This window comes from Blautia sp. MSK.18.38, assembly GCF_024460535.1.
Taxonomy (GTDB): Bacteria; Bacillota; Clostridia; order Lachnospirales; family Lachnospiraceae; genus Blautia_A; species Blautia_A fusiformis.
This window is the reverse complement of record NZ_JANFYP010000024.1, coordinates 1-57,671: the sequence shown is the minus strand read 5'-3', so window position 1 is coordinate 57,671 and position 57,671 is coordinate 1. Positions and strand designations below refer to the sequence as shown.

General features: G+C 45.4%; 56 protein-coding genes, 1 tRNA gene, 1 other RNA gene and 2 other annotated features (1 of these 60 running past the window's edge). Of the genes, 5 read left to right on the top strand and 53 right to left on the bottom strand.

Features of this window, described 5'->3' with window-relative positions; translation table 11 throughout:
* The 11 genes from pheT to NE638_RS14045 form a co-directional block, all read right to left on the bottom strand.
* On the bottom strand, nucleotides 1-1,562 hold the 5' portion of the coding sequence (pheT, locus tag NE638_RS14095) for a phenylalanine--tRNA ligase subunit beta (protein ID WP_015526758.1). Its footprint begins 856 nt before the window's first position; 1,562 of the gene's 2,418 nt are visible here — the first part of the coding sequence; its start codon is at nucleotides 1,560-1,562; the stop codon falls past the left edge of the window.
* 66 nt (nucleotides 1,563-1,628) lie between these two features.
* Nucleotides 1,629-2,648, bottom strand: a complete 1,020-nt coding sequence (pheS, locus tag NE638_RS14090) for a phenylalanine--tRNA ligase subunit alpha (protein ID WP_092073221.1) — start codon at nucleotides 2,646-2,648, stop codon at nucleotides 1,629-1,631.
* Nucleotides 2,649-2,743: 95 nt separating this feature from the next.
* Nucleotides 2,744-2,965: a binding site (T-box leader), on the bottom strand.
* Nucleotides 2,966-3,012: 47 nt separating this feature from the next.
* Nucleotides 3,013-3,906: a YihY/virulence factor BrkB family protein gene (locus tag NE638_RS14085; protein ID WP_059086355.1), complete on the bottom strand. Its 894-nt coding sequence runs from the start codon at nucleotides 3,904-3,906 to the stop codon at nucleotides 3,013-3,015.
* Nucleotides 3,907-3,931: 25 nt separating this feature from the next.
* Nucleotides 3,932-4,519, bottom strand: coding sequence for a GNAT family N-acetyltransferase (locus tag NE638_RS14080; RefSeq protein ID WP_015526760.1), 588 nt, complete (start codon nucleotides 4,517-4,519; stop codon nucleotides 3,932-3,934).
* Nucleotides 4,520-4,554: 35 nt separating this feature from the next.
* Nucleotides 4,555-5,613 carry an aldose epimerase family protein gene (locus NE638_RS14075; protein ID WP_129975317.1) on the bottom strand — a complete coding sequence of 353 codons (1,059 nt, stop codon included), beginning with the start codon at nucleotides 5,611-5,613 and terminating at the stop codon, nucleotides 4,555-4,557.
* Nucleotides 5,614-5,672: 59 nt separating this feature from the next.
* Nucleotides 5,673-5,850, bottom strand: a non-coding RNA gene (gene ssrS / locus NE638_RS14070) — 6S RNA.
* Between the two features lie 82 nt (nucleotides 5,851-5,932).
* Nucleotides 5,933-7,423, bottom strand: a complete 1,491-nt coding sequence (thrC, locus tag NE638_RS14065) for a threonine synthase (RefSeq protein ID WP_021652923.1) — start codon at nucleotides 7,421-7,423, stop codon at nucleotides 5,933-5,935.
* 216 nt (nucleotides 7,424-7,639) lie between these two features.
* Nucleotides 7,640-8,473 carry a cell wall hydrolase gene (locus NE638_RS14060; RefSeq protein ID WP_021652924.1) on the bottom strand — a complete coding sequence of 278 codons (834 nt, stop codon included), beginning with the start codon at nucleotides 8,471-8,473 and terminating at the stop codon, nucleotides 7,640-7,642.
* 475 nt (nucleotides 8,474-8,948) lie between these two features.
* The gene (locus tag NE638_RS14055; RefSeq protein WP_129975319.1) at nucleotides 8,949-10,895 is read right to left on the bottom strand and encodes a DUF2142 domain-containing protein; all 1,947 of its coding nucleotides are present in this window, start codon (nucleotides 10,893-10,895) and stop codon (nucleotides 8,949-8,951) included.
* Nucleotides 10,896-11,018: 123 nt separating this feature from the next.
* Nucleotides 11,019-12,674 (bottom strand): 2-isopropylmalate synthase, encoded by a 1,656-nt coding sequence (locus NE638_RS14050; protein ID WP_173740882.1) that lies wholly within the window; start codon nucleotides 12,672-12,674, stop codon nucleotides 11,019-11,021.
* A 97-nt stretch (nucleotides 12,675-12,771) separates the two neighbouring features.
* Nucleotides 12,772-13,045: a binding site (T-box leader), on the bottom strand.
* Nucleotides 13,046-13,193: 148 nt separating this feature from the next.
* Nucleotides 13,194-13,874, bottom strand: a complete 681-nt coding sequence (locus tag NE638_RS14045) for a VanZ family protein (protein WP_227589151.1) — start codon at nucleotides 13,872-13,874, stop codon at nucleotides 13,194-13,196.
* 257 nt (nucleotides 13,875-14,131) lie between these two features.
* Between NE638_RS14045 and NE638_RS14040 the strand changes: the two genes are divergently transcribed.
* From NE638_RS14040 to NE638_RS14030, 3 genes are all read left to right on the top strand, one after another.
* Complete coding sequence (locus NE638_RS14040; RefSeq protein ID WP_173740881.1) at nucleotides 14,132-16,402, top strand: glycoside hydrolase family 3 C-terminal domain-containing protein; 2,271 nt, start codon at nucleotides 14,132-14,134, stop codon at nucleotides 16,400-16,402.
* 569 nt (nucleotides 16,403-16,971) lie between these two features.
* Nucleotides 16,972-17,454: a hypothetical protein gene (locus NE638_RS14035; RefSeq protein WP_114002949.1), complete on the top strand. Its 483-nt coding sequence runs from the start codon at nucleotides 16,972-16,974 to the stop codon at nucleotides 17,452-17,454.
* 134 nt (nucleotides 17,455-17,588) lie between these two features.
* A tRNA-Pro gene (locus NE638_RS14030) sits at nucleotides 17,589-17,662 on the top strand.
* 78 nt (nucleotides 17,663-17,740) lie between these two features.
* On the opposite strand, the gene NE638_RS14025 is transcribed toward NE638_RS14030, so the two are convergent.
* From NE638_RS14025 to NE638_RS14015, 3 genes are all read right to left on the bottom strand, one after another.
* Nucleotides 17,741-18,886, bottom strand: a complete 1,146-nt coding sequence (locus tag NE638_RS14025) for a tyrosine-type recombinase/integrase (RefSeq protein ID WP_173746448.1) — start codon at nucleotides 18,884-18,886, stop codon at nucleotides 17,741-17,743.
* 1,087 nt (nucleotides 18,887-19,973) lie between these two features.
* Nucleotides 19,974-20,756 carry a hypothetical protein gene (locus NE638_RS14020; RefSeq protein ID WP_173746446.1) on the bottom strand — a complete coding sequence of 261 codons (783 nt, stop codon included), beginning with the start codon at nucleotides 20,754-20,756 and terminating at the stop codon, nucleotides 19,974-19,976.
* Entirely contained in the window at nucleotides 20,749-21,003 is a 255-nt protein-coding gene (locus NE638_RS14015; RefSeq protein ID WP_173746444.1) for a hypothetical protein, read from the bottom strand. Before NE638_RS14015 ends, NE638_RS14020 begins: the two co-directional genes overlap by 8 nt.
* A gap of 954 nt (nucleotides 21,004-21,957) precedes the next feature.
* On the opposite strand from NE638_RS14015, the gene NE638_RS14010 reads away from it, so the two are divergent.
* The gene (locus NE638_RS14010; protein ID WP_173746442.1) at nucleotides 21,958-22,752 is read left to right on the top strand and encodes a hypothetical protein; all 795 of its coding nucleotides are present in this window, start codon (nucleotides 21,958-21,960) and stop codon (nucleotides 22,750-22,752) included.
* Nucleotides 22,753-22,823: 71 nt separating this feature from the next.
* On the opposite strand, the gene NE638_RS14005 is transcribed toward NE638_RS14010, so the two are convergent.
* The 10 genes from NE638_RS14005 to NE638_RS13960 all read right to left on the bottom strand — a co-directional run bounded on the left by NE638_RS14005 (nucleotide 22,824) and on the right by NE638_RS13960 (nucleotide 34,115).
* Nucleotides 22,824-23,381, bottom strand: coding sequence for a Uma2 family endonuclease (locus tag NE638_RS14005; RefSeq protein WP_173746440.1), 558 nt, complete (start codon nucleotides 23,379-23,381; stop codon nucleotides 22,824-22,826).
* 299 nt (nucleotides 23,382-23,680) lie between these two features.
* Nucleotides 23,681-25,249: a GmrSD restriction endonuclease domain-containing protein gene (locus NE638_RS14000; RefSeq protein WP_330603461.1), complete on the bottom strand. Its 1,569-nt coding sequence runs from the start codon at nucleotides 25,247-25,249 to the stop codon at nucleotides 23,681-23,683.
* A gap of 75 nt (nucleotides 25,250-25,324) precedes the next feature.
* Nucleotides 25,325-26,833 carry a recombinase family protein gene (locus tag NE638_RS13995; RefSeq protein WP_055194511.1) on the bottom strand — a complete coding sequence of 503 codons (1,509 nt, stop codon included), beginning with the start codon at nucleotides 26,831-26,833 and terminating at the stop codon, nucleotides 25,325-25,327.
* An 89-nt stretch (nucleotides 26,834-26,922) separates the two neighbouring features.
* A complete protein-coding gene (locus NE638_RS13990) occupies nucleotides 26,923-27,099 on the bottom strand; it encodes a hypothetical protein (protein WP_165483719.1) in 177 nt (58 codons plus the stop codon).
* A gap of 133 nt (nucleotides 27,100-27,232) precedes the next feature.
* The gene (locus tag NE638_RS13985; RefSeq protein WP_244094852.1) at nucleotides 27,233-27,436 is read right to left on the bottom strand and encodes a hypothetical protein; all 204 of its coding nucleotides are present in this window, start codon (nucleotides 27,434-27,436) and stop codon (nucleotides 27,233-27,235) included.
* A gap of 507 nt (nucleotides 27,437-27,943) precedes the next feature.
* The gene (locus NE638_RS13980; RefSeq protein ID WP_004064265.1) at nucleotides 27,944-28,366 is read right to left on the bottom strand and encodes an RNA polymerase sigma factor; all 423 of its coding nucleotides are present in this window, start codon (nucleotides 28,364-28,366) and stop codon (nucleotides 27,944-27,946) included.
* 670 nt (nucleotides 28,367-29,036) lie between these two features.
* The gene (locus NE638_RS13975) at nucleotides 29,037-31,529 is read right to left on the bottom strand and encodes an ABC transporter permease (protein ID WP_055194517.1); all 2,493 of its coding nucleotides are present in this window, start codon (nucleotides 31,527-31,529) and stop codon (nucleotides 29,037-29,039) included.
* Between the two features lie 17 nt (nucleotides 31,530-31,546).
* Nucleotides 31,547-32,212, bottom strand: coding sequence for an ABC transporter ATP-binding protein (locus NE638_RS13970; RefSeq protein ID WP_005936003.1), 666 nt, complete (start codon nucleotides 32,210-32,212; stop codon nucleotides 31,547-31,549).
* A gap of 182 nt (nucleotides 32,213-32,394) precedes the next feature.
* On the bottom strand, nucleotides 32,395-33,426 hold the full coding sequence (locus tag NE638_RS13965) for a sensor histidine kinase (RefSeq protein ID WP_055194520.1): 1,032 nt from the start codon (nucleotides 33,424-33,426) through the stop codon (nucleotides 32,395-32,397).
* The gene (locus NE638_RS13960; RefSeq protein WP_118404182.1) at nucleotides 33,423-34,115 is read right to left on the bottom strand and encodes a response regulator transcription factor; all 693 of its coding nucleotides are present in this window, start codon (nucleotides 34,113-34,115) and stop codon (nucleotides 33,423-33,425) included. Before NE638_RS13960 ends, NE638_RS13965 begins: the two co-directional genes overlap by 4 nt.
* A gap of 228 nt (nucleotides 34,116-34,343) precedes the next feature.
* Here NE638_RS13960 and NE638_RS13955 point away from each other — a divergent pair, with 228 nt between their 5' ends.
* Nucleotides 34,344-34,703: a helix-turn-helix transcriptional regulator gene (locus tag NE638_RS13955; RefSeq protein WP_036626676.1), complete on the top strand. Its 360-nt coding sequence runs from the start codon at nucleotides 34,344-34,346 to the stop codon at nucleotides 34,701-34,703.
* Nucleotides 34,704-34,872: 169 nt separating this feature from the next.
* On the opposite strand, the gene NE638_RS13950 is transcribed toward NE638_RS13955, so the two are convergent.
* The 29 genes from NE638_RS13950 to NE638_RS13810 all read right to left on the bottom strand — a co-directional run bounded on the left by NE638_RS13950 (nucleotide 34,873) and on the right by NE638_RS13810 (nucleotide 57,576).
* Nucleotides 34,873-36,288: a relaxase/mobilization nuclease domain-containing protein gene (locus tag NE638_RS13950; RefSeq protein WP_025543451.1), complete on the bottom strand. Its 1,416-nt coding sequence runs from the start codon at nucleotides 36,286-36,288 to the stop codon at nucleotides 34,873-34,875.
* 79 nt (nucleotides 36,289-36,367) lie between these two features.
* On the bottom strand, nucleotides 36,368-36,658 hold the full coding sequence (locus NE638_RS13945; protein ID WP_005927606.1) for a CD1845 family protein: 291 nt from the start codon (nucleotides 36,656-36,658) through the stop codon (nucleotides 36,368-36,370).
* A 175-nt stretch (nucleotides 36,659-36,833) separates the two neighbouring features.
* The gene (locus NE638_RS13940; RefSeq protein ID WP_005927607.1) at nucleotides 36,834-37,175 is read right to left on the bottom strand and encodes a plasmid mobilization protein; all 342 of its coding nucleotides are present in this window, start codon (nucleotides 37,173-37,175) and stop codon (nucleotides 36,834-36,836) included.
* Nucleotides 37,175-37,357, bottom strand: a complete 183-nt coding sequence (locus NE638_RS13935; protein WP_003500078.1) for a DUF4316 domain-containing protein — start codon at nucleotides 37,355-37,357, stop codon at nucleotides 37,175-37,177. Before NE638_RS13935 ends, NE638_RS13940 begins: the two co-directional genes overlap by 1 nt.
* A 12-nt stretch (nucleotides 37,358-37,369) precedes the next feature.
* A complete protein-coding gene (locus NE638_RS13930; protein ID WP_173746434.1) occupies nucleotides 37,370-37,993 on the bottom strand; it encodes a hypothetical protein in 624 nt (207 codons plus the stop codon).
* A gap of 99 nt (nucleotides 37,994-38,092) precedes the next feature.
* A complete protein-coding gene (locus NE638_RS13925) occupies nucleotides 38,093-38,494 on the bottom strand; it encodes a cysteine-rich VLP protein (protein ID WP_050005650.1) in 402 nt (133 codons plus the stop codon).
* Nucleotides 38,495-38,686: a hypothetical protein gene (locus NE638_RS13920; protein ID WP_003500082.1), complete on the bottom strand. Its 192-nt coding sequence runs from the start codon at nucleotides 38,684-38,686 to the stop codon at nucleotides 38,495-38,497.
* Nucleotides 38,687-38,688: 2 nt separating this feature from the next.
* Nucleotides 38,689-39,336 (bottom strand): DUF4366 domain-containing protein, encoded by a 648-nt coding sequence (locus tag NE638_RS13915; protein ID WP_173746431.1) that lies wholly within the window; start codon nucleotides 39,334-39,336, stop codon nucleotides 38,689-38,691.
* Nucleotides 39,323-39,589: a DUF4315 family protein gene (locus tag NE638_RS13910; RefSeq protein ID WP_085808128.1), complete on the bottom strand. Its 267-nt coding sequence runs from the start codon at nucleotides 39,587-39,589 to the stop codon at nucleotides 39,323-39,325. Before NE638_RS13910 ends, NE638_RS13915 begins: the two co-directional genes overlap by 14 nt.
* Nucleotides 39,590-39,611: 22 nt before the next feature.
* Nucleotides 39,612-41,279 carry a C40 family peptidase gene (locus NE638_RS13905; protein WP_173746429.1) on the bottom strand — a complete coding sequence of 556 codons (1,668 nt, stop codon included), beginning with the start codon at nucleotides 41,277-41,279 and terminating at the stop codon, nucleotides 39,612-39,614.
* A gap of 279 nt (nucleotides 41,280-41,558) precedes the next feature.
* The gene (locus NE638_RS13900; protein ID WP_420314208.1) at nucleotides 41,559-43,988 is read right to left on the bottom strand and encodes a VirB4-like conjugal transfer ATPase, CD1110 family; all 2,430 of its coding nucleotides are present in this window, start codon (nucleotides 43,986-43,988) and stop codon (nucleotides 41,559-41,561) included.
* Complete coding sequence (locus NE638_RS13895; RefSeq protein ID WP_003500106.1) at nucleotides 43,906-44,292, bottom strand: PrgI family protein; 387 nt, start codon at nucleotides 44,290-44,292, stop codon at nucleotides 43,906-43,908. Before NE638_RS13895 ends, NE638_RS13900 begins: the two co-directional genes overlap by 83 nt.
* Before the next feature lie 44 nt (nucleotides 44,293-44,336).
* A complete protein-coding gene (locus NE638_RS13890) occupies nucleotides 44,337-44,990 on the bottom strand; it encodes a DUF7007 domain-containing protein (RefSeq protein ID WP_173746427.1) in 654 nt (217 codons plus the stop codon).
* A 9-nt stretch (nucleotides 44,991-44,999) separates the two neighbouring features.
* Nucleotides 45,000-45,641, bottom strand: a complete 642-nt coding sequence (locus tag NE638_RS13885) for a septation protein SpoVG family protein (RefSeq protein ID WP_015567066.1) — start codon at nucleotides 45,639-45,641, stop codon at nucleotides 45,000-45,002.
* Nucleotides 45,642-45,683: 42 nt separating this feature from the next.
* Nucleotides 45,684-46,550 carry a VirB6/TrbL-like conjugal transfer protein, CD1112 family gene (locus NE638_RS13880; protein WP_117762130.1) on the bottom strand — a complete coding sequence of 289 codons (867 nt, stop codon included), beginning with the start codon at nucleotides 46,548-46,550 and terminating at the stop codon, nucleotides 45,684-45,686.
* Nucleotides 46,551-46,591: 41 nt separating this feature from the next.
* On the bottom strand, nucleotides 46,592-46,723 hold the full coding sequence (locus NE638_RS13875) for a Maff2 family mobile element protein (RefSeq protein WP_442863826.1): 132 nt from the start codon (nucleotides 46,721-46,723) through the stop codon (nucleotides 46,592-46,594).
* A gap of 24 nt (nucleotides 46,724-46,747) precedes the next feature.
* Nucleotides 46,748-48,445 carry a recombinase family protein gene (locus NE638_RS13870; RefSeq protein ID WP_015521926.1) on the bottom strand — a complete coding sequence of 566 codons (1,698 nt, stop codon included), beginning with the start codon at nucleotides 48,443-48,445 and terminating at the stop codon, nucleotides 46,748-46,750.
* A gap of 26 nt (nucleotides 48,446-48,471) precedes the next feature.
* Nucleotides 48,472-48,654 carry a hypothetical protein gene (locus NE638_RS13865; RefSeq protein WP_015521925.1) on the bottom strand — a complete coding sequence of 61 codons (183 nt, stop codon included), beginning with the start codon at nucleotides 48,652-48,654 and terminating at the stop codon, nucleotides 48,472-48,474.
* Between the two features lie 303 nt (nucleotides 48,655-48,957).
* Nucleotides 48,958-49,074 carry a putative holin-like toxin gene (locus NE638_RS13860; RefSeq protein WP_015543458.1) on the bottom strand — a complete coding sequence of 39 codons (117 nt, stop codon included), beginning with the start codon at nucleotides 49,072-49,074 and terminating at the stop codon, nucleotides 48,958-48,960.
* Nucleotides 49,075-49,338: 264 nt separating this feature from the next.
* Nucleotides 49,339-51,246, bottom strand: a complete 1,908-nt coding sequence (locus NE638_RS13855) for an AAA family ATPase (protein WP_023843669.1) — start codon at nucleotides 51,244-51,246, stop codon at nucleotides 49,339-49,341.
* A gap of 38 nt (nucleotides 51,247-51,284) precedes the next feature.
* The gene (gene mobQ / locus NE638_RS13850) at nucleotides 51,285-53,012 is read right to left on the bottom strand and encodes a MobQ family relaxase (protein WP_003864580.1); all 1,728 of its coding nucleotides are present in this window, start codon (nucleotides 53,010-53,012) and stop codon (nucleotides 51,285-51,287) included.
* Nucleotides 53,012-53,377, bottom strand: coding sequence for a DUF3847 domain-containing protein (locus NE638_RS13845; RefSeq protein ID WP_015543456.1), 366 nt, complete (start codon nucleotides 53,375-53,377; stop codon nucleotides 53,012-53,014). Before NE638_RS13845 ends, mobQ begins: the two co-directional genes overlap by 1 nt.
* Nucleotides 53,378-53,577: 200 nt before the next feature.
* Nucleotides 53,578-53,808, bottom strand: coding sequence for a hypothetical protein (locus NE638_RS13840; RefSeq protein WP_003864582.1), 231 nt, complete (start codon nucleotides 53,806-53,808; stop codon nucleotides 53,578-53,580).
* On the bottom strand, nucleotides 53,796-54,362 hold the full coding sequence (locus tag NE638_RS13835; protein WP_020944841.1) for a DUF3990 domain-containing protein: 567 nt from the start codon (nucleotides 54,360-54,362) through the stop codon (nucleotides 53,796-53,798). The genes NE638_RS13840 and NE638_RS13835 overlap by 13 nt, the downstream gene beginning before the upstream one ends.
* Nucleotides 54,355-54,579 carry a DUF3791 domain-containing protein gene (locus NE638_RS13830; protein ID WP_003864584.1) on the bottom strand — a complete coding sequence of 75 codons (225 nt, stop codon included), beginning with the start codon at nucleotides 54,577-54,579 and terminating at the stop codon, nucleotides 54,355-54,357. The genes NE638_RS13835 and NE638_RS13830 overlap by 8 nt, the downstream gene beginning before the upstream one ends.
* Before the next feature lie 322 nt (nucleotides 54,580-54,901).
* Nucleotides 54,902-56,413 carry a hypothetical protein gene (locus tag NE638_RS13825; RefSeq protein ID WP_003864585.1) on the bottom strand — a complete coding sequence of 504 codons (1,512 nt, stop codon included), beginning with the start codon at nucleotides 56,411-56,413 and terminating at the stop codon, nucleotides 54,902-54,904.
* Between the two features lie 112 nt (nucleotides 56,414-56,525).
* On the bottom strand, nucleotides 56,526-56,708 hold the full coding sequence (locus NE638_RS13820) for a DUF6440 family protein (RefSeq protein WP_003864586.1): 183 nt from the start codon (nucleotides 56,706-56,708) through the stop codon (nucleotides 56,526-56,528).
* Nucleotides 56,709-56,741: 33 nt separating this feature from the next.
* Nucleotides 56,742-57,056 carry an L-2-amino-thiazoline-4-carboxylic acid hydrolase gene (locus NE638_RS13815; RefSeq protein WP_040466130.1) on the bottom strand — a complete coding sequence of 105 codons (315 nt, stop codon included), beginning with the start codon at nucleotides 57,054-57,056 and terminating at the stop codon, nucleotides 56,742-56,744.
* 94 nt (nucleotides 57,057-57,150) lie between these two features.
* The gene (locus tag NE638_RS13810; RefSeq protein WP_003864588.1) at nucleotides 57,151-57,576 is read right to left on the bottom strand and encodes an N-acetyltransferase; all 426 of its coding nucleotides are present in this window, start codon (nucleotides 57,574-57,576) and stop codon (nucleotides 57,151-57,153) included.
* Between the last annotated feature and the right edge of the window lie 95 nt (nucleotides 57,577-57,671).

Genomic DNA, 57,671 nt, shown 5'->3' with positions numbered 1-57,671 from the left:
AATCCGCAGTATTCTGCGATATCTCTTGCAACCTCCTGGATACGAAGCTTAAATGGCAGCTTACCTGTAGTAGCCTCTCCTGTAGGAAGTGTCATCGGGATCTTATCATAGCCATAGAATCTTGCAACCTCCTCTGCAACATCTGCATTACAGTGGATATCCTGACGGAATGTCGGTGCAACGATCTCGTCTGTTTTTTCATCATAAGCCAGTTCTACACGTCCAAGATAATCGATCATCTCTTCTTTTGTAAGGCTGGTTCCAAGAAGCTTGTTGATCTTCTCAGGCTCAAATTTTACTCTGGATGGCTCTCTTGTCTCGCTGCAGACATCAACCATTCCGCCTACAACCTCACCTGCACCAAGCTCTTCCATCAGCTGGCATGCACGGTCAATTGCAGCCTGTGCATTGTTCGGGTCAAGACCCTTCTCAAATTTACCGGATGCATCTGTACGAAGTCCGATTCTCTTGGAAGAAAGACGGATGCTGGTTCCATCGAAGCACGCCGCCTCAAAAAGAACCGTTTTTACATCGTCTGTGATCATGGAATTCTCTCCACCCATGATACCTGCGATGCCGACAGCCTTCTCACCGTCACAGATCATCAGAACGTTCTCATCCATGATACGCTCCTGGCCATCCAGTGTGACGAATTTTTCATCTTTTCCTGCACGGCGTACAACGATCTCCTGATTTGCGATGGTATCCAGATCATATGCATGCATTGGCTGTCCAAACTCTTCCATTACATAGTTTGTGATATCAACCAGGTTGTTGATCGGGCGGATTCCATTGGAAGCCAGACATCTCTGCATCCACTTCGGGGACGGACCGATCTTGACATTTTTTACAACTCTTGCACAGTAACGCGGGCAAAGCTCCGGATCCTCTACAGTAACCTTTACATAATCGGAAGCTTTCTCATCATTTTCCTTAACCTCTACAATCGGCGGGCAGAATTTCTTCTGGAAGGTTGCTGCTGCCTCTCTTGCGATTCCAAGAACACCGTAGCAGTCTACACGGTTGGAAGTGATCTCATACTCAAATACCACATCGTCAAGGCCAAGTGCCTTAACAGCGCTCTCACCCACAACTGCGTCCTCAGGAAAAATATAGATTCCGTATTCCGGTGCTTCCGGATACATTTCTCTGGTGCTTCCAAGTTCCTCGATAGAGCACATCATACCAAAGGACTCAACGCCACGGAGTTTGCCTTTTTTGATCTTGATCCCTCCGGGAGTCATTTTTCCATCATGGCCGCCTGCAACACGTCCGCCATCAAGAACAACCGGAACCTTATCTCCTTCTTTTACATTTGGAGCGCCTGTTACGATCTGCACACTCTCAGTTCCGATATTTACCTGGCAAATGATCAGCTTATCTGCATCCGGATGCTTCTCGATCTTATCGATCTGGCCGATCACGATCTTATCGAGATCTGCATCCAGCTCTGTAAAGCCCTCTACCTTTGTGCCTGTTAAGGTCATGGCATCTGTATATTCCTGTGCCGTTACATCCAGATCCGGCACATATGTTTTAATCCAAGATAATGAAGTATTCATTTTGGTTGTCCCTTCTTTTTTCTATATTTACTGTCAGACGGATACTCATGATCCGTGTTCACTGTTTTAGAACTGTTTCAGGAATCTGCTGTCGTTCTCATAGAGAAGACGCATATCATCGATCTCATATTTCAGAAGTGCGATACGCTCCAGACCTACACCAAAGGCAAATCCTGTATACTCATCCGGATCGATCCCACACATACGGAGAACATTCGGATGAACCATACCACAGCCAAGGATTTCGATCCAGCCGGAACCTTTACAGAAACGGCAGCCTTTTCCGCCGCATTTGAAACAGGAAACATCAACCTCAGCGCTCGGCTCTGTGAACGGGAAATGATGCGGACGGAATTTGGTCTTTGTCTCCGGTCCGAACAGCTCTTTTGCAAACTCCTGAAGGGTTCCCTTAAGATCTGCAAACGTAACATTCTTATCAATAACAAGGCCCTCGATCTGATGGAAGGAAGGTGAATGTGTTGCATCTACCTCGTCAGAACGGAATACACGGCCAGGTGCGATCATACGGATCGGAAGCTTGCCTTTTTCCATCTCACGTGCCTGCACCGGTGATGTCTGGGAACGGAGCAGAATGGAATCATTGATAAAGAATGTATCCTGCTCATCTCTTGCCGGATGATCCTCCGGAATATTCAGCTTTGTAAAGTTGTAGTCCGCATACTCAACCTCCGGACCTTCCACAACCTCATAGCCCATTCCGACGAAAATACGCTCAACTTCTTCCAGAGCGATAGTATTCGGATGGCGATGACCGATCTTCGCTTTCTTTGCAGGAAGTGTTACATCGATCACTTCTGCCTTCATTTTTTCCTCACGGACCTTCTCCTCGAAATCCTTTTTGGAGGCTTCCAGAAGTTCTTCGATCTTAGCTCTTGTCTCATTGACAAGCTGTCCAACCTTCGGACGCTCTTCCGGAGCAACATCCTTCATACCTTTTAAGATTGCAGTAAGCTCACCTTTTTTTCCAAGATATGCAACACGCACATCATTCAGCTTATCCAGGCCCTCGGATTCCTCGATCCGTTTTCTGGCATTTTCAGCCAGTTCCTGAAGTCTTTCTTTCATATCCATGGTCTATTTCTCCTTTAATTAAAATGATCAAATGATCCGCCGCCCACCCCGAAGATCCAGATATGGGCAATAAAAAAACCGTCCCTTATAAAAGGGACGGAATATCCGCGGTACCACCCAGTTTCCCATGAAAAGATCACGGGCACCTCTTATCTGCTTAACGCGCAGCTTACGTCATCTCCTACTGCTACTTCAGAGAGGAAGCTCCGGTGGGAAATTCAAGAACCATCTGAACCCGGGGAAGCTTACAGCCGGTGACTTCCCTTCTCTGTGAGAAAATGATCCTCTATAAACACCTTCACAGCTTTTCTGTCTTTTAATACTATGCCACAAGGTCTGCCTTCTGTCAAGCGCAAAGTCAGGATTCTTTGGAACTGTTTTTTTCATTTTCTTTCTTGGAAAGAAGTGTTTTTACAGATCTCTGGGCCTTTCGGAATTCATTTTCGAAGTAGGCATTGATCTCCGCCCCGTAAAGAAGCAGGTTCATACACACATACAGCCACAGCATTACCATGATCAGCGCAGTCAGACTTCCGTACATATTTCCAAAACTCGGAAAAAATTCAAAATACAGGGAAAATCCATAGGAAAATATCATCCATGCCACTGCGATCATAAATGCACCCGGAAGCTGGCTTTTAAAGGTTGCCTTTCGGTTTGGAAGCACTTTATAAAGGACCAGAAACACTGCAAACAGCACGGCAAATACAAGCAATGTCCTGGCCCCTATAACCTTGGCCAGCAGTCTCCCGAGAATCGGAATGGTTCTCTGTGCAGCTACTTGGATTCGATTACCAAGAACCAGGACCAGAAGAGTGACAATGATCGCCAGCACAAACAACAGCATATAAAAAACCGAATAGATTCGGGTCATCAGCCAGTTTCGGGTTTCCTTTACATGATAAATGGTATTTAAGCCATTGGTGATCGCCTGCATTCCCTTTCCGGACGCCCAGAGCGCCATCAACGCAGACAACGGCACGATGGCTGTACTTCTTTTGTATACTTCTACCACAATGCTCAGCACAAAGGTCTGCAGATTTCCGGGCACAAACCCGATGATGGCATCCCTGACAACATTATAGCTTAACGGTGTATAACGGATCAGCGTTGTAAGAAACAGTATAAACGGGATAAAAGACATGATCAGAAAATACGCTGCCTGGGCCGCATATGCACTGACATGATCTCCGTTTGCCCTGCGCACAAATCCCAGCATGAGCTGGATTATATTTTTCTTTTCCTCGTCCATGCTGACCTCCCTCAGGTTTCTTTTTTCACCAGGAAAAACGTTCAAATCCGATCTTATCCTGGATTTCCGGAAAAAGCTTTACTTCCGGCTGCAGGCTCTTATGTTCACCTATCATCTTTTCCATCCATACCATATTATACCAGCGGTTAAACTTATAGCCGCATCTGTGGAACTCTCCCACACGCTTATAGCCGAAATGCTTATGAAAATCCACACTGGCACTGGTCAGGTATTCATCATCTTTTGGTGCAACTGCAATGCAGGCGTTCAGGTTCAGAATTCCCATCTCTGCAAGAAGACTCTCCAAGGCTCGATAGAGTCTGCCTCCTGCACCGCTGCCCCGCCGGTCATGTCTCACATAAACAGACATCTCCGCACACCAGCCATAAGCAGCCCTCGGGTGAAACGCCGAACCATAGGCATATCCCAGAATCTCTCCCTTCTCTTCTGCCACAATATACGGATATTTCACCTTTATATCATGGATTCGCTGCGTAAACTCTTCTATGGAAGGTGTTTCGTATTCAAATGTGATCGCAGTTTTTTCTACGTAGTAGGAATAAATTTCCAAAAGTGTTGCTGCATCCTTCTCTTCTGCCACACGTATCTGCATTGCCTTCTCGCACCTCTTTTATTTCTGTTTGTCTGTTATTTCACAAAGAAACGGTAAACCGTTTCAGAGCTGTACTCTTCACCGGGAAGCAGGATCGGAGAATGGAAATCCTCTACATTGACTGCATTTGGCTCCACCTGTGTCTCCAGGCAGAATCCATAACGTTCATGATAAACATGACCGTTCTTTCCCTTCTCATCCTTAACAAAATTGCCTGCATAGAACTGCACACATGGGCAGTCGGAGGAAACCTCCATACCGATACCGGATTCCTTACAGTATGCAGTAGCGATCGAACGGACATTGCCCTTTGCATAATTATCGGTTACATAGTTATGGTCATAACCACCTGTGAACTTCAGCTGTTCAAAATCCGCCTCAATGTCTCTGCCGATCGGTTTGGAAACATTAAAATCCATCGGCGTTCCCGCCACCGGTGCATATTCACCGGTAGGAATGGACTGGCTGTCTTTTACCGGAGTAAAATACTTCGCATGAATACATACTTCCTGGTCAAGCACATCTCCGCTGCCTTCTCCGTTCAGATTAAAATAAGAATGGTTGGTCATATTGGCAACGGTAGCTGCATCAGAGCGTCCTCTGTAAAAAATCTTCAGTTCGTTTTCCTCTGTGAATTCATATTTCACAACAATGGAAAATTCTCCCGGAAATCCGTTCTCTCCATCCGGACTGATGCGGAAGAAATCCACGCTATTCTTCTCCTGGGAAATTTCTTTTACTTCCCACAGCTTTTTCTCAAAGCCATCCGGACCGCTGTGAAGATTGTTATGATTCTCATTCTCTGCAAGAACCACTTCTTTATTATCAATAAAAAATCTGGAATTCTCGATACGGTTTCCACTTCTTCCAATGATCGCACCGAAAAAGCATCCATTAATCTCATATCCTCGGATATCGTCATATCCAAGGACCACATCCTTCAGATCTCCGTTCTTATCCGGAACACATATCTTCACCAGGATCGCACCATACTGAAGCACTTCCGCATAGGCACCTTTTTTATTCTCAAGATGATAGATTTTTACTTCTTCTCCTGTAGGAAGTACCCCAAATTTCCTTTCAGAAACACTCATGTTTTAATTCCTCCCATATATGAAAAAAGAGCCACTAACCGGCTCTATGTCTTTAACCGATTAATCCCGGGATGCCGTTCCCTTATTTTTGACGCCTAGCAGATGCTAGGTGGGTATCCTCAACAGTGTCTTCTGCCTACCACGACGTGAGGTCTGACATCCAACCTGCGATTTTGGATTCCCAAAATGTCAATGTAGGTTCAAAAAGAAAAGGGGGATCGAACATTCCAGGATTCGGTTTTCGTTGTTTTTATTATAAACCAGTATTTGTGCTTTTTCAACAGAAAATACATTTTCTTACTGATTTTATTATCAATTATTATTTGATCTTAAGGATATCCTTTACTGCTGCCGGCATATCCACTGCATCTACCACCCTGTCATGAAGAACCGGGGCAGTACGGATTTCTTCAACTGCACGTGGAACAGGTACTCCGGAAAGCGCACTTAATGCGTCTACAAGGCCAAAATCATCCAGATCTTTATGCTCCTCACCAAGTGCTTCCATAACACTTCTTGTGAATTTATACGGACTTGCAGTAGAGGCGATCACTGTCGGAAGATGATCCGCTGTCTCACTTACATACTTCTTATATACGCCGGCTGCAACTGCAGTATGCGTATCAATCACATAATTGCTGTTTTTGTAGATATCACTGATGGCCTGTGCAGTCTCATCTTCACTGCAGAAATTACCATAAAAATCAACAAGCTGTGCTTTCATCTCGTCAGTAATGGTATATTCGCCGCCCTCACTTAAGGATTTCATAAGCTCTGCACATTTTTCAGCATTTTCTCCGGTAAGACGATAGATCAGTCTTTCCAGATTGCTGGAGATCAGGATATCCATGGAAGGAGATGTCGTAAGGATGAAATCTCTCTTTCTGTCATAGGTTCCTGTGCGGAAGAAATCATAAAGAACACGGTTCTCATTCGATGCACAGATCAGCTTGTGGATCGGAAGTCCCATCTGTTTCGCATAGTATGCAGCAAGGATATTTCCGAAGTTTCCGGTAGGAACTACCACATTGATCTCCTGTCCGTCTTTGATCCTGCCATCGCGTACCAGTGATGCGTAGGCATATACATAATATACGATCTGAGGAACAAGACGACCGATGTTGATAGAGTTTGCAGAAGAAAACTGGAAGCCTGCCTGATCCAGCTCTGCTGCCAGCTCATGATCATTGAACATCTTCTTAACTGCAGTCTGGGCATCATCAAAGTTACCGGTAATACCTACCACATAAGTGTTGGCACCCTTCTGAGTTACCATCTGTTTCTCCTGGATCGGGCTGACACCATGCTTCGGATAAAATACAATGATCTTCGTTCCCGGCACATCTGCAAAGCCTGCCATGGCAGCTTTACCGGTATCTCCTGATGTTGCGGTAAGGATCACGATCTCATTCTTAACATTATTCTTCTTCGCTGCAGTTGTCATCAGATGCGGAAGAATGGAAAGTGCCATATCCTTAAATGCAATGGTCGCGCCATGGAACAGTTCCAGGAAATATGCCCCATCCGCTTCATGAAGAGGCGCGATCTTTTCTGTATCAAATTTGCTGTCGTATGCTTTGTTGATACAGTTCTTAAGCTCATCCTCGGTAAAATCTGTAAGGAAACGGCTCATTACCTCATATGCTGTCTCCTGGTAGGTCATCTGTGCCAGCTTGTCCATTGGTACATCCAGCTGTGGAATGCTTTCAGGCACGAACAGTCCGCCGTCCTCAGAAAGGCCCTTAAGTATGGCCATAGACGCTGTAACTGCCTGCTCTTTTCCTCTGGTGCTCTTGTACAATACCTGCATTGGTGTTCCGCCTTTCTATTGTAAGATATTCGTTTTCTTTTCAACGTTATCACATTATAGCATGGAATTATGGAAAATGCCACCACTTTTAAAAAAGAATCTGTCTTGCCCAATCCCACCCTGTGATCAGACAGATATTCACAGCTTTCGGATAAAAAGAAACCGCCGGTCTGTTTCTGCCGGCGGTTGGTTCCTTCTGTACTGCATCAGTTCTTCCTATTTATATGTATAAAATTCATGGACCCCGTATTTAAAGAGCCTCTTCAGGTCCTTTTCAAACCATTTCACATTATGTTCCTCTGCTGCAGATTTCTGGATAAAGAACAGTGCACCTTCAGAATAATCAGTACCCTTCAGCGCCTGCTTGACCGCTTCCCTTGTTTCATCGGAAACTGCAACTTCATTGATCCTGCCATCATAGGTCGGTGAAAACTGCGGAACGCCGTCACTGTTATCCCAGACAACCTCTGTCACCGTATTCGGAAAATCTTCGCTTTTTACACGGTTCATGATGACGTTGGCCACCAGAACACGGCCCTTGATATCTTCACTTCCTGCTTCTGCCTCCACGATCCTCAGAAGTGTATCATAGTCTTCATCTGACATCAGTGTGGGATTTTCTGCCAGTGTGATCGACCTTGCATCAAGTTCATTTACTTTGTTTTCCATAGAGGAGCTTACATTAAGATCTGCAGCAGTATTGGTTACTTTCTGTACTCTCTGGCCTACGATCACCTGCTCACAGGAGCTTCCGATCCTTGTAACCGTGCTTCCGGATAATGGTGTATCCGTAACTCCTGAAACCACACCTGCGATCCCGGTAGGAACAGCAACCTCTTCATAGGGAGAGCCCTCTCCTCCATCTGAAGCTGCATAAACCCTGCCTCCCTCACTTTCTGCAAATGTCCTTGTCCCCAGAGAAATAACCATCGCCAAAACTGCACATAATGTCAGCACTGCAAAACTGCGCGCGGAATTTCCTCCGGTTTTTCCATTTCTACGTTCATCCTGCACTCCGTCAGTCTCACGTAAATCTTTCTCAACTTTCATAATCTCATTCCTTGCGTTTCATTTTCTGTAACAGCCCATAATCCTCCGATGCGATATCACAGCCCCCATTATCATCGCTTCCCGGATAAATACGGATCATTACGATTTCCTTTACATGTTTGTAACATTTTTGTAATGTATGGGAAAATTATATTTAATAATATTGAATATGTCAAGCTTTTTCCCGTATTTAACGCTTCAACGGCGGTATTTGTGTTTTATCCACACCTTATCCACATGTATTCCACATAAAATCGCAGAGTTATCCACACTCATGTCATATTTCATTTCAGAAAAAAAGGCAGATAGCGTCTCTATCTCCGTCCAATGTTGTACACCCACTTTCCGGAAATCGTACTTCTATCTGCCTGTTTATCCTTTTTCAGAACAGTTTTTTCCTCTGTTATTTACAGATTTGATTATAATATTTTGTTTTCAGTCAGTCAAGGATTTTTGCTCGACCAAATCCGACGCCTTATGCAAAACGGCACAGGGCCTGCACGAAAAGTGTCGCATAAACACACAGATCGATACTCCAGGCTCCCAGAAACAGTCCCCATGGTGTTTCCCCGGCTCCTTCGGCAAACCGTTTGGGCTTCAGCGCAAGAATCAGTGGAAAAAGAAGCGGCAGAAAATACCGTCCCTGCACGCCCAAGATCTTATCGTAGCCATAGGCTGTCCACTGTCCGTATAACGTTACAAAGATCAGCGCAAATACCAGGAGACTGACTCCTCCCAGAATGCCCTTTGCCGGAAGCTCCAGACGGATTCCCGATATATCATCATTCCCGGAAACCTGAAGGACCAAGATCAAAAGATATCCCATTGCCAGCAGGGCACAGACAGGAATGTTCAGCCATCCAAGATTACTTCCTATCATTTCTGTAAGATAGGTCACACCAAAATTATCCAGGCTCCGCACAAAAGTCAGGACAAAGGCAGCCGGATCCTTCAGGATCCCCACAAGCTGTGCAGCTGTATCCACACCTGGCTGTGACTCACAGAGATATCGGGATGCAATGACCAGCCAGCCGAAACTTAAGATCAAGATCACAGTTCCTGCACAGACCACATGAAACCAGTAATTTTTTCTGCTTTTAAACCGTTCTTTCGGGATCAGGAACAGGAGCAGGCAAAACGGCATGTAAACCACTTTGCAAAGACACAGGAATCCGGTCAGCACGTACATCCATATCAGCTGTCTTCTACTCATCACTTCTTTTTGTTTATATCGCATAGCCAGTACAAAGGCAGCCAGAGCAACCGTCAGAGCCAGGGCCAGGGCATCTGCTGACATGGAATTTGCTGACTGGATATTCACAGGTACCAGCCCCAGAAGTACGAGGAAATTTTTCCCAACAGGCGTCAGACGAATGGCAAAGAAAAAGAACAGTCCAAACATAAGCATATTGGCGATCCTTCCCGCATAGGCAAGAACCATCGGCCGGTCCGTAAACAGATCTGCAATGCGGATCCCTACTGCCTGGGGAAGATACGAAGTAGGTGCATACAAGGCTGTATTTCCAAATCCGTAAAACTGTGTTTTTTCCCGGTCGATACGCTGATCTGCATTCTCTCCGATATCCCATAATGATACATGATCCTTGGCGGAAAATTCCGGAACCAGACCACTGTTAAACGTCCTTCCATATGAGAATAAGTCGTTTCCTCCGTTGCCTTCCGACGTCAGATATCCTCTGGAAACCTCATAGCTTCTCAGATAATGGCTGTACTCATCCGGCGAATTAAAGGCCGGAACTGCCGCCAGCGTACAGATACTCATAAAAATATAAACAACGGCAAACACCACTTCTGCCCGGAGCTGTCTGCGTTTCAGAAATGCAAAGATCACCAGCATCACAGCTGCCGCCGCTCCAATCACCAGAAACACCAGTGATTTTGGAAATGGCCTGGAAATGATCCGATAGGCAAGTGTCTGTGTATCATCCTTCTGGCTCACCAACCCTGCAGCCACTCCGGTATCCCCTTTTGCGCCATCTAAAACGATCCGGAATTTCTGCCCCTTACATTCCGTAAGCTTCTGGTCAAGCCGGAAATACGTGGTATCCCCCGACGATATGGTCAGTCTGCTGGCCTGCCAGCTCTGGATCTCCCTTTCATTCTGGTACAGCGTTATCTGAAACGTTCCAGCAACCGATGCACTCTCTGTAGAAAGAAAAAGCTCCACACCGGACAGACGGTTCGTTTTGCAGGTAAACTCCTCTTCAAAGCTTCCTCCCGCACCGATCATAGACCAGGTATCCGGTCTTGCCTGCTGCCTTACATTTCCGAGGATCTCCGAATCACTAAGCAAATATGCGGAAAAGATCAAGATCATTCCCCATATCAGCAGATATTTCAGAGTATTTTTCAGCTCTGCAGACAGGCTGTATGAGCTTCTGTTTTTTTTCTTATTTTTCATAATATCCCTCTTACTCACTGTTATTTTCACATTCCGCACTATTATAGCATCTGCACGGCAAAAAAAGAAGCTGCGTTTTATGGCAGCTTCTCATTTTTTGTAAACCTATCCGGAACCGGATGCTTATCGATTGTTGATCGCAGTTACCAGTGCATCAATAGAGGCACGGATGATATCCTGATCAACACCCGCTCCCCAGGCAAGCGTTCCATCCGGTTTGCGAATTCCCACATAAGCGATAGCCTTGGAGGAAGAGCTCTGCTCCAGAGCATGCTCCTGATAAGTTTCCAGTGTGTATTTCAGTTCGTAAGCTTTCTTCAGCGCATTGCTTACCGCATCCAGACGACCATTTCCGGAAGCCTCTGTAACGATGGTTTTTCCACGGAATGTAGAAGTAACCCGTGTTACGATGCCGTCTTCCTTCTGCTGGAAATGAACCTCATTGATGCTGTATGGTTCAACCACATTTTCGAAGGTAGATTTGAACAGACTGAAGATCTCGTCCGGATGAAGCTCTTTGTGCTTGTGATCGGACACTGCTTTGGCTGCATAGCCCATAGCCTCGCGCATTTTCGGAGGAAGGTTCAGGCCAAACTTTGTCTCCAGTATATAGCCTACACCGCCCTTTCCGGACTGGCTGTTGATACGGATAACATCTGCGTCGTAGTTTCTTCCCACATCTGTCGGATCGATCGGCAGATACGGAACAGTCCAGTGCTCCAGATCTCCGTTCTCTCTCCAGTGCATACCCTTTGCGATGGCATCCTGATGAGATCCGGAAAATGCAGCAAATACAAGAGCTCCACTGTACGGACTTCTTTCATAGATCTGCATTCCGGTACATTTCTCATAAACCTCGCAAATATGCGGCATATCAGAAAAATCAATCTTCGGGTCCACACCCTGGGAATACATATTCATACCAAGCGTTACAATATCCACATTACCGGTACGCTCACCATTTCCGAACAAAGTTCCCTCAATTCGGTCAGCACCTGCAAGAAGACCCATCTCGGAGTCTGCAACGCCACATCCACGATCATTGTGCGGATGAAGAGAAACGATCACGTTTTCACGGTATTTCAGATTATCACACATGTATTCCACCTGACTTGCATACACATGCGGCATAGAATGCTCAACCGTAACAGGCAGGTTGATGATCGCTTTGTTATCTGCAGTGGGCTGCCATACATCCAGAACCGCATTGCACACCTCCAGTGCATACTCCGGCTCTGTTCCCGTAAAGCTCTCCGGGCTGTACTCAAACTGAAAATTGCCTTCTGTCTCATCAGCCAGTTTTTTCAGAAGTGCAGCGCCATCTACTGCGATCTTCAGGATCTCCTCTTTTGATTTTTTGAATACCTGCTCTCTCTGCGATACGGATGTGGAATTGTATACATGAACGATCGCTTTTGGGGCGCCTTTAACAGCTTCAAAAGTCTTACGGATGATATGCTCTCTTGCCTGAGTCAGCACCTGGATCGTTACATCCTTCGGGATCAGATCCTGCTCGATCAGCGTACGGAGAAACTCATACTCTGTCTCAGAAGCAGCCGGAAATCCAACCTCGATCTCTTTAAAACCAATCTTTACAAGAAGCTTGAAAAATTCCACTTTCTGCTCCAGGCTCATCGGGATCACAAGTGCCTGATTTCCGTCACGAAGGTCTACAGAGCACCAGATCGGGGCCTTATCCACATATTCTTTCTCCGCCCATTTCATACATTTCACCGGCGGCATGTAATACTGACGTTTGTACTTGGATGGTGTCATCATTTTGTTTTCCTCCACTTTCTGTTTCCATTAAAATTTCTCTTTGGTTTCTGTTTTTGATATAAAGACATAAAAAAAATCTTCCGACTCTGCAGATTCTGCAAGAGACGAAAGACAACTGCTGTCCTACGCGGTACCACTCTTATTTCATGAATAAAAATTCACACACTTGACAGATACGGAATGTATATACATCCTTATATCCTCTCCGGATAACGGCGGACACCGTCTGCGTCTACTCTCTTATATAATATATAAAGATTTCAGGCAGATGCTCCGAGGCGAGTTCCACAAATCCCTTCCGCTGCTTCTCACCGGCCAGCAGCTCTCTGTGCTCCGTTCTCTTGTGTACTATTCCTCATCTACGCATTTTCTTTTTGAAACTGGTATTAGGTTAACACGTTATGGAAGATTTGTCAACGAAATTTTAACGATGCACCGCGCAAAAATTTCAGTGCATCACTCACGAACAGCAATCCGGGCTGATCCGTTTCTCTGTCTTCCTGCTATCTGCGGCAGACATTATTCGGCTCCCCGCCTGACTGAAAGCTGATGACCAATCCAGTACACAGCCCCGCCAATACCTCCTCCAAGAGTATTATATGTCAGATCAGAAACCTGGAACGTCCCAAGCCTCAGGAAAAGCTGCAGAAGTTCAATGGACAGTGAGAATACAAAGGTAATCTTAAGTCCGGTCCACACAATATTCAAGAATGTTGTTTTTTTCAATATTTTCTTTCCTGCGGTCCAGAACAGCAGGATCGTGAACGGAATGAACAGCATCAGATTCTCAATACACTCAGTTGTGAGATATCTGGTACCATCCTCTCCATATTTCCAGATCCACCAGTTCGCCATCACATCCGAAAGGGGATTCATCCACATATCTCGGTTCAGCAGCGTGCGAAACAAGATCATGGTTGTATAAAAGGTCAGAAAAAACAGCTTCCGAAAAAAAGCATTTCCTCTGAAATACTGCCACCACACGGAAAAAGCTCCCCTGATTCCCCTTCCACCTGTCTCATTATGGTAGGCAAAGAGATAAAAAAACAGTACCATCACAGACAGGATCACAGAAAACCAAAATGGCTGGTACAAAGCTGTCAGTACACTTGTAATAATACTTGATATGATGTCTTTCATTATAAGTCCTTTCACATAAGCCAGACAGTCGACCATTCTTCTGTCCGGCAGCTCTGTCATTATTCCTACCTATATTACTACACTCTTCCCACAAAAGCCAGAAAAAGATATCTCTCACCGCTCTGTCAATCGACCTGCATATCGTTTTTATATTCCTGAAAATGTGAGGGTCATGCGGATATTCGCAATTGAAGCAGGGGACTTACTTGATTCGGCTAAACTGCAATATTTTTTTATTTTTAACAAATTTTTGTTATATTTTACCAGCAAAACATGCTATAGTTCATAGTAAGAAAAACATTTCGGAGGTATTTTTAATGAAACGTGATCTGAAAAAAATCGTAAGCCAGATGACACTGGAAGAAAAAGCCGGCATGTGCTCAGGTCTTGATTTCTGGCATCTGAAACATGTGGAACGCTTGGGGATCCCGGAAGTAATGGTCAGCGACGGCCCTCACGGACTTCGTAAGCAGGATGACAAGGGCGATCATCTTGGAATGAATGACAGCATCAAGGCCGTCTGCTTCCCGCCGGCCGCTTTAAGCGCCTGCTCCTTTGACCGCAAGCTGGTGGAAGAAATGGGCAAAACCATCGGAAAAGAAGCTCAGGCCAACGATGTATCCATAGTTCTCGGACCGGCCGTAAACATCAAACGTTCTCCTCTCTGCGGAAGAAACTTCGAATATTATTCCGAGGATCCATATCTCGCAGGTGAGATCGCAGCCGCTTTTATAAACGGAGTACAGTCCCAGCATGTAGGAACCTCTATCAAGCACTTTGCAGCAAACAACCAGGAATATCACCGCATGAGCAATTCTTCCGAGGCTGATGAGCGCACTTTACGTGAGATCTATTTCCCTGCATTCGAAACCGCAGTAAAAAAAGCTCAGCCATACACCTTCATGTGCTCCTACAACCAGATCAACGGCACTTTCGCATCTGAGAATAAATGGCTTCTCACAGATGTTCTCCGCGGTGACTGGGGCTTCAAGGGCTATGTAATGTCCGACTGGGGTGCAGTCAATGACCGCGTCAAAGGTCTTGAGGCAGGTCTTGAGCTGGAAATGCCTTCCTCCAATGGGGTCAACGATGCCCTCATCGTACAGGCCGTAAAAGACGGCTCCCTCAAGGAAGACATTCTTGACCAGGCTGTTGAACGCATTCTACGCATAATTTTTGAATATGCAGACAACCGGGCACCGCAGGAATTCACCATGGAAAAAGACCATGAAGAAGCACGCCACATTGCCGAAGAATCTATGGTTCTTCTGAAAAACGATGAGCAGATCCTCCCTCTGAAAGCATCCGAGAAAATTGCTTTCATCGGTGGTTTTGCAAAGAAGCCTCGTTTCCAGGGCGGCGGAAGCTCTCATATCAACTGCTTCAAGATCACAAACGCACTGGATTCCGTTCCTTCCGATGCACAGGTTACTTATGCAGAAGGTTTTCCTGCAGACAAAAATCTCTACGATGACGCACTTGCAGCTGAAGCGATCAAAACTGCTGCCGCCGCTGACAAGGTTGTGATCTTCGCCGGACTTCCGGACAGCTTTGAATCTGAAGGATACGACCGTTCCCACATGAGGCTTCCTGAATGCCAGAACCGTCTCATTGCTGAGATCCTTAAAGTACAGCCGAATACCGTGATCGTCCTCCACAACGGTTCCCCCGTGGAGATGCCATGGCTCAATGATATAAAAGGCCTTCTGGAAGCATACCTCGGCGGTCAGGCAGGCGGTACCGCTGTCGCAAACATCCTTTACGGAAAAGTAAATCCCAGCGGCAAGCTTGCCGAGACAATGCCGCTCAAGCTCTCCGACAATCCATCCTACCTGAACTTCGGCGGCGGTGAAAAGGTTGAATACCATGAAGGCGTATTCGTAGGCTATCGCTACTACGATACAAAAGAAATGGATGTAGCATATCCGTTTGGCTATGGACTCTCCTACACTACCTTTGCCTGCAGCGACCTGAAGATCTCCAATGAAAATCCTACAGACAAAGACACCATCACCGTTTCGGTTGATGTAACAAACACAGGAAATATGGCAGGAAAAGAAGTCGTACAGCTCTATGTCAAAGACTGTACCAGTTCCGCGATCCGTCCGGAAAAAGAGCTCAAGGGCTTCGAAAAGGTTTTCCTGAATCCAGGCGAAACCAAAGCAGTAACCATGGAGCTGGATAAGAGAAGCTTCGCATGGTACAATACAGAACTTCATGACTGGTTCGCAGCCAGCGGCGAATATAAGCTCCTTGTCGGTACATCTTCCAGAGATATCCATCTTGAAGGCAGGATCCATCTGAACAGCAGCCAGGAGCTTCCGATGCATGTTCATATGAACACCACCCTTGGCGAACTGTTCCGCAACCCAAAAACAAGCGAAACAGCAAAAGAATTGACAGCAAAATATATCTCAGCCATGAACGTTGGTGAAGAGTCCTCTTCTGAAGCCGCTTCCGAAGCTATCACTGAAGAAATGACAGAAGCCATGACCGACTCCATGCCATTACGTGCGCTGGTAAGCTTTGGCGGGTATTCCAGAGAAGAACTTACAGAAATTATTGAAAAATTAAATAAACTGGTATAATTTCACAGGACATCCTCTGCCGAACGAATTATACTTACATAAAAAGCTGCATAAAACGGCACAAAAAACGACATAATTGGACAGCTATGGCAGTTTCAGATCGCTTGACAAGCATTAAAGCGGATGTTATCATTACATATGGTTCAAAATCTTGGATCAAACAACAGAATAATCCGAAAAAATTACTGTCGCTTAATCTAACATTAAGCGGCAGTTTTCACATTCTCTTCATTTTCCTTTCACACAATGCACACATTTTTTTACTATATTATTAACTGTAGATAGCAAATGCTAAACAATCTTTTTCTTTTTCATACTTTTTTGCCGGGAGTCCGCACAACTCCCGGCCTCCTTTTTTTATTCTTCAGGTAGTTCGCCTGCATTTTCTATTATTATTAAAGATATAAAAATATGTCTTGTTTTTTCTTATTATATATATTATACTAGTCAAGAACTTATTGTTCCTGTCCATTTTGTTCTTTGATAATTTCATAGACTTCATACTCGAAACATGATACAATATCCGCACAGAGAAATATGCGGTACAATTTTTATAGGAGGATGCGCATATGCTAGATCAGAAAGATTTGGAATTATTAGCCGGTATGATAAACCCGATCAATGTCCAGCTGGGCAATATAAATAACCGATTAGATGGTATCGACGCCAGACTGGATGCAGTGGATACTCGTCTCGACGGTATTGACGCTCGTCTCGATGCTATGGATGTTCGTCTCGACGGTATCGACGCTCGTCTCGATGCTATGGATGTTCGTTTTGACGGTATCGACGCTCGTCTTGATGCTATGGATGTTCGTTTTGATGAAATAGATGCCCGCTTCAACCGGGTAGAAAACAGACTTGAAATGATCGATCTGAAATGTGATACCAACAGAAAACGCCTGGACGACCTTTCACTGGATGTTAAGCTTGCAGAACGGAATATCCGAAAAGATATCAAAAATTTACAGGACACAACAGAAACTCTTGTCGTTGTACTTCAGGGAAGAGGTATTTTACCTGACCCAGGTAACACAATACAGACAGCCTGATCATATTATGTAAAGAGTGTGAAGCCTATGAAAGTATCAAGGGATCACACTCTTTATTATCATCCATACAACCATCTTTCTCCTCAAAAAATGGTTGCATTTACAATTCGTTTATGTTATAGTTATATGCGTTGCGGGGTATGGCGTAGCTTGGTAGCGCGCACGGCTGGGGGCCGTGAGGTCGCAGGTTCAAATCCTGTTGCCCCGATATTTCTAACAAATTCAAGGATTTCCGAGGTCTGATGACTTCGGATTTTTTTATTACCTTTATTACCTTTTTTAGAACTCATCCAATGTTTTCATGCATTTTGGTTATTATCTCTGCCTTATCAGATAAGGTTGTCACATCAAAAGTATAATATTGTCTGTTAACTTGCGGAGAATGTCCTAACAAAGAAGAAGTCATCATTTCTGATACGCCTGCACATCTCATGTTGGAATTAAGAGTTTTTCTGAATGCGTGTATTCCTCTTTCTGGTATTTCCAATTGTTTACACTTATTTTTGATGCAAGATGAAACAACAGGCGCATGAATTCTTCCTTCTTCATTTGCAAATACCCACTCACAGAGATATCCTGCACTAAGCTCACTCTTTTTTATTTTAAGCAAAAGCTTTTTCAATTTCTCATCTATAGGGAATTGCCGCTTTTTCTTATTTTTGGTAGTATCAATATAATACTCTTTGGTTATCCTATTGAACTTTTCAGACTTATCAATCATGAAAAATCCATTTTCATAATCAAAATCTTCCCATTTCAGAGCAACAATCTCTCCTACCCTCATGCCCGTGAGACTGGCAAATTCCACAGCATAATTGGGAATATAGGATGGTTTCTCTTCGTATTCTTTATGTAACCACTCCAATATTGTTTTTACCTCTTCGTCAGAATATATCTGCTGTGACAATGGCTTATTTATTTCTTCGCAATAGCCATAAAACTGCTTACACACCAAATAACTCATTGGATTTTCATGTATTACTTTTTCTCTGTACGCTTTTCCAAATGTATTATTTACATATCCAAATAATTTCTTAAATGCCCCTTTACCCAATTTGTTGGAAACAATACTGTCATGGAAAAATATTTTTAAATCATCTTCGGAAATTTTTTCTATTTCCTGTGCAGCAAATTCTGAGCCTTCAAAGAAACGTTTGTAATCAGTCTGATACTTATATATAGTGTTATCCCCAACTAAATGATCCTGCACTGATCTCCAACTCTTATACATTTTATCAAATGTAGGCTTTTTGTTGCTATGTGCTTTATAATAGGAAATAATTTCATCTTCTAACTTGGCTTTTGATGATTTTTTTATCATCCGCAAACCATTTTTCTTTGTTTCATCTTTTACATAAGTTCTCCATTTGCCATCACTGCCCTGCGTTATTTTTCCATGATGTTGTTTTAATAATTCCTCTCTTTTTTTCATTTCAATTACATTCCGCACTTGTGACATATCAACAATATCATTTTCTTGCAGATATTTCAACATACTATATAGGTCGTCTTTTTCATTACATTGCAAAGTATTTATCACTCCATTATTTATTTTTATATTTTGGGATTTTTATTAGAATTGTTCATAGACAGAGCCAAAGAACTCGACTCCTTTTATTAAAAACAGGATGATATTCTCCGTCTGAACATCATCCTGTAAATGTTTACTGTTAATTCTTTCTACTTGTTATTGTTTTCCTCAGATATCCAATTTCCTACAGGATCAATCACCAAACATACCATTTTTAAAGAATAATACAATCATCCAAATCTCCGCTTATTCTTACGGATATCATTTTGTGTTTTACTACTTGCAAGATCAAGAATCTTATTCAATTCTGGAAGAGTATCACGTGTTAGATCACCTTGTACAGTAAATGTATTGTATACATTGTTTACACTGTTTCCAGAAGCATCCTTAACTTTAAGTTCTGGCATTTTAAAGTTACTATTCATTGCGTAATTCTGCTGACGTTCTGCCATTTTCATCAATGTTTCTGTCATATCATTCGGAATAATACCGTCAGATGGTTCTACAGGAGTAAGAATACCTTTCTTAGTAACAATGATTTCACGACCATTCTCATTTGTCATTGCAACTCTTGGAACTCCACCTACATGCTTCGTTCCCTTTGCATATCCCTTTAGATGTCCAGAATTATATCCAGTATCAAAGGAATTAGATTTTTTCATATTGGATTTATCCTGGCTAGTAAAATATTGACCAGAAGTTATACCGCCAATATTATTCAAGATATAATCAATACCTGCCATCATGTCACTGTAATTTTCACCAGCACCGCTAATAGTATTACTGATAGCATCTGACATTTTTGCAAGGTCTGAACTTAGCTGATTAGACCACTTCTCAAAATCTTCACTCAACTGAGTTTCAAGATCATCCAGACCATTCACTGTAATGTCATATACATGGTCACGTACAGTATCATCTAAATCATCCTGTTTATCCTTGAGTGATGCTTCAAGTCGTGCTTTCTGTGCCTTAGATTCTGCATCTGTCAGTCCTTCAAGTCCACGAATCTGTTGCTTGATAAGTTCAATCTCATCTGTTTTCTTCTTAATAGTCTTATCATAATCGTAATACTCTTTCTTTTTCTTGAGTGCCTTTTTACGAGCATCAATTTCTTTGAACATTGCATCCTGTACAGCTTTAAGAATAACATAGCAATCACAAATGCACCGTTATCTTTCAGCATCTTCATCTTTTCAGAATCATCAAAGTTTGACCCACTGGAATAGGAAGTATCACTTAAAAATGCATCCAACATATTTACCAGAATCGTATTAATCTTTTTCAAATCTGAATAAGATTCATTATTTACAAAAATAATGGCACCCAGTTCTTCAATCTGCATGAGTTCTTTTGCCACATTATACGCATTCAGTCTTTTCTGAATTGACTCATCTTGTCTTGGCATAAGAATTACTGGAACAACAATTTTATCTGGATTTTGCACCAGAATTTCACTTACAAATGTAATACATCCTGATCCTGTTGAACCACCGGCAGAAGCAATCACAATAATGATTTTCTTCTCTATTTCTTTAAGTTTCTTCAATATATGTTTGTTACGTTTTAACGCTTCATAGGCAAGCTCTCTATTTCCTGCAAGACCGTCATATCCTTCAAGCCTCATACTATTTTTAGCATTGGGAATACTTTTAATATCCTGTTCTGATCCGTTTACCGAATATGTAAGATAATTTTTCTCCTGGAACTCATAAGTTACAGTCATACCGCCTAAACCTAAACCAATAACTGCCGTTGAATCTTTAAGCATGTTCGTTCTCCTCTTCATCCTTTATTAGCTTTAAGCCTTTTTCTGTAATGTAGTATGTGTATGCTTGCCAATCTCCACATCCACGCTCTACATATCCTTGCTCTCGTAATTTTTTTATTTTTCGAGAAGTTGTTGTTCTGCATGATTTTGATATTTCCATGATTTCCTGTAATGTCATGCTGTGAAAATGGCTGGTACAATTCTTCTTTTTCAAAATCTTTAGAATCACATAACCCAATCTGTTCATTTGATAAATCACCTCCCGTATTTATCACTTTCCTGTTTATTAGTTAGTCCGTAGTGTGCTATAGGATAGTAATACAATTTCAATAGTGTTGTATAACTGACCACTGAAAGGTAAAAATTTTTGATTCCATCCATATAATCAAGATGAAATCCAAGTTTCAAATCTTCACTTCTTTATGCCTATAGATACACTTTCTCCCTTGGCATAACCCAAGAATCCAAAAGCAACACCATTTTTATAAATGGTATAGAAAATAATCTATTATCATAGTGCGATCCTCCTGTTATTCAGTTTTCATAGTACATTTGGGTACAGGAAATAAACCAATCTGCAAATGCACAAAAGTACATAGCTTACCTGCCATATCTTGCTGCCCTTAAATTTTTTTATCGGGAAATAAACTGTGCAGACTTGCACAAAAATGAATTTAATGATATACTTTATCTTGTCTAAGGAAAAGTATAGACTTCATTCTTGATGCCTGTACAATACATACTGGATTGAGTTTAGAACTCATCCTATAAGATAGAGATGATGGTATCGCCAAATACCGTTGTCTCTTTCTTTTTATCCGTAACGCCATTATATGCCAGAACATTTGTTTGTGTTAACCTATAATGTTACGCTTTGATTAAGTTCTGTTTACCTGTTCCAATGTGTCTGTTATCCCATCAACAGAGCAGTTATGTTACTCTGTACTGCTCTGTATCTTGCTTACATTTTGAATTATATCACTGTGTATGTCGTATGTCAATTGCAAAATACAATTTTTCATATTTTTATTGTATAATTCTTGTTTTATTGTATATAATAAATTGTATATTAAAAATAACATGCCTTTTTTATAATTTACGATACAATTATCATTGTTATTTTGTATATATTGTATTATTATTGTATATATCTAAATGTATCAAAAATAAAAATGTATATTGTCTGGAGGAATACAATATTATGGCTACTCTCGCAAGTCTTTTACGCTATAATAAAAACCAAATAATAATAATAGATACTCAGGAAATCCGCTTAATAGATCATCTCAAAGAATTACGCATTGCCAGAAAAATAACTAAGAAAAAGATTTCAAACCTTGTTAAACAAAATGACTATTGGTATTCTCAAATTGAACGTGATGGAAAAAAAGGAGATGATAATCGTCAATTAACCATATATAGAAGCGATCTTATCAAAATTATTGCTATTGTAAAATTCGGAGCAATGACTTCTAAAGAAATAGAGTTGAATAAAACTCAGAGTATTAACTATATAGATCAAATAATAAGTGCTGTTCCAGTAAACGGATCTGCGACAAAAATTGAAATGCTTCGAGTAGTCCAAAGTAGAACTGTCGAAGAACAGGAACGTTTATTAGAGTCTTTACTTACTACACAAAGCCAATTACTTAATCATGCCTTTAGACAATTAAGCACTGTCAATGATAAAGATATTTTTTTAGACCATTTAAAAAATTTAAATAGTTCATTAAAAATAAATCCTACATTTATGGTTTATCTTGCAGGTATGCCATTTGCAGAATTTTTATATGAAAGTAAACAAGAAAATCTTCATAGCCTACTAACAGATATTATGAAACAACTTGATAATTTCAGAATTGATATTAACAATGGAAATCTTCAAAAGGCTTCTTCCTATCTTTTTGCTCTTCAAAATACTATTACCAAATATACTGGTAAAACTTTTATGGATTTCCAAAAAGAAAATAATATTTCTTTACCCGAAGACGAATAATTTTCTCAACATACCAAAAGCCCCAGGATTAACTCCCGAGGGCTTTCATACTGTCTCATATTAAATTATAATCATTCTACGTTCTCAAACATCTCTGCTAATGTCATAGAGATTTTCGGAAAATCTTTCAGCGTCACCACTGTATCTGCATTATAATGATCTTCTTCTGGATCATCCTGCAAGATATAGCTATACTTCAAATCATATTTACCATCTTCAAGATAATAAATCTGTACTGCTCTTTCTTTCGGTGAGATGATCCAATACTCTTCTACGCCTGCTGCTTGATAAATTTCTTTCTTTACGGTCATATCTCTCAATGCTGTTGCAGGACTAAGAGTTTCCACAATAAATCTGGGTGTACCAGTATAAGAACCACCTTTCAAATGCTTACGGTCACATATAATCATTACATCCGGTATTACATAATCATCACTTTCCTGTGCATGATATTTATAATCCAGATTCTCCATAAATGCTAAACACAAGCTGCCTTTTAATCCTGTTTTTATGATGGAATAAATATTACCGTCTACAATCCCATGCTGATAATTCGGTGATGGTGACATATTATAGATTACACCATTAATCTTCTCTTCTTTTCTATATTCCTCTTTAAGTAATGGCATATTATCACCTCCAAGTGAATTTTGTTATATGTACATTATAATATAGATCATGTCTGTTCAGCAACCTGTTTTTTGATTCTGACAAAGCAGATATAAATATCATCACAGCAGCAGTCGTGTTATACTCATTTCTTCACAATATATTAATGAAATAACCATCAAATTTCAACGCAAATGCCTTTAAGGTAAAGTTGTTAGGGTAGATGGTTTTCGTCCAGAATTTAAGGTTGTATATAAGGATTTCTGCGTAGAATTGATTCTGTGAGTATGATTATATTTCCATTTTGTGCATACTATATCTATATTCTTCTTGTTTCACTGGAATGTCTAATATATTTTTGATTATCGTACAAACTAATCTCACCCATAAATTTACTTTTAAATATTACTATTTCCACATCATAATAATCTACTATTTCAAATGTCTCTAATATATATTGTTTTAGTTTAGATGATATTGGTTCATTTTCTATGAGTTGTCTTAGTTTTCTATTATATTGGTCTATCCCTCCACATAAACGTCTTGCCTCTATTGCTATTCCAGGAATATAATGTTGATTATTTATAACAACTTGCCCTTTAAAGAGGTTATACCAATCATCATACGTTTTTTTAGAATCAGCAATTCCTATTATAAGCATTCCTTCCTCTTTTGCATCAGAAATATTTGCCATTGCAACTAGCGTTTTTGCTATATCTTTTATTGTGTTATTATTTACTTGACATGAAGTAAAATAAGAAATTCCTATCTTAAGCTCTGTCAATTGACTTTCTATTTTAGAATAACTTAATCTTTTGTTAACTTCTCCAACTATAGCATTACTTTTTTTCTCAATTGATTTTGCAAATGCTGGTTTCAATAAATTATACAAATTATCAACCGTTATTTTCATTTTTGTATAATCAATAACGTTATTATTAGTAAAACCCTCAATGATACTAACAGCATTTTTTATTTTTTGGGCTACTTGCGTATAATTTACAATAATATATCCATCAGATATTAAATTATATAAAGCTAAAAATACTACCTTAAATCCTTCATCTTTATTTTTTGTTCTCTTTTTTTCAAATAAGTAAGACGAAAAATCAGAATTTACAGAAACAAAAATCATATCGAAGATATCAAATACTTTTTTAAATTTTTCTTCTAAATTGTTTTTCCCAATTTCTCTAATCCTACCTTCAATTTCTATATTAAGTTTAGAATTCTTTCTATATAATTCATCCAAAGAACTTTTGCTTTTTTTGAATTGATCTAATAATACTGTAGCAAGCAAAGTTTCAATTATTTCTTCATCTTTTGACTCTTTGACATTTTGGGCATTAATTAAATCATGCCTTCTCCAAAAAATATCATTTAAATCAACTCCATATCCATATTCTTTATGTCCAACACTTATTTGTGGAATTTCACACAATCTAATGTGATCATCGTAAGTATTATCCATTCTAATGTCACTAGCAATTCTTCTTACTAAATCTGGGAATTCTCCAACTGCCATGGACTGCCTTAAATCCTGATTAGAAATTTTTCTCCCTGTAGAATTTATCCTGCTAAATATCATATCTACAGTTTCATTATTTTTACCAGTTATAATTGTTGGCAATTGATATCTAGTAAAATCAAGACATAAATCTCTTGGTAAATAGCAAGCTTTTTCATGAACTTTCAAACGCATATCTTTATCCATCATTAGCTGAAATGTTTCATTATATGAACTAGGATTAAAATAGCAAATTTTTCCCTGATAATTAATACCATATTCGCCTAATATAAAGGATATAATAGCATTTAAACGTTGCATTCCATCCACAATTTCCAAAACACATTTATTTTCCGGTATTAAATTATATTTGACAAGCAAAATAGCTGGTAAACATCGGTGTACAAGGGGTACAAACGAGATAAAATAGAAATGAGGGGCGATAGAGCGGAAATATCAGATTTTCCACTCTATCTGAACACGGTCGCTGGTGGCCTTGATTGTAGAGATCAAACCATCGGCGGCTTTTCTTTTGTCGTCAAAATCTATGCTGTCCCAGTTGTCGAGATAATAGGATAACTTCTTTATCTGCTGGGGAGATATGGTTTCAACGCTCAATTCAGCGATTGCCTTTGAAATGGTCTGGCGTCGGGTGTCCAGTTCTTCAATTTTTTTGTTAGCGTAGGCAAGCAAGGTCGCATTGGCTCCGGTTAGCGTATCCAGCAGCTTTTCAATTTCTGCCTCCACCTGTGCCAGCTCCACTTGATAGGCGGTCAGTTTCGGATTGACTTTTTCCTCTCTGCCGTGGAGTATCTGAAAGTCTTTGAACTTTTCCTGCATGGCCGAGAAAATGAATTGCTCAAATTCTTCTTTGCGGATTTTCCCACAGCCCGGACAGCCTTTGTTTTCCGTCCGTTTGGTACAGCGGAAATATCCGGTGCTATTTGGTACATGGGTGGCTTTCAGAGCATACCCACAATGCCCGCATTTGATTTTTCCAGCCAGCCAAGTGTTCTTCGGTTTCCGTCCCTGCTGGAAGGTGGTATTTGCCATAAGTTTTTTCCGGCATTTCAGCCATGTGTCAGAGGAAATGAGTGCTTCATGGGGAGCGATAACAAGTATCTGGTCTTTTAAGCACCTGTCCTTGTCCTCCTTCACATCCCGCCCCTTATAGAGATAGCAGCCGTTTGTTCCGGCAAAGTCAGAAGCGTCATTGACAATCGCTGCACCCTGACTCTTGAAAAATTCGTACAGCTCCAAGTCGGCCTGTGCATAAACGGGGTTTCGCAAAAGCTGGGAAAGAAAACTCCGAACCATTGACTTCTCGTAAATCTTGATACCCTGTTCCTCGAAGTATCGGGTAATATCTCCGAAGGAGGTTTCCGGTTCAGCGTACATTTCAAACATCAGCCGTACATGGTCGGCGGCTATGGGGTCGGCAACCATTTTCTTTGTACGGATACCCTCTACCACAGTAGGCTCTAACTGATAACCGTATGGTGCCTGTCCGCTCATGTGGAAACCTTTCAGACACCGGGAATAGTAGGCGTCTGTGACACGCTTCTGAATTGTCTCCCGTTCAAGCTGGGCGAATACAATGCAGATATTCAGCATGGCCCGGCCCATCGGGGTCGAAGTATCAAACTTTTCTGTGGATGATACAAACTCCACATCATACTCTTGAAACAGCTCCATCATCGTTGCAAAGTCCAGAATAGAGCGGCTTATACGGTCCAGTTTATACACGATGACCCGCCTGACCTTTCCCTTGCGGATCTCGCCCAACAGCTTTTGAAACTCCGGCCTATCCGTATTTTTACCGGAATAGCCTTTGTCCTTGAATACCCGGCAGCTCCCACCTTTCAATTCATACTTGCAAAAGTCAATCTGACTTTCAATGCTGATACTGTCCTTGCGGTCTACTGACTGTCTTGCGTAAATACAATCTTCTCTGATAAATTCCATATTGGGCTCCTTTCCTTGTTGGAATGGAGCTACCAACCTTACAACTATATTATACCATCAGCAGCCCCGGACAACAATGTTGCGAATGATTAGGGAAATCTGTCCCCATATTTTCTGAACACCTCATAAAGACAACGCTCAATTTCTTTTTTGCGCTGTGCTTTCTCCTTCGGGGGAAGTACCGGCGTGAGGCTTTCCAGCACAATGATCTTCCCTTGAAATGCGACAGACTTTGTTTCTCGTTCATAAGTGACAGCTTGCGTCATTGAAAACCTCCTTTGCGAAAGTGCGTGTATATGCCTGCCTTTCCCGCTTGTCCTGTGGGGAAATGTCAAAAGGCGACACCCAGCAGGTGCCGCCCTTTGAGCTTTCTCCACTTCGGGTCGATATGGCCCGAGGTCAGTAAGGACTGGAAAGGTACTTTTCTTTGGCGTCCTCCACGCTGTTGAGGTCAAATACTTCATAAAGCTGCCCCACAACACGCCGTATATCCTTCTTTGAAAATCCGCAGTTCTCCATTGCCATAATGACATAACCGCGGCAGGCGTCATTGCTCCATTCGTCCGTTTCCAAGCCGGGGATCATTCCAAACGCATTTCCCATAAAATGCTCCTTTTTTGAAAAGATGGGGAGCCACGCCGGATCGGTTGGCCTATCATCAGACAGCATTGCCGGGGGCTCCCCATAGGTTTTCACTTCATTTCAGACACACCGGACGGACATAGGCTTCATGCCCCATAGTATTTCAACTCTCCCCATTCTGATGGCAAGGCGTTCTCATTGCCTGCGACGGCTCACGGCTTGCAAGGCCGCTTCAACGCTCGGACTGTGACTAAACGCAAGTATCCGGGTTCTGCGCCTGTTCCGGTGGAGCCAGCCTTGCCCCACCTATGGCATGGACCTGTTCGCTCGCTCAGTTTTACAAAGACTGTATTCTCTGAAATCCGAGGTCATGGCGGGTCTGTCACACAGCGCGTTCCCCTTCGTATCCGGGTGTCTTTTTATTCGATTTTCAATCTGCATGAGGCTTGTCTGAACCTCGAGCCATTGTGACCCGAAGTGTTTTGCCTCTCATAAGCCATTTCATTTTCCGGCCTAAATCGGTACGCCTTACAAAGAATTTTTCAAAATTTTTTCTAAGCGCCGCAGACCTCGCTCGATTGCGACACGAACCACTTTTTCATGGACGCCCTCTGCCCGGGCAATGTCCTGTTTGGTCATGCCGAGAATGAAATGAGCATAAATCCGTTTTGCCTGTTTGTCCGGCAGACTGGAAATCGCTGCGTGAAGCTCCTGCATGGTCACTTTCCGCTCATACAGTTCATGGGGAGATAAGGCAACAAAGACAGCTTCATGCTCCAGCCCGTCATCCCGATCAAGGGAATAGTAGGCTTTGTGGCGGTATGTACGCAGCCGGTAGGCAGCCTCTTTACGATCAAACTCTTTGAACATTTCTGCAACTTCTTCCGATACTTCCATGAAGCAATCCGATGTATAGAACGGGTAATAGTCCCGCAAATTGATAATAGCCATATTGACCTCCGTTTCGGTTGTTGGTTGACGAGTGACCGAAACGAAGGCGGCGGGGAGCGGCACCGGGGAATGGCTTCGGGCCAACATGACCCGAAGCCGCCCCATAAGAACGCAAAAGCGCCCGGGCGGCATGAAGCCACACGGACGCATGAAATGACATAATAGTTAAGGTTCCAACAAATTTCGCATACATAGCCGGAATAACCCGGAGGCGGGGCTATGCTTTTTTTAACTGATGTAGGTCATGGGCACTGTGAAAAAAGGCAAAGATAGACACGGCGGCAATCCTCCTATATGCCGCCGTGGATTTACACGGTGTTAGGTCGTCGTTGGTTTAGGGGAGCGAAAAGAAACGGCGGCTCTGATTTCTCAAAACCGCCGTATCGTCAGTGATATAGGAAAGCACACGAAATCCTCTGCCCGTCAGCGGTTTTTTTCTTTTCCCCGCTGTGGGGGCAGATGTTTCTTAATTGATTTACCACAAGCATAAACTACAAATGTTACACAAATGTCCGAGGCGTCTTTGATTTCGACAGAAAAACAGGCTGAATTGTTACAAAGCTCGGACATTTCAAAAGAATTTTTTGAAAAATACTAAAGAAGCGGAGCAGCTAAAATCTGCTCCGCTTCGATATGATTGATCTAAGGATGTTTTGCTATTTGATTAAACTCACTCTGTCAACCGCAATCGCTCCACAACTGGAAGGTTAACGTCAGTTTTGTAGACCCATATAGGCACAATAAGGCAGATTAGCAACACCAGTCCAGACACCAGCACCAGTGGGATAAATGGATAGGAGAAAACAGCATAATAGGCCACTTTACTAAAAATCATATATAGCAAGATGAAGATTGCTGTTCCAATGGTGACTGCAAGGGAAAGGGAAACACCCCAATAATAGAAACCTTCCATAAATAGCATTCGTTTGATTTGTCGCTTTGTCATTCCAATGCTTTCAAGAACAGCTAATTCATAGCGCCGAGTATTTACATTGACAACCATTGTATTGACAAAGTTCATGACACCAACAAGCAGCAGGATCACGGACAACCCTGTTCCTAAAACCTTTGCTGTAATGAGATATTCCTGCATTTCTTCTCGCCGTTCATATCGGGATATAATATCAATGTTAGCTTGTGATGCGGTGATTTGCTTTAATTCTTGCAGTATACTTTCGTCATGTTGACCATCCGTATCAAAGGCCACGCGGAACACTCTATATTGCGGAAAGAGTTCTTTCAAAGCTGTTTGACTAATATACAAATCAGGAGCCGTCCCTCTCTCATTGCCTCCTCCTGCTCGAAACCCTTCATTCAAATAACCGTTCGCTACAATAAAGGAATGCTGTCCGTTCTGCGTCTGGATTGTTATTTCCTGCCCTGGCTGAATAAGGCCTTCTACTGTTTTGGACAGCAGCACAACCTTTCCTTGTTCAAAGGCAGACGTGTCAATAGGCAAGTTTAAGGTTTTATTGATTTCTTCCAAATATGCACTGTCAATTCCAAAAACCCCGCTAAAAAAGTTTTGCTGATAATTTTCTAATTTTGCCGGATCAGAAAAATCAATGCCGTTTACTCCGTCTAATGACGCAAGAAACTCGTGAAATACAGCATCGTCATATACAACATCTGCTGCTACTTGAGGATAAGGTGCATAGGTCAACCTCAAATTCTCAATGCCGTCAAGCTGACCAATCTCTGAAACCATTTCGCTGGAAATTAAATCTTCTCTTTCGTGGATACTATATGTGAGTGCAAAATCGCTTACTCCCCATTGGCTCACATAATTCTCCGGGCTTAAACCATGTAATAGCCCTGTGACGACAAGGAACAAGGTAAGGCCGAAAAAAAGCGATGCAAAAACAAGGGTTGTACTCTTAGCATTACGAAAGACATTGTTCCATGCCATTCTGGACAACTTCATTTTGCTACAATTTCTGGCGCTGCTCTTTGTGCTGGCTGCTGTATATTGGAGTGCTGCTATTGGTGAAACACTTCCGGCAATTTTGGCGGGCTTCATGCTTGCAATCATAACGGTAATGAACGTAAATATGGCCGCTCCTATGAAAATAAACGGCGAAAAAGATACTTTTGTTCCCACATCAGAATTTGTTGAATACATCATATTCAGGAAGTAAGGAACAATGCCAAAGGAAACAACCGCACCAAGTAACAGACCAATCGGAATACCAATACAAGAGATTCTGATTGCCTGCTTATAGATAATTCTCTTTATCTGCCTTTGGGTCGTTCCAATCGTTTTAAGACGGCCATAGAATTGCACATCTTTTACGACAGAGACATAAAGAATATTATAAATCAGCAGATAGCCGCTAAAGGATATAAAAACTGCTAAAATTATTACAGCTAAAATAATAGTTCCACCATTTGCCTGTTCTAATGGTACAATTTCAAATGTTTGCCCTTCTGTAAAGTCAATCTCACGCCGCAATCTTTCACAGTTTTTGTCAGCATTATCATTGCCTTGAAAACGGATCATTGCCGTAACACTATTATCCAGTGATACATTTAAGCTATCCTTAAAAGCGGATGAAACATAAACATAACCACGATTATTTGTGCGCATTGGAATGTAGTCCGTATAGTAGCCCGACAGCAAAAAGGTGTCCGTGACATAATCATAGCTATCGCCAATTTGGTATGACAACACAATTTCCATCCCTATTTGTGGATCAGAAATACCCATCTGTTCAAGCACCCATGTAGGCAACATGATTTCGCTTTTACTTAACGGATAATTTCCTACAACACCTGATATAGTAGGAAGACGGTGGTGTTCCCACTCTGTATCATTTATCCATACTACACCTAATCTTGCGTTTCTCAGTTGTTCTGTATCAACACTGCCTAAACGCTGCTGTATGCCTACGTCAAGTACAAGACTTGATTTTGAAATCTCAACCAACTGTTCTTCCGTTACATTTGTGATTCCGGCATCTGCGGTAGTTCCCATTAAGCGGATTTGTTGCATTTGGTAGGTTTCAAAGTAACTAAAGCCAATACTAAATGTCGCAGTTATCATAAATGCAGTTAGTGCCAGAGCAATGATTGCAAATAAATTACGCTGCCGTTCATGGTGCAAACTGCGCTTTGCCAGTTTCTTTTCAATGTTACTGGTATCATTTTCAAAAGGCCATGTCATAGTCTGCCACCCCCTACTTATTCCACAATTTTGCCGTCCTCAATGCGGACAATCCGATCTGCAAGACGGGCAATATCGTTGTTGTGGGTAATCATCACAACGGTTTGCCGGAACTCCGCACTGGTGCGCTTGATAAGCCCCAGCACCTCGGCGCTGGTCTTGCTGTCAAGGTTACCGGTCGGCTCGTCGGCCAGCACGATAGCCGGTTTGGTAATCAGGGCGCGTGCAATCGCCACACGCTGCTGCTGTCCGCCGGAAAGATTATTCGGCATATTTTTCAGTTTATCTTCCAGCCCCAGCAGGTGAACGATCTCGTCCAAAAACTTCTGATCCACCGTGTCCCCGTCCAGCTCCACCGGCAGGACGATGTTCTCATACACATTCAGAATAGGAACAAGGTTATAGTTCTGGAAGATAAAGCCGATGTTGCGGCGGCGAAAGATGGTAAGCTGTTCATCGTTCTTCTTTGCCAGTTCTTCGCCCCGGACGATCACGGTTCCGCTGGTTGGAGTGTCCAGCCCGCCCATCATGTGAAGCAGGGTGGACTTGCCGCTACCAGAGGTTCCCACAACAGCCACAAACTCGCCGTCCTCCACGGAGAAATTTACGCCGTCAAGGGCGCGGGTAATGTTCGGTTCTGTACCGTAATACTTTTTCAGGTCAATCGTCTGTAAAACGCTCATATTCAAAACTCCTTTCAAGGCTTCCTACCTGTTGATAAGTGTATTGTAAAACCCAAATGTCCGCGAAATGTTACAGCGGCTAAAAAAATTCATTGAAAATTGAGGTGAAATGTTACAACGCTCGGACATTTCATTTTATCTCTGCACCTCGGGCCAACTTGACCCGAAGCAGAAAGTTTCTCTCAACGCAAGGGAAGCATAATGGAAAATTCCGAACCCTTGCCCGGCTCCGAAACCACTTTGATATAGCCGCCCTGCCGCGTTACGATCTCGCGGGCCAGATACAGGCCAATGCCCACACCCTGCTGTTCGTGTACTTCTTCCTCACGATAGAAGCGCTGGAAGATAGCGGCCTGATTGCTTTCGGAAATGCCCTTGCCAGTGTCGGTCACTTTGATTTCCACATACATTTCCCACAGCACCACAGACACAGCGATTTTCCCGCCTGCCGGGGTGTACTTCACCGCATTGTCCAGCAGGTTAAAGAGGGCTTCCGATGTCCACTTGCTGTCATGGGAAACGGTCAAATCCTCCGGGCAGTCCACGGACACGGCGATTTCCTTTTTCTCCGCTGCATACACGATCCCACTCATGGCCTGTGCCACGGTATCAAAGAGGCGGCCCGGTTTCTTGTCCAACTGGATCACGCCTGTTTCCAGACGGGAGGTTTTCACAAGGGCCTGAAAGAGAAAGTCCAGCTTATCCGTCTGGCTGCGGATTCCCCGGATAAAGTCGGTGCGCTCTGCCTCGACCATAGGCTTTTCCAGCAGGGTGTCCGTCGCCATTTTCAGATTGCTTACCGGCGTTTTCACCTGATGGGAAATATCCGATACAAGGGTCTGTAACTCCTGCCGTTCCTCGTCCACCCGGCGGCGGTTCTCCTGCATGATCTGGTAAAGCCTTGCCAGCCGGTGTCCGATTCTGGCAAGCTGGGTTTCGCTGTCCTCTGGCCGCTGGGGCGCTTCATTTCCGGCGATCATGTGGTCTAAGGTCTGGCACAGGTCAGTGGTAAACTGCGACAGTCGCTTTCCAAACGCCTGCGTCAGTACAAAAATCCCTACAATGGCGCACAGCAGCAGCGCCCCGCCTGTCAGCAGCACCGCAATCTGTTTTGTCACAAGAAAAAGAGCTATGGTGATCCCGGACATGGAGAGGACAAGCTCCATTGCCACCCGGCCAAACAGCCGCTTTACCGAGAGGTTTTGAAACTTCATTTTACCTCGCCTCCCGTCCATTGATACCCCATGCCGTAAACGGTCTTGATGTAGGGTGCGCCGCCGTCGGCTTCAATCTTGCTGCGAATACGGCTGATGGAGGTTGTCAGGGTGTGTTCGTCCACAAACCGCTCGTCTATATCCCACAGCTTTTCCAAAAGCTGCCCACGGGTCAGCACTTGCCGGTGATTTTTACGAAACAGGTTCAGCATTTTGTACTCCATCGGGGATAGAGTCAGGGGCTTGCCGTTTAAGGAAGCCGTCTGCTCCGAGAAGTCCAGAAACAACCGCCCGTCGTCGTAAATGTCCTTGGCCGGTTTGTGGTGTTCCAGCATGGCGAACATGGCTTTGATTTTCCGCTGCAAGGCCCCAATCACAAAGGGCTTTGTGATGTAGTCCACCGCGCCCACCTCATAACCCCGTATCTGGTCGCTCTCCTGATCGTTGGCGGTCAGGAAAATCACGATGGTATCCGGGTGCTGGGGCTTTATCAGCTTGCACAGTTCAAAACCGTTCCCGTCCGGCAGGTTGATGTCCAGCAGCACTAAATTAAATTCCCGCTGGCGGATGGCGTCGGCTGCGGTTCTGGCATTTAGGGCAGAAGTCACGCCATAGCCGTCTGCGGTCAGGTTATAGGCCACCATCTTATTCAAAAAACTGTCGTCCTCGACAATTAAAATCTGCTTCATATCCTCACTTCCTTTGCTTTTTGCAGATAGTATAACAGGCAAATGTCCGCGAAATGTTACAGCGGACGGATTTTTCAAAAAATTATTTCTTCATAAATTATATAGCCTGTTGGCTTTTACATCAAGATTTTACAAGTGAATAGTGAAATGAAATACTACCTTACATAAAGTTTCATTACATTCTCATAATCCAGCCCGAAATGTACAATGATATAGGGTGATATGAGAATGAACCAAGATGAAAGAAGGTTTGACTTTCACGGCCTCGGGGCAGCTCTCAAAAGAGCCAGAGAAGAAAAGGGCTGGACACAAGCCTACGTTGCGGAATTAGTAGACCGTGACTCCCGTACCATTATGAATATTGAGAACAAAGGTCAGTATCCCAGCTTCGACCTTTTTGTTAAACTCATTACCATGTTTGACGTTTCAGTTGACCAGTTTATTCATGCGGACGGAGGGGCAAGGTCAAGTTCTTGCAGAAAGCACATTGATGTGCTCCTAAATTCTATGAATGAAAAAGAGCTTGTTGTAATAGAAGCCACAGCCGAGGGCATTAAGAAAGCCAGAGAAACGGAGGTTCCAGAATAAGGGCCTCTGTTTTTTTGCGCCATTTTAGGGGCTGTCGCTAAGTGGCAAGCAATGCCTCTGTGGCCACAAGTGGCACAAAGGCGGCTTGTTGGGGCTCGCCCCAAACCCGTATCTTCGGGCCAACATGGCCCGAAGTGTCAGCGTCGCTTTGCTCCTTATTTTCATAACCTTAACGCTCCTTTTCCTGCTTTCTTCCCGGTTCGGTGTAGCCCATCAGAGTGTCAATGTTCGCTTTGATCGTGACGATCTCCTGCATGTCCCGTCGTGCCTTTTGATATTCTCCATAGAGCTGTTTTTTCTTTGCTGTGAGCTTACGGCCTTCTTCCTTCAGCACATCCATTTTGGGGAGCTTCGCCCCGCCCAGCAGAGAGCGCATTTCCGCTTGTGCAGCCCGGTACAGTTCAAGGTCGGCCTCATGCTCCGCAAGGAATTTCCGGCTGTACTTCGTCGCCTTATACTGCTCAAAGACTGGACGGGTTTTGGCATACTGAACCGTTGCGGCCTTTAGCCCGGCATTGGTTTTCATGGCCTGTTCCGTCTGCTTGATCTGCTCGGAAATGGTATGAAAACGGTCTGCTGCCTCGGTGGCTTTCTGTGCCAACTGCTCATAATCGGTCAGGCCATTGTCCTGTATATAAGCAAGAGCGGCGGCCATCTGCTTAATGTTAAATACCTTCGCCCAGCGTTCATATCCCGGCCCCTTACCGGCAGCCAGCTTTGCTTGAATATCCACCGCCAGACTGATTTTCCGCTCCGAGCGCCCGGGGCGTTTTTCTTTGCCCTCAATGGCGGACAGAACATCTTGCAAGTCGTAGCCGTCCCCCAGCGTGGAGGCACGCAGACGGGTGAAGCGTTCCTGTCCCTGCCCGGTCAGCCGGAAGCTGATACCGCCGCCCCGAACCGTCTTGACCTCATACCCGGCCCGCTTCATCAAATTGAGAAATTCGTCCAAATCAGCGGGGCGTTCCGCCAACGCAGTATCAATGGCAAGGCGCAGCCTGTCCTGATAGGAAAGCGGCCCTTTCCGGTCTTTCTGCCACTCTCCATAGTTCCGATACTTGCCCTTGCTCCGGGGCTTCGGGTTCTCCACGATGGACAGCCCGTTTTCAAGGCACAGCCTGTCAGAGAGCCGCCGAAGGGCGAAGCTGGAGCCCCAAAAATTTCGGAATTTCCGGGTGCAGTCAAGGGTGGTGGAGTTGTAATAAATGTGACAATGGATGTGCTGCTTATCGGTGTGTGTGGTAACGATAAAAGCGTGCCGCCCCTTTGTCCAGCGCATAGCCAGCTCATAGCCGATACGGTTCGCCTCCTTCGGGGTGATCTCGCCCGGATAGAAGGATTGTCGTATCTGATAGCACAGCACATTATTTTCTTTCTTCTGTTCCCGGCCCGTCATAGCGGCATAGCTGGCCTTTGCCAAAAGGAACTCGTCCGCCACGGTGGCCGGATCACATTCATAAGCGGAGATATACTTTCCGCTTTCTGTTTTCTCCGGGTCCTTGCCATAGTCCAGACAATCCCGGATAGCCTCAGCAATCGTTTCGCCTTCGCCCGCATGGCGCTGCAACAAAGTTGTGGTAGCCAGAAATCATCCCTCCTTTCCATGAGAAAGGGGCGGCCCATTCAGACCGCCCCGACTTCGGGCCAGTATGGCCCGAGGCTGCTTAACTTGCCAGAAACCGGTACAGAGCGGATTTGCCTCCGTCCAGCGCCCAAAGAAGGGAGCCCGCCGCCGCTTGCAGTCCATACGGCGAAAGAAGGAAGGCAAGAAACAGAAATACAATCCCGCCTATGGGCGTCGGCGTGAAAAAGAGAGCGACACCCAGCACCGTCAGGATCACAGAGGCAATCGTCAGCAGGACGGCACAAATATCAAATAGGAACACCAGCAGAGCCGCCAGAAGGGACAACGCTAAAGCAAAGGGAGCAACCAATATTTTTAGCAGTATCTTCATCTTCAAAACCTCCTTTATCTATCCTTCCTACCTCTATTTTATCATGCTTGCCCGGGGACATAAATGTTGCGAAAGATTAGTAAATCCTGTCCAAAACTTTTGGGTCATACTGGCCCGAAGTGGTAAAAAAAGAGCAGGGCGGCAAGCCCCGCAACGGAAGCCTGCCGCCCTCGTCTTACTTTGCCACCAGCTCGGAAAGCTCCCGCAGCACCTTTGACACCTCGCCCCACAGCTTTTCATAGTCCCGCTTCAATCCGTCGATTTCCTCCGGGTACACGCCATAGGTGTGTGCGTGTACGGCGACCTGATTGAGATTGTTGGAACAGCGCCGTTGCAGAGAGATCAGCTCTTTTACGGGCGTAAGGTCGATGTGCAGGATATACCCGTTCAGAGCCATTTTCCGTACATAAGCCCCGGCGTTGGAAATGCCCGCCTCGGCCATCCGCTCATGGATGGCTGCCAACTCGTCTGGCGTTACCATGACGTGCAGATGGACATTCCGCTTGCGGTTCTCCATCAGCGTTCCAGCTCCCGGCCTTTCCGGCGCTCTTTGGGCTCCTTTACCTTATCAAGCGGTTTTGCGTCCAGCTCCGGGGGCGTGGGTGGGATAGGCGTGTTGTTGGGTACGCCGTCGATCATGTTGCAGTTCTGCTCCGTGGAGAGCTCGGCGGTTTTCAGATAGTTGTCTTTTTCGTGCATGGCGATCCTCCTTTATCGTTCCTCATGGTTTTTATGGCTCCGCTTCTGGCCGGGCTCCTTTTGGGGTTCCTGCCCTCTGGTTCCTTCTTTGAGCCGGGCGGTAATGGATGGGCGCACCCGGTCAGGATTGCCCGGTGCTGGTTTCAGTTCATAATCCTCCATCTGCTTTTCGGTCAGCGGCTTTGCGTAGGTCAGTTCGCCCCATGCCATCAGCCTGCCGTCTGCCACAGGACGCCGCCTGTCATCATCGTAGTTGACAATGGAAAGGGGCTGGTTATCCGGCGGCTTCGGGTAAGTTCCTATGTCCACGGGCCGCTGGGTGGAATAATAGCGGTAAACGCCCTCCGGTCCCAGCTCGGTATGCTTGACCGCCGCATGGTAAAGCTGCTGATAGTCGTCCACCCGGCGGTCAAAGTCCCTCTGCGCCCACGCCTGACTGGTTCCATAGCGGCCCCAGTAGTAATCCCGATGGCCGTTTTCCCCTTCGGTAAACTGCCAGGTCACAAAGGGGCTCGGCGCTCCCGGATTATGCCCCAGCGCAAAGCCGTGTCCGGTTTCAAAGGTGGCAGCTTTCAAAATCACATATCCTTGTACTGTCTCCAAGAGATCCCTCCTTTCTGTGCCTCGGGCCAACATGACCCGAAGTGCTGGATGTTACGAAATAAGAGGGCAGACCGGGGAGGAATGTAATAAGATATTCCCGCCCCGGAAACACCCTCAAAAAAGCCCGGAATGTCAAGCCTTTGGAGGCGGCAAATCGTAACAGCCGCCCGGCCTTTTCTCCCGCATTTTTCTCATGCGTTCCCGGCTTTTCCGGCGGTTCCCTTCGGCCTTGCAGGCGTCGGAACAGTAGGCTTGACGCCCCTCGGGCAAGAACGCCTTCCCGCAGACCGCACAGGCCCGCAGCTCCGGGGAGATACCTTCCGTTGTCAGCGACGCTTGAAGCTCCGGGTTAAGAGGCAGGACAGCCTCACGGAAATAACGGCAGTACGCCCCTGTCCAGCACTTGTGCAGCATATAGCAGGCACAGTCAAGAGGAAGGCACAGGCCGCTTTCCCGGTCATAGTTGGCGCACATCCCCGTGACCAGAGTGCGGATTTTCTTCTTCTCGTCACGGGTCAGCTCCCGGGCGTCCATTTATGACTTCGGGCCACGATGGCCCGAAGGGCGGGGCTCCACGATCAGCGCCCGGAACTTCTTCCGGCACTGTTTTTTCTTTCCTTTGCACTCCTTGTAATAACGGCATCCCTTACAAGGGTCGTCATTGTCCCAGCCGGGGTGCGGTACTTCCTTCATCATTCGTTCAAAAGGGCTGCTTGTAAAATTCATTCTCATTCCTCCGTATCTTCCTCCCATGGCGGGGTATCTTCATCCTCGGGTTCCTCTGCGATCTCCTCCAGCTCCCCGTCCTCATATTCGCAGTAATCATCTTCCAAATCCGGAGCCTCATGCTTCGGCTTGTAAATCTTGAAATAGTAACCAATCCCACCGCCGGCCAGCACCACCGCACCGATCAGGAGCAGAGAGAGAAGGGGGCTGTCCTTTTTCTCCGGCTCGGGTTCCGGTACTTCCTCCACCGGTTCGGTGGGCTTTGGCTTTGGCTCAGGGGTCACTTCTTTGGGCGGTTCCTTACCCTGTTCAGCAAGAGGCAGAAGGTCGTCTGTGGTAACGGTATTGAGGAAATAGACGTTCTCGCTGGTTTTCTGTTTGTCGATCACCAGATAAAACACGCTCTCGTCTGCTGTGGTGATGGTGTAGAACTCCTTTCCATCCTCGTCGGTGGCGTTGTCCACCACGGTTCCCGTCCCGTCCGGGGTAAAGGGGTTCTGGGTTTCCGGCTCCGCTTCGGTTTCCACCGGGGCGGGCGTTGTCTCTGGCTGCGGCTCGCTGCTCTGGGCGTAGGCCGGGACCGTAAAGATCAGGCAACACAAAAGGCTGGCAGCCATCGCCGCCAGCCTGCGAAATTTAATTTTCTTCATGGGCTGTGTCCTCCTTTTCGGGTGCCTTCGGCTTCGGGTCAGTATGGCCCGAAGCGGTAAGGCTGTTTTTGGGGTCATTCAGAAAAGCCATAAGCTGGGCGGGCGTCAGTTTGAGGGAGCGCACCGCTTGCACGATTTGGCTGTTTTCTTCCTCCTGTTTCTGCTTTTCCAGCTCCCGGATTTTGGCCTGCCACTCGGCAGCCTTCTCCCGGGCTTTTTCCAGTTCCTTATCGAGCTTGTCGATTTTGTTCATGCAAGGACTCCTTTCCTCTGGCTCACAAACGCCCGAAGGCATAGAAATGTGTCTGCCAGTAGCTTGAATTGATGTTTGCGTATCGGATGGGTGAACCACAATGAAGCATCATCCCGTCGCCCACATAAATCCCCACATGGGACACAGGGCCGGGGCTGTCATAGGTTCCCGTGAAAAAGATAATGTCGCCGGGCTTTGCCTCGGAGGGAGAAATGATAGCACACTGGTTGTAAATGCCCTGCGCCGTGGTACGGGGCAGGTTGTGGACGCCGCTGGCCGTGTACACCCAGCAGACAAAGCCCGAACAGTCAAAGGAGGTGGACGGGCTGGAGCCGCCCCACACATAGGGCCAGCCGATGTACTTTGTGGCTTCTTCCATGAGCGCCGCAAAAGCCGGGTCATCCAGCGCCTCGCCGGGTATCTCATAGCTGGGGCCGGTATCTTCGCCACCGTTGTAAATCCCTTCCCACAGATAGGGTTTGTTGCCTTTGAGCTGCTGCATAACGGTGTAGATTTCCCGCTGCTGTTCGTTAAGCCTCGGCAGGATCACGGCAGGCAGCGTCTTGTTTGTGAGGGTCACATTGAGAATGTAATACTCATAGGGAACTTCCTCGGTGGTGGTTTCCCCGGTCTCCGGGTCGGTGCTGGTTTCGGTGCGGTAGCGTATCTCGACTTCCTCCGTCAAGGTCAGTTCATACTGTGCCTCGAAAATCTCCCGCAGCTCGTCCTGCACCTGTTCACGGAAATACACATGGTACTTTGCCGAGAGATAGGACGCCAGCTCATAGGGGTTATGGCCGATCTCGTCCACGGAATAGCGGTACTCGTCATAGCCGGGATGGGTGCTTTCGATGTTCGCTACCGTCTGCGCCAGCTCGTTTTCCAGCGCTGTGTAGTCCTCGTCCACCCCCAGCAGGTCCGTATCCTCCGAGGCGTAGGAGGTGCCGGATAACGCATTGGCGAGGCCGCTGCCAAGCGTGGGGAAGATGGAACTTACCGCCGACACAAGAAAACAGAGCAGCAACAGCAGGAGCAGGACCAGCACCGCCACGGGATGACGGGTCACAAACTGCGCCGCCCGACGGGTCGCAGTTCCCGAAGCGGCAGCGGTTTTCGTTGCGGCCTTTGCGCCCTGTTTTGCAGCCGCCTTTGCTTCTTTGGAATACCGGCGTTTCAGTTTCCATTTCTGCTGCACACGGGAAAGCGGATTGCTGGCAAGCTCCGGGTGATCGGAGGCCATCTTTTGAAAATCCACATTGGCCCGGGCTTTTATGTCCTTCCGTTCCCACTTTGCCACCTTCCGGGCCGGGTGTTCCCGGTATCTCCGTTTGGCATACCGGGTCAGTTTCCGGGCTCCGGCCTCGGCCACAAGTTCCGACTTATGGGCTCCTTCCACACCCACATTTTCATGCTCAACTTCGTGGATTTTGTTGTGGACATAGAACCATGCTTCTGTACGGGCTCCTCGGACTGCCTTTTTTGCAAGCCCCGGTGGTTTCTTCGCTGCCCGTTTTGCCTCAGTCTTGTCCAGTTTCTCCCGGGCCTTTCCCAGCTTTTCCCCGGCGTGTTCCGCTTTTGCCTGTGCTTTCTGGTACTTGTCCTTTTTGCTCCCGGCCTTCTCGGCGGAGCCCTCCGGCTCCTGTGCCTTGCCGGTATCCTGCGGCCCGCCCGCTTCATCTTCCTGCCTCATGCGGTCAGAGGGACGGCTTTTCCGGCTGTCCTCTTGAAACTTGCCGCTTTTGGACTTCGGGCCATCGTGGCCCGAAGGACTGTCCTGCCCGGTATCCTCGTCCTCAAACCGCAGGCGTCGAGATGGTGCGGGGGAAGGCCCTTCCCGTTCCGCCGGTCCGGGGCGATTGCCCCCGGTATCCTCCGTCGGCCCCGGCCTTTGAAAATTCTGTTTGTCCGGTTTCTTTCCGATGATGTATCCCTCCTTTCCAAACCTCGGGCCATCATGGCCCGAAGTGTGTTATGCCCGGTTCATTTCCTGTTTTTTGTCCTCCGGGCGGGTGGTCATAATGGCGTACAGCTCGGTATTCTGCGGGAAGCGGTCAACAAACGGGATGGTGGTGTTTCCGAAGAACAGCAGCCCTTCGCCGGAATTGGTATGGGTCACATAGGAAAGCTGGTGGGGGCTGATCCCAAGCTGTTTGGCTAAAATCTGCCGGTCCCCCTGTGCCTGCGAGAGCAGCACAAGGAAGTCCGAGTTTTCAAAGATGTTCTCAATCTCCGGGCTGGCAAGGAAATCCTTTACGTTCTGCGTTAAAGCACTGGGAACGCACCCTTTTTTTCGCAGCATTTTCCAGATCGCCACACAGTAGCTTGCCGTCAGACGGTCACGGAGCAGCACATGAAATTCGTCGAAGTAACACCATGTAGCGATACCGCGCAGGAAATTCATGGACACCTGCGAGTTTACCAAATCCTGCATAATGAGCATGGCAATCGTCCGAAGCCCGGCCCCCAGCTTTTTCAAGTCAAGGCATACCAGACGGCGGTTTAAGTCCACATTGGTTTCATGGTTGAACACGTTAAGGGAGCCCGACACATAAATTTCAAGGGCAGTTGCCAGCCGCACCGCCTCGCCCTCCGGCTGGGAACAGAGCAGGTCATACAGGGTTTGGAGGGTCGGCATTTTGCTTGTTTCCGGGTCCTGCAAGTGTTCCCGGTACATCTGGCGTACACAGCGGTCAATGACGGTCCGCTCCACCGGCTGCAAGCCATCCTTGCCGCCGACGATCAGCTCCATCAGCGACAGGATAAAGTCGGCTTTCAGCGCCATCGGGTTTTCCTCGTCAAAGCTCAGGTCAATGTCCATCGGGTTGATGTGGTGGGGGCTGTCCGGGGCGATCTCGATGACCTGTCCGCCCAGCCGCTTGATAAGGGACGAGTATTCGCCCATCGGGTCCACCACAATGATCCGGTCACGGGTGGCAAGGAACACGTTCACAAGCTCCCGCTTTGCGGCAAAGGATTTGCCGGAGCCCGGCACGCCGAGGAACAGGCCGTTGGGGTTTTTGAGCTTTTTCCGGTTTGCCATGATGACGTTATGGGAAAGTGCGTTGAGCCCGTAATAGACGGCTTCGCCATCCATGCGAAGCTCCTGCGTCATAAAGGGAACGAAAATGGCCGTGGAGCTGGTGGTCATGCCGCGCTTGATCTCAATGCCGTTATGGCCCAGCGGAAGGCTGGAAAGAAAACCGTCCTCCTGCTGGAAGTCCAGCCGCTTCAAGGTGCAGTTGTATTTCTGGACGATACCGGACACCGTGAACAGGTCATTGTCCAGCTCCCGGCGGGTCGGAGCCATGTTTACCACAAGGAAGGTCAGCAGGAACATTCTTTCATTCCGGCTCTGTAAATCTTCCAGAAGGGTCTTTGCGTCGTTGCTGTACGTTACAAGGTCGGGCGGAAGTATGTCCATATCGTACCCTGACCGGGCTGCCTTCTTTTGTTCCTCCACCTTCATCTTGTCAATGTCGGAGACTTTGGCCTTGATGGATTTTACGGCGGCGGCCTGATCGACGGTCTGGATATGGAGGGTGATGGTCATTTCCGCATCCATTTCCAAAAGCTCCGCTAGCAGCTTGTCCGAGAGCTCCGAGGCCAAAATCTGCAAGTAGGAGGCGGCGCCCCAAGTCGTCCCCACCCGGAACAGACGGCTGAAACGGAAGTCGAAGCTGTCCGGGGCGATAAAGTCTTTGGTGGAAAGCCCGGTTTTGGGGATCATATCCCATGAAAACCGGAAGGGGGAGCCGCTGCCGGGGTGGAGCTGCCCGTGAAGAAGCTCCAGCCGTTCCAGCCCCGAAAGGGAGCGGCACTTGACGCCCAGCTTTTTGAAGTTCCCGCAAATGTCCGCCTCTACACGTTCCAGCCTTGCCCTGGCGGTGGGAAGGTCGTCCACGTTCACGCCGAAGGTCAGGAGCTTCGTGCGGACAATGCCGTTGTTGCTTTTGGCGATCTGGTTTTCCAGCATTTCCACATACTCACACCGGACGCTGTTGTAATCATCGTCCTGCATGGGGATGTTCACGCTGTACCGGCTGCCCGGGCGGCTCCGGTGGTTGAGGAAGGAAAGCTGGAACGGAAGGCTGCTGTCAAAGTAGTTGAGGCAGGCGCTCCACCCGTCAAAGATGGCCGCCTGATCTTCGGACTGTGCGAGCTGATAGTTGATGTCCTCGTATTCAATGGTTTTGGTGTAATAGCGGTCCGCTACCCGGCACACCCCGTCCCGGTACATTTCCCGGTAAGGGAGGGTCTGCTGGGCGGTGGTGGGAATGTTCTTTCCTTTCGTGAACAGGCCGGTAAGGCCCTGCTTTTCAGGCTTTCTGCCTGCGGGCTTTCCGGCCCTTCTGCTGTTTCGCAATCGGCTGCGCCTCCTTTCTGGCGCTAAGCAGCGCATAGAAGTTTTCGGTTTTGTAAGGCCGCACACGGGGATAGAGGAACCGGGTGCGGATGATGTTTTTCAGCACTTTTTCCAGCGGCAGACCGTCTCGTTCATACATAGCCAGAAAGAAGAACGGGAGCATGAGGCCGATCATCAGGAACATGGCGGCACTGTTCCCGATACTGCCACGGGAAAACAGGTAAGCCGGGAGGCCCACCGCCGCCGCGCTGGAAAAACAAACAAGCTGGCGCTTCGTTAGGTTGAAGGCCAGCTTTGTCTTGATTTTGGAAAGGTCTTTTGGTACTGGCACATAGGCCATTTTGGTACACCTCCTTTACTGCTTCGGGCCAGCATGGCCCGAGGTTATCTTGCGGCTTCTTTGGCCGGGGCTGTGCTGCGGGCAGCTTCGACGGCTTCTCGTCCGCTCTGCCTTGCCCGCCAGTATTCGGGGTGATACTGCCGGATGGACTGATTGAGCTTTTCTTCAAATTGTCCTTTGTCCTTAATGCGGTCAGGGATGTTCCACAGTTTTTTGTCCAGCAGCTCCCGGAGCACCACACTTTCCTGTGCGTCCTCCTCATAGCAGATATAGCCCTTATCCTTGAAGCCGCACTTTTTCGCCGCTGGGGAGAGGACGGCGGCTACCTCATTTGCCACCATCGTTCCGCCGTGGCTGGCGGTAGATACCAGAAACACCCCCGGACAGAGGGTTTCACAATTCTGCACCTCGCCCCACGGGGAGCTTTTCGGCGCATGGAACATTCCGCCCGTCCGGCTCCGGTCTGCCTGCATGAGTGCTGCCTTTTCTAAGATGGCTTTCAGTTCCGGGGAAAAATAGGCATATTCCCGAAGGACACGGGCGGCCTCCCCGCCGCAGGCGTTCATCAACAGGGTATAGGCGTCGCTGTCCGCTTTGGTACAGCGGCCCAGCAGTTTTCCGTCGTAATAGCAGGCCGCGTCATAGCCCGTCCGTTTGCGTGGCATGGTTCCCGCCTCCTTTCTGCTTCGTGCCAGCATGGCCCGAGGTCAACGCTCTGCACTGCGGCTGGGCTTTTCCTTCGGAGGCCGCTCTGCCTTTGCCTGTTCGGCAGCCGCTTTTCCGGCTTTGAGTTGGTCGCTGATGGACGCACGCCCCACAGAGCCGCGCTCCGCCATCTGTTCCAGCTTTGCCTCATAGGCTTGCAGAACAGCAGTATTGAGCTGTTCCCGGAACTCCTTTGTGACAGGGTAGGCCATATCCCGATAGCCGCCTTTGCCGTCCGGCTGGCTGGGCATCCCAAGAAAGAGGCCCTTGCTGCCCTGTACGATTTTCAGATTTTCCACCACAAAGCAGTCATTGAATTTCACGCTGGCAAAGCCCATCAGATTTTTCACAGGTTCGATGACCCGCACGCTTACATCCAGCTTCAACGGTGCGGCCGGGGTGGTGTTTGCAACCTTTTCCTGCATGGTTTCCTCCTTTCCGGCGGGAACAAGGTTCCCGTCCTTGTAGTCATAGCCTTCCGCCCGGAGTGCCGCCAGCGTGTCCGCCGATACGCACCCGGACAGTTTCAGATCGGTTTCCACCATAAAGCGCATGGTGTCTGCTTTAGAAAATTCTTCGGGGAGCTTTCCGTAGAAAGCCGGGTGCGGCTGTCCGTCCGCACCCTGTTTGTAACGCCGGGGCATACCGCCTCCTTTCCGCTTCGGGTCAGCATGGCCCGAAGTCTCTTAATGGCAGCCGAAGATGGATTTTGCAAGGCTGCCCGTTTTGAACAGGGTAAAACACAGCAACACCGTATATCCCACGCATCCCCAGATCGCCCCGATGGGGTCGCCGTCGGCGGCGATACTCTGGATCAGCACCGCATAGATGGCAACACAGACTAAGATCAACAGACCTTGAAAACCCACCGCAAAGAGGGAGCGGAAATAGTTCTGCCCCATGTGTCCGGTTTCCCTGTTGGGGACTGTGGCAAACGGGATAGGCGCTAAACTTGTGAGTAAATAAATTTCAATCATACGGCCATATACGATGACGAAAATCACGATGTTTAAGGCAATCATGGTAAGCTGGATCAGGAAGGACTGGAGCCAGAGTCCGAACAGAGGGCCTAACTCCATCGCCTCAAGCTCTGTCCGCAGACTGTCCAGCACATCCGGCGTGATTTCTGTCCCGTTCTGGATAATGCCCGCTGACTGCTGGATCACATGCTGGCTCACATCAAAGACCGCCAGCACGATATTGAAAGTATTCGTCAGGATCATCACAGCCACAAAGGTTTTGAACACCCACTTAAAAAACATCCATGTGTCAACTTCATGTAGGTTGTTGCGTTCTATGAGCATCTGTATCAGTTCATAGGTCATAACAAAAGTGAGGATGACCCCGGCGATTGGCAGAATGGCAGTTTCGGAGATCTGTCGTATCATGGAAAAGACCCCGGCGTTCCAGTCCGCCGGGGTCGTGCCTACCTGTGTGGCGATTTCGCCAACGCTCTGATTGACGTTATCGAAAAGGCCGTCCAGATTTCCCATGATACCATCGACGAGCAGACCTTTCAGCCATTCAACGATTGCGTCGATGATAAAGTCCATACATCAGCTCCTTTTCTGGAAAAAGGGACAACGGGTGACATTTAGCTGAACAGCCCGGACAGCAGAGGGATAAGCTGAAGGCCGATCAGAACGACACCGCCGCCCGCCATGAGCTGTTTTATGTCTTTTATGAGAAAATATTTGCTCGAAATGAGCCTTGAAAAGATTAAAATAGATTAAATTTTGATAGATTTTTCTTATTTATGGGAGCCGGAACCTCTTTCGATGGTTCCAAGCTCCGGTATTGGTTTTAAGTTGAAATGAATTTCCATTGTGACCGTTTCAGGAGTACGGCAGTAATTTTCTGTTCCGTCTTTCTCCTGCGGTTCTGAGATAACGATTTTACTGATCAGCCGGTTCAGAAGATTGGCATCCAGTTCTTTGATGTCCGCATACTCGCTAATATCGTCAATCCACTGCTGGGACTGTGCATCCAGTTTTTCTTCCGTATTCAGCACACTCTCATTCTGGAAAAGTTCCTTTTTGATATCTGTCTGCTCCTTCTGTGTCTTCTCCAGCATCTTATCAAAAACAGATTCTGTAATCTTGTCATTGATAAGGTCATCATACAGTTTTGCAATCAGCCGGTCTAACGTTTCCAGGCGGTCTTTCTGCTTTGATACCAGCTTCTCCAGACTTTCCCTGTGTCCCTGTGTATCTTCCTCGCATAACTCCTTTACCCGGTTTTCCAGTTCTGTTCCGTCTCCGGTAACTGCTTTTGCACATTCCTGGATTCTGGTAAGGACTGCATCATACAGGTCATCAGCGTCCACCCGGTGCTGGGTACAATGTGCTTTCCCCTTATGGATATAAGTGGAACAGGTATAAACTTCATGCTGGTCTTTGGTGTGCGTCTTCTTCAACGTCAACGCACCGCCACACTCTGCACAGCGGAGTAATCCGGCAAACATGCTGTATTCTCCCTGTTCTGTCTGGCGTTTCCTGCCTTTCATCTTTGCCTGTACCAGATCAAATACATCCTGCGGAATGATTGCTTCGTGGGTATCCCTGACTGTGATCCAGTCCTCCGGAGCTTTATCTCCCTGATTGCCAATCTTGAAACGGTAGTACCTTTTCTGGGAAGCCATGTCACCACAGTAAACGGGATTCATCAGCAGGGATTTCAGATAGGATTCATCCCATACATATTTCCCATTTTCCGGGTCTTTCTTTTCCCATTTTGTGTAATAGGTGCGGAGTCCCCGTTTCCGGTGCCACCATGACGGGCAGGGAATCTGCTGGCGTTCCAGTTCTCTGGATATAAAGTTAATCCCATGACCGTCCACCGCCCACTGGAAAATTTTCCGGACAATCGGTGCTGTCTCGTCGTCAATCAGGAGATGTCCCTTTTCCTCCGGGTCTTTCTGATATCCCAGTGGTGGAACAACACCTGTAAACTTTCCCTTGGTTGCCTGCAGGTGATAGGACGCATGGACTTTCTTGGAAATATCTCTGGAATACATCTCGTTCAGCACGTTCTTAAATGGGGCAATCTCATTGTCTCCGGCAAAGGTATCCACATTATCATATAATGCGATATACCTTACTCCATGCTTTGGGAAAAACTCCTCCATCAGAAATCCTGTCTGTACATGGTTTCGTCCCAGTCGGCTCTGGTCTTTGGTAATTACAAGATTCACCAGTCCTTTTTCACAGGCTTTGAGAAGTCTCTGCAAATCAGGTCGGTCTGTGTTCAATCCTGTATAACCATCGTCCTGAAACACATCCACCACCTGCCAGCCCTGTGACTGACAGTAATTCACCAGTATGTCTCTCTGGTTGGAGATGCTGGCACTCTCTCCGGTCAATTCGTCATCTTTGGAAAGTCGGCAGTATACACCAACTCTCCAGGTTGCATTTCTTTCTATATTGTTACTCATATATCTGTTGTTCATCTGATACCTCCGTTACTTTGCACATCCTACGCAGATTTCAGATTACTGAACTCATAATCATTATACTGCTTATCTTTCATTATTGCAAGTTTATCTTTTGTTTTCGTGTCACGTATTTTCTGTGCGATCACCTCTGCAAACACTTCTTTTGCGTCCTGATCACCGTCAAAATATACTCTGATGTTGATAATTTTCTTCTTCACTGCCATTGTAAAACCTCCATTTTTTGCAAAAAAAGAGCAGCTAATCCATTTTTACAGATTAACTGCCCAGACTGTTGGTTACATATATTAAAATTTTTGTATTAACATTTCAGAAATTGGGGATATAATAAAGACAGGGATAAATCCCTGTCAGATGAACTGCATATTTTAATTTTCCCATTGAAAACAAGAGGAATGTGTGGTACATTTGTTATAGGAAAAGCACCCACTCCAAAGTGGATGCCGCCTGAGTTGACTAAATGGTCTTACGACCACCGCCTATCCTGTTGGCAGACAGGATAGGCATTTTTATTTCCTCTTGTTCTTCCGATCAAGAAAGGCAATAATCGCAATTAACAGGCTACCAAAAGCGATCAGTAAACTGAGTACGCCTAAGAATATTGAGATAATCTCATAAGCTGTCATATCACGCACCTCCTTTCTTTCATCTCAGAACCCCGAAAGGCTCCGGTCTGTAAATATCAGGAGGCAGCCACACCCTGTCACAGGTGCTTCCCCGTAACATTGCTGTTACCGGATAATCATACCATTATATCCGCCATATTACAATTCATTTTTGTTCCAGATTCACAGCAATCCTTATTCTGTATGGATACCTGCTATTTCCGTTTGATTGCCTTGCACCGGCAGACGGCAGACGGCAGATAGGGTATCTATAAAGCCTGCCGTTCACTCCAAAATTCTGCCGTCACCCATTCTCCCTTGTTTTTTTAATCGAATGGTATTTTCCTGCTTTTCATTCATCCGATAATCCAGTTCTTCTTTCATCCGGCTTCTGGCTTCTCGCATGGTTCTCTGGGAGATTCCCTGTGCTTTTGCCTTTTCATCCAGTTCCCGGATTGTGACTGCATTTCCGTCTGCAAGCAGTTCATAGATCAGTTTCGTTCCCCGTTGCAGTTTTGTTTCTGTCGGCTTTCCTTCCTTTCCGTCCAGAAGATCATCTGCGGAAATCTCATAAGCTCCCACCCAGCGGAATCCTTCTTCATCTCCAAGTTTAAATGCCATCGTCTCACCTGGAGGTGCAAGAGAACTTTTCTCATGGATCAGTACTCTTGTTGTCGGGTCTTTCTTTACTTTCCCGATAAAAAGCAGGCTTCTCACCGCCGCCATGATATCAATAGAACCAAGTCCCCGGTAAGTACTCTGTGTCCCTGAAGATTTATTCAGATGTCCGATCAGCACAATCGCACAACCGGTCTTTTCAGCGATCATTCCCAGTTTCCGGAATACCGGACGGACTTCATTTGCCCGGTTCATATCCACATCGGCACCGATAAAAGCCTGTACCGGATCAATGATTAAAAGTCTGACCTGATTCTGACGGATTGCTTTTTCAATACGGTCATCGGATAACGTCAATGCTTCCTCTGTATCATCAATGACCATCACCCGACTCAGGTCTGCTCCTGCTTCCACCAGCCTCGGCTTAATCGTATCTCCCATACCGTCTTCTGCAGTCTGATAGATCACATTAAAAGGTTCAATCTCTTCCATGTTCGGGAAAGTCTTACGGTTCGTGCAGGCTGCGGTCAGCATCATGGCAAAATAAGTTTTTCCCTCTCCTGGATTGCCCTGAATAATCGTCAGTTTTCCAAATGGCAGATAGGGAAACCACAGCCATTCTACACTGGTCTGTTCAATGTCTTCATAACACAACATCGGCACCAGTTCTTCCTTCTCCGGTACTTTCATTGTAACTGTTTCAATGATTGATTTCTTCCTGTCTGCATTTTTATCACAGAGGATTTCATTCCAGTCCTTTCGGGACGGTTTCAGACGGATGACACTGTATCCGTCCGGGATTTCTATTGCCAATTTCTCACTGGCTTCATTCCCTGCATGGTCATTATCCAGGCACAGGAAAACCGAAGTAATCTGAGGGCGTTCAGAAAGAAAAGCCATCAGTGCCGCACTGGAAATGCCACCCAGACTCAGGTAGCTCCGCTTTTTCCAGTCTTTGGGAAATAATTGGATAAAAGAAAGCAGATCAATGGCTGCTTCAAACACAAACAACTGATTATCCGTCCCTCTGTGACAGAATCCGTAAGATTTATCAGATTCAGCCACATCTCCCCGGTATTTTGTTTCACCAGTTCCCCTGCAATGGGCATATCTTGGAATACCGTCTGCATCTCTGCCAACAAACACCACATTATGGTGCTTCTTTTCTTCATAAATATCCCCACTGCCGATCCATTCCTCCACCATATTCTTTTCAATCCCTCTGTTTTCTGTCAGATATCTGATGATTCTATCATTATTTTCCTCTTTCTCTGGTAATCGGAAGTCAGGGGACGGGGCGGGGCAGGTACTGTTCCTGCCTTCGCCTTCCTCCCCGGTTAGCATCTTGACAGCTTCCGGAAATGTGGCATTGTAAAATTCCATCACAAAATCCACCGGATAGCCACCCCTCCCCTGACTGTGCCTGTACCACCGGTTTCCGGATACCGTTACACTGTCATGCTTTTTCCAACGGTATTCCTTTCCGCTTTTCCCTAGTTGTTCTCCCTGTGCGCTCAGAAAAGAAACAAGATCTGTCTGATTTGCTCTTATAATTTGTTCTTCTGTATACTGCATTTTGCTCATCCTTTCCCGTCTGTCCTGCTGACAGACTGTTATAAACTCATGTCATAGTTTCGCTTTTTCTTCACTGCCTGTTGTTTTGCATCACGCTCTGCACACTCTTTCTTTTTTTCATCCAGTTTTCTCAGAAGAGAGGTCTTCTTTTCTGGATTCTGCTCCGACTGGTTCAACGGCTGTTGCTCTGCTTTCCCGTTTTCTTCAAGAATCTCTTTCGCCTGAACTGTGTAAAATGTCGGGAACTTCACCTGCTTCTCCCTTTTTTCTTCTGAACGCCCGGAAGTATCTGCTTCTGCCATTTCCCGGTCACGTCTGGCAATATCCGCACAGCTCTGTACCTTTTTCACAAAAGTTAGTTCCTCCTGGTACGGCTGATTATCTGCTTTCAGCTCTTCGATCCCCGCCTGAAGTTCTTCTTTCTCCCGTTTCCATCTGGCAGTTGGCACTTTTCCATTTTTATCCAGATGTTGTTTCAGTTCCCGTTCACATTTGCGGTAATAATTGATTTCTTTTTTATGCTGCTGATAATATCTCTCCCGTCTTTTCTGAAAATAGAAATGGTTATACTCATCAATCAATGGCTGATTTGTTTTTATTACCTCTGCCATCTTTTCCAGATTCTCAAGTTCCTTTAACTGTTTCCGCTTTTCAGAAATTTCTTTTTTACTGACAGAAACAACACCGTTCAGTTCCTCAATCCGTTCCTGCAAGTCATCCATCGTTTCTATCTGATGTGTCTGAAGATAACTGATGGATTTTGCAAACTCCTGTAAATTGGAGAGATTCTTACCTCTCTGTTTCATCTCCGCATAAAAATTGGGAAGTGGTGGTCTGCCCTGTGTCTTTTTATCATAATAATCCTGCAGGCTTTCCAGCAGTGTCGGGTTCTGCCTGCGATCCAGCTCTGCTTTCATTTCCTCATAAGCTGTCTTCATCCACTGAATGGATTCTTTCAGAGAAATAAACATCTGGTTAAACTGCCGGATTGCCCGGTTCAATTCTCCGATCACCGTTTTGATTCCCTTTTTCTCCATTGCCCGGACTTCATATCCCTCATGGATGGTCGGGATCAGGTCAATCCCCTGTTCTTTGTAGGAACGGTGGTCGATTCTGGATGCCATGTGGCACTCCCTGAATTTCCCATTTACTTTCTCTGTCCATGCCCGCCGCCATTCTTTTAAAAGCTCCGGATCATTCCATCCGGTAGTAGAAACAGCATTGAACATATCTTTTCCTTTGGCATCCTTCACCCGGTTTCCATCCTCATCAAGAATATATTCCCTTCTCTGCTTATTGCCCCAGATTCCTTCCTCTGTAAAAGGACGGATTGGGACAAGCACATGGAAATGGGGATTATCCGGTTCTTCTTCATTTTCCGCTTTTCCCTCATGGACTGCCAGATCCACGATCATGCCACGTGCCACAAACTGCTCCTGGCAGAACTCTTTTGCCAGTCTGATATTTTCCTCAAGTGTCAATTCATTCTGCAGTGCAATGTCAAACGAATAGGCAAGCTGTGCCTTGTTGTTCCGTTCCACATGCTCCACCTCGTTCCAGAGTGTTTCCCTGTCAGTCAGACGCTCTGGCACATACTCCGGTGTCAGGATTTCTGTAAATATCACACCTGACTTGCTCGTATAATCGTGTATCTTGTTGTAATAACTGTCAAAAATCCTCTGCCCGGAAATATAGGCTGCGGAAGCGACCACCATCTGCCCTTTCCCTCTGGATACATTCCTTACTGAAAAATGATACAGTGCCATTAACTGTCATCTCCCTTCTCTGTCTTTTTTACTGCTTCTGCAATCTGCTGTTGATCTTTGTGTAAGGCGGCTATATGAGCCTGCCGCACAATACTCTTGTTGTAACTGCTGTTCTGCAGTTGATTCATCATGTCCTGGACGTCTTCCTGTTCCAGATCTCTGGACAGCGGAAATACTTTCTCAAACTCTGCCCCTTTGACAATCAGCCGGTGGGAACGTTCCCTGCGTTCTACCAGCTTCTTCCGCTGCTCCAGAATGTTTTTGTGGTGAATTGCTGCCTCCAGTTCCTGTCTGCTCTTTTCCATGTTGGCCTTCAGTTCCTCCAATGACATGGATTCATACTTTGGATTTTTTGCTCTGCTCATTTTCTTGTACTCCTTCTTTTTTCTGTAAACAAAAAGAACCGGCTTATTCATGAATGCCGATTCCTGGGTATAAAAAACTGAGGTCGTTGTCCTGTGATTAGGAAATGCTGACCTCAGCGTTTTTGAAATATTTAATTGTTGCTCCTTGGAATGAAAGTCTTTGTCACCATTGTCGTATAAATTTAAACTCACATCCCATATCAGGATTTCTTTAATTCTTCCATATACAGTTCAGCTATATATGCCGGACCAGTGCACCACAGCTTTGTCTTCTCATCATACAGTGCTTTTCCTGTCTTTGAACACAAAAAATCTGTCAATACCTCGTTTCTGTCCTTGCCTGTCTCTTCTGCGATTTCATCTGTCACCATAGTGATCAGAAGGTCGATTGTATAATTCATTTTTTCCTTTGGAATTGTTACTTCAGCCATATCTTCTCACCTTTCACAAATTTCAGACACTCAATAGCTGCCTCAGTTTTAAAGCAGTATTGATCTTTCAATTTATTCGGCAGCAACTGTCTGATACAGAAATCGTCTGCTACTTTATCACCTGCAGTCCCAAAAGCACCCGCAAGATAAGCGGTAAGAGTAGCGTTTGTTGCATCATCCGCAATCTTTCCTGCAATGATATCATATTTTGCCATTTCACGTTCAACCTCAATAAACATTTTTTTCTTTCGGTGAGCGGCGATACAATGTAACCAGTCCACATCTGCATTTTCAAAAATATGCGTTTCAAGATTTTCTGAAAGTTTGAATTCAAAAGTTGAAATATATCCAAACTTCTGCCCCTCTTCAATTGTTCCGGTTGCGATGGCTTTGGCTATTGAGGTTCTCAGAAAACTTTCTGCCTGTTCCTTTGATGTGGTTAAATAAAATCCCTGTCCAAAATCTTTTCTCTTTGCACATTTGGCAAGATCTGGCTCTTTTACTTCACAATAACTTCCATGATAGAGAACAAATCCATCTTTTAACTCAAGCACTAATCTCTATCCCCTTTCTTTGCAAAAATTCAGTAATATCTTCAAGCACAGCTTCATCGCCTTCACAATGAAAAATCCCATAGCATTTTTCTATATATCCAAGAACATCGGCTTCTTTAAACAAGTGGATAATCTGTTCAACAGGTAAATGCCACTCTTCTGAAGCAAGCCGGATTAGTCTTGTTTGCATAAAAGTAATCTCTGTTTTCTCACTCATTATGAATCCTCCTCATTTTCTTAGTCAGTAAAACCGGAATTGTTGATTACCAAGGCATATTTCCAAATCGACTAATAAAAGTTACTGTTAGTCCGGTTTTATCAATCATTGCAAGTTTTACGATTGCGCCTGTACTGTTTGCTTTCCTCCGTCGACATTCAAATCTGTTGCCGTGGCACCTGGATCAGCGCAGTTCACCTCTTATGTCTTGGAGTCCTTTTGCATACTTCCAAAAGAACCCAGTCCGCTTGAAACATTTACGATAATAGTTTTATTTTTTCTCTCATTGTCATACAATGCACCTACTTCCCCAGAATTTATTTTACCACGTATTCTTCTGTTCGTCTGTCACCTGCATCGTATCTGCATTTACCAGATAAAAATCTACCAATTCGGTCTCGTAATTGCCATCCGGATATACTTTTTCTAACACCAGTTCTTCGCAGGAATTACCATCTGCATCTGTCTTGGAACCATTATCGTACAGACAGTATCTCACATTTACCGTATTACCGTTCTTTGTTTCCTGCGTTTCGCTGACGACAGCATAGACTTCTCCCTTTGCATTCGCCGTGTAACTGAACGCCATATTTTGAAGTGTATTCTGCTCCTGAAGGTAATTATAAACTGCCAGCATTGCATTTTGAATTGTCAGACCATCATGCTGCCCTTCTGTCTCGTAATCTTCTATGGTATTTCCACTCTGAATATCCTCTGAATCTGTTGAATTCTCTGTATCCAAATCCGGTAATTCTGTAGTATCCTCTTCTTGATTATCTTCTTCATCTATTGTATCCGAAGACCACCACAGACCATCCATACTCTGCATAACAAATGGATTATTGGTTCTGTATCTCCGTTCACCACCATAATCTTCCTGCACAGTTATATACGTATATTTGCTGTCACAACCAGTCACCGTTTCTGTTCCATCCATTCCGAACACTACACTCAGACCACTCATTCCAATAATCAAAAGTGCAAATATCGCAGCAGCTCCATAGACAATTATCAATGCCACTTTGTTTTTACCGAATTGTATGGATAATGCCTGGCAATTGTGTCTGTATAAACTCACGATCCCCCAGATCAAAAGAACCGCCAGACTGATTGTAATAACAGTAATCGATATTTCTGCGAAACGATATCTCACTTCATATCCCATATCACGTTTTATACCATACCACAATCCATAGAAGAAGGTACTATACGCAAGAACCAAAGTAATGATACTGATCCGTATCGGATGCTCTTTTTTATCCGGCACTGCCTTCTTCAGTGCCTCTGCCATCTGCGCTGCCGCTCTCTGCTCTATCCACATAGCAAGCTCTGCTTTTGACGGATATGTGCATTTAGTATCCGGAATCCCTGCGTAACACATCTGGCTCTCTTGAATCCCTGTCGCATCTCCTGCTGCCATTGCTGTAACCACTTTCAGGTAATAATACAACTTCAACTGTGCTGGATTGAATTTATCTATACGAATATCTGCCAGCTCCTGTGCAGCCCGTTCATAATTGTTAAGGAGTACACTCATCCGTGCCATAACCAAAAGCATCTGATTCGCTACAGCAGGGTAACGGTGATATTGCTTCTCATATAAATACCGTGCATACTCATGTCGTTCTTCCGGTGTTAACCGATAGGACTTCTTTCTATTCTGTGCCAGCATCGCAATTCGCAGACCATAAGCCAATTCCAAAATTGCAATCAGCTGGCAGATAAATGCACCAAATCCCCAGATATCCGTTGTATACCGCACATAGGTCACCAACACAATGCCTAGCATTGCCGGAATCACGATCAACCATTTTGTCCAACCTGATCTTCTCATAAAAATCTCCTGAATTGTTTTTCTGAATATAGTATATTACCGCACACACCAATCGACCATATACATATTGTGACGATGCTGTTACTTACCATAACAGTTGCTGTTTCTAAGGTCATCTATTTATAGCCTGAGAAATAACTGGTTTCCCATCTCTGTCCAACAATGGAGTCAGTCCACCTGAATACCCACATGCATGATATAAATAATTCACACCAGTTTCCTTATCCACCCATATCTCAGTAGTAGTTAATGCTCCCTGAGAATATATTTTTTCAAATCTCTCTTCTTTCGCCATTTTCAATTTCCTCCCATAATCAATTTTTCGGTTTTATAAAAAATGTTTCTCTGTTACTTTCTCGATTGTATCATGACATACAGTTCCATCTTCGGCAATCGTCGATTTTCTGATAAATCTCGAATGATGCTTTAATACTCCATAAGCATACCAGTCATGGTTGCAAAATACTTTGCAGAACTCTGCATAGCCATGTTCCTTACAGGTATCGAAATACAGACACCTGCTGATTTCATAAGTAAATCCACTATCATCATCCTGCAAAATTTCTGTCTCCCAACATACCTTTTTTTCGCCCTCCAGATCATCTACCAGAGACTGTCTCACAATCTTATAGCCATTCGGCAATAAATCGACATGCTTTTTTCTCTTTTTCCGTTACCATATTTTCTCCCAACTTGCACACTAAGTCATAATTTTCCAAACACTAAAACTTGAATTTCTATTTCTGCTGCCATGCCATTACATAGTCTTTTTCTCCAGTAGCTTCATCCAAACCGCTATACTGAATCTCAAATCCTTCTCTTTGATAAAAGGATATTGCCCGTGTATTTTTTTGATATACATTTAAGATTAATTTGTTTCTTTTTCCCTTTACATAGTTTAGCAAAATTTTACCTATACCTTGAGATTGCATTTCGGCAGAAACAAAAATACCTTCAATGTATTCGTTACTTAACCCTATAAAACCCTGTATTTCCTGTTTATCCTCGTAAACATAGACAGTTGCCTGTAATAGAAGTTCTTTTACTAACTCAAAATTACTTTTCCAATATTGAGCAGAGATAAAATAATGTGTCTTTATATTTGTATCTAACCATATTTCTGCAACTTTATTTATATCCACTTTCCGTAATTCTCTAATCATAACGGTGATGCTCCTCAAACTCCGATTTTCTCAATTTTTCAGTCGAGTAGACTAAGACCTCTCAATCTTAGCCCCTCACAGATCCGTACGTGCGG

Coding starts and splice junctions, on each gene's coding strand:
- NE638_RS13945 (WP_005927606.1), bottom strand. CDS start 36,658: ATGAAGATACTGCTAAAAATATTGGTTGCTCCCTTTGCTTTAGCGTTG.
- NE638_RS14015 (WP_173746444.1), bottom strand. CDS start 21,003: ATGAACAGATTGGGTTATGTGATTCTAAAGATTTTGAAAAAGAAGAAT.
- NE638_RS13965 (WP_055194520.1), bottom strand. CDS start 33,426: ATGAAGTTTCAAAACCTCTCGGTAAAGCGGCTGTTTGGCCGGGTGGCA.
- NE638_RS13885 (WP_015567066.1), bottom strand. CDS start 45,641: ATGCCCCGGCGTTACAAACAGGGTGCGGACGGACAGCCGCACCCGGCT.
- mobQ (WP_003864580.1), bottom strand. CDS start 53,012: ATGGCACTGTATCATTTTTCAGTAAGGAATGTATCCAGAGGGAAAGGG.
- NE638_RS13930 (WP_173746434.1), bottom strand. CDS start 37,993: ATGTTGGCCCGAGGCACAGAAAGGAGGGATCTCTTGGAGACAGTACAA.
- NE638_RS13830 (WP_003864584.1), bottom strand. CDS start 54,579: ATGAGTGAGAAAACAGAGATTACTTTTATGCAAACAAGACTAATCCGG.
- NE638_RS14020 (WP_173746446.1), bottom strand. CDS start 20,756: ATGCTTAAAGATTCAACGGCAGTTATTGGTTTAGGTTTAGGCGGTATG.
- NE638_RS14055 (WP_129975319.1), bottom strand. CDS start 10,895: ATGAAAAATAAGAAAAAAAACAGAAGCTCATACAGCCTGTCTGCAGAG.
- NE638_RS13955 (WP_036626676.1), top strand. CDS start 34,344: ATGAACCAAGATGAAAGAAGGTTTGACTTTCACGGCCTCGGGGCAGCT.
- NE638_RS13960 (WP_118404182.1), bottom strand. CDS start 34,115: ATGAAGCAGATTTTAATTGTCGAGGACGACAGTTTTTTGAATAAGATG.
- NE638_RS13925 (WP_050005650.1), bottom strand. CDS start 38,494: ATGGACGCCCGGGAGCTGACCCGTGACGAGAAGAAGAAAATCCGCACT.
- NE638_RS14035 (WP_114002949.1), top strand. CDS start 16,972: ATGCTAGATCAGAAAGATTTGGAATTATTAGCCGGTATGATAAACCCG.
- NE638_RS13880 (WP_117762130.1), bottom strand. CDS start 46,550: ATGGACTTTATCATCGACGCAATCGTTGAATGGCTGAAAGGTCTGCTC.
- NE638_RS13920 (WP_003500082.1), bottom strand. CDS start 38,686: ATGAATTTTACAAGCAGCCCTTTTGAACGAATGATGAAGGAAGTACCG.
- NE638_RS13995 (WP_055194511.1), bottom strand. CDS start 26,833: ATGGAATTTATCAGAGAAGATTGTATTTACGCAAGACAGTCAGTAGAC.
- NE638_RS13870 (WP_015521926.1), bottom strand. CDS start 48,445: ATGAACAACAGATATATGAGTAACAATATAGAAAGAAATGCAACCTGG.
- NE638_RS13980 (WP_004064265.1), bottom strand. CDS start 28,366: ATGGCTATTATCAATTTGCGGGACTATTACCCGTTCTATACATCGGAT.
- NE638_RS14085 (WP_059086355.1), bottom strand. CDS start 3,906: ATGGACGAGGAAAAGAAAAATATAATCCAGCTCATGCTGGGATTTGTG.
- NE638_RS14025 (WP_173746448.1), bottom strand. CDS start 18,886: ATGAAAAAAAGAGAGGAATTATTAAAACAACATCATGGAAAAATAACG.
- NE638_RS13905 (WP_173746429.1), bottom strand. CDS start 41,279: ATGAGGCAGGAAGATGAAGCGGGCGGGCCGCAGGATACCGGCAAGGCA.
- NE638_RS13970 (WP_005936003.1), bottom strand. CDS start 32,212: ATGAGCGTTTTACAGACGATTGACCTGAAAAAGTATTACGGTACAGAA.
- pheS (WP_092073221.1), bottom strand. CDS start 2,648: ATGAAAGAAAGACTTCAGGAACTGGCTGAAAATGCCAGAAAACGGATC.
- NE638_RS13825 (WP_003864585.1), bottom strand. CDS start 56,413: ATGAGAAGATCAGGTTGGACAAAATGGTTGATCGTGATTCCGGCAATG.
- NE638_RS13840 (WP_003864582.1), bottom strand. CDS start 53,808: ATGGCTGAAGTAACAATTCCAAAGGAAAAAATGAATTATACAATCGAC.
- NE638_RS13985 (WP_244094852.1), bottom strand. CDS start 27,436: ATGGGAAATGCGTTTGGAATGATCCCCGGCTTGGAAACGGACGAATGG.
- NE638_RS13915 (WP_173746431.1), bottom strand. CDS start 39,336: ATGAAGAAAATTAAATTTCGCAGGCTGGCGGCGATGGCTGCCAGCCTT.
- NE638_RS13895 (WP_003500106.1), bottom strand. CDS start 44,292: ATGGCCTATGTGCCAGTACCAAAAGACCTTTCCAAAATCAAGACAAAG.
- NE638_RS13845 (WP_015543456.1), bottom strand. CDS start 53,377: ATGAGCAGAGCAAAAAATCCAAAGTATGAATCCATGTCATTGGAGGAA.
- NE638_RS13935 (WP_003500078.1), bottom strand. CDS start 37,357: ATGCACGAAAAAGACAACTATCTGAAAACCGCCGAGCTCTCCACGGAG.
- NE638_RS14040 (WP_173740881.1), top strand. CDS start 14,132: ATGAAACGTGATCTGAAAAAAATCGTAAGCCAGATGACACTGGAAGAA.
- NE638_RS14005 (WP_173746440.1), bottom strand. CDS start 23,381: ATGCCATTACTTAAAGAGGAATATAGAAAAGAAGAGAAGATTAATGGT.
- NE638_RS13900 (WP_420314208.1), bottom strand. CDS start 43,988: ATGCGCTGCTTAGCGCCAGAAAGGAGGCGCAGCCGATTGCGAAACAGC.
- NE638_RS14060 (WP_021652924.1), bottom strand. CDS start 8,473: ATGAAAGTTGAGAAAGATTTACGTGAGACTGACGGAGTGCAGGATGAA.
- NE638_RS13990 (WP_165483719.1), bottom strand. CDS start 27,099: ATGACGCAAGCTGTCACTTATGAACGAGAAACAAAGTCTGTCGCATTT.
- NE638_RS13865 (WP_015521925.1), bottom strand. CDS start 48,654: ATGGCAGTGAAGAAGAAAATTATCAACATCAGAGTATATTTTGACGGT.
- NE638_RS14075 (WP_129975317.1), bottom strand. CDS start 5,613: ATGAGTGTTTCTGAAAGGAAATTTGGGGTACTTCCTACAGGAGAAGAA.
- NE638_RS13910 (WP_085808128.1), bottom strand. CDS start 39,589: ATGAACAAAATCGACAAGCTCGATAAGGAACTGGAAAAAGCCCGGGAG.
- NE638_RS13940 (WP_005927607.1), bottom strand. CDS start 37,175: ATGGAGAACCGCAAGCGGAATGTCCATCTGCACGTCATGGTAACGCCA.
- NE638_RS13975 (WP_055194517.1), bottom strand. CDS start 31,529: ATGACATGGCCTTTTGAAAATGATACCAGTAACATTGAAAAGAAACTG.
- NE638_RS13860 (WP_015543458.1), bottom strand. CDS start 49,074: ATGACAGCTTATGAGATTATCTCAATATTCTTAGGCGTACTCAGTTTA.
- NE638_RS14045 (WP_227589151.1), bottom strand. CDS start 13,874: ATGACAGAGCTGCCGGACAGAAGAATGGTCGACTGTCTGGCTTATGTG.
- NE638_RS13810 (WP_003864588.1), bottom strand. CDS start 57,576: ATGATTAGAGAATTACGGAAAGTGGATATAAATAAAGTTGCAGAAATA.
- thrC (WP_021652923.1), bottom strand. CDS start 7,423: ATGCAGGTATTGTACAAGAGCACCAGAGGAAAAGAGCAGGCAGTTACA.
- NE638_RS13890 (WP_173746427.1), bottom strand. CDS start 44,990: ATGCTGGCACGAAGCAGAAAGGAGGCGGGAACCATGCCACGCAAACGG.
- NE638_RS14050 (WP_173740882.1), bottom strand. CDS start 12,674: ATGATGACACCATCCAAGTACAAACGTCAGTATTACATGCCGCCGGTG.
- NE638_RS13820 (WP_003864586.1), bottom strand. CDS start 56,708: ATGGCGAAAGAAGAGAGATTTGAAAAAATATATTCTCAGGGAGCATTA.
- NE638_RS14080 (WP_015526760.1), bottom strand. CDS start 4,519: ATGCAGATACGTGTGGCAGAAGAGAAGGATGCAGCAACACTTTTGGAA.
- NE638_RS14010 (WP_173746442.1), top strand. CDS start 21,958: ATGGCTACTCTCGCAAGTCTTTTACGCTATAATAAAAACCAAATAATA.
- NE638_RS13855 (WP_023843669.1), bottom strand. CDS start 51,246: ATGCAGTATACAGAAGAACAAATTATAAGAGCAAATCAGACAGATCTT.